The organism is Tanticharoenia sakaeratensis NBRC 103193, assembly GCF_000963885.1.
In the GTDB taxonomy this organism is placed as follows: domain Bacteria; phylum Pseudomonadota; class Alphaproteobacteria; order Acetobacterales; family Acetobacteraceae; genus Tanticharoenia; species Tanticharoenia sakaeratensis.
Map to the genome: position 1 here is coordinate 1 of NZ_BALE01000011.1, position 51,006 is coordinate 51,006.

The 51,006-nt window shown below is 64.7% G+C and carries 42 protein-coding genes and 1 pseudogene; 14 read left to right on the forward strand and 29 right to left on the reverse strand.

Going from position 1 to position 51,006, the window contains the following annotated elements:
* Window positions 1-1,051: 1,051 nt before the first annotated feature.
* The 9 genes from B8446_RS05510 to B8446_RS05550 form a co-directional block, all read right to left on the reverse strand.
* The gene (locus B8446_RS05510; RefSeq protein WP_148505863.1) at window positions 1,052-1,408 is read right to left on the reverse strand and encodes a hypothetical protein; all 357 of its coding nucleotides are present in this window, start codon (window positions 1,406-1,408) and stop codon (window positions 1,052-1,054) included.
* 5 nt (window positions 1,409-1,413) lie between these two features.
* Window positions 1,414-1,809, reverse strand: a complete 396-nt coding sequence (locus B8446_RS05515) for a response regulator (protein WP_048848106.1) — start codon at window positions 1,807-1,809, stop codon at window positions 1,414-1,416.
* On the reverse strand, window positions 1,806-2,894 hold the full coding sequence (locus tag B8446_RS05520) for a protein-glutamate methylesterase/protein-glutamine glutaminase (protein ID WP_048848108.1): 1,089 nt from the start codon (window positions 2,892-2,894) through the stop codon (window positions 1,806-1,808). Before B8446_RS05520 ends, B8446_RS05515 begins: the two co-directional genes overlap by 4 nt.
* The gene (locus B8446_RS05525; protein ID WP_048848109.1) at window positions 2,891-3,766 is read right to left on the reverse strand and encodes a CheR family methyltransferase; all 876 of its coding nucleotides are present in this window, start codon (window positions 3,764-3,766) and stop codon (window positions 2,891-2,893) included. The genes B8446_RS05520 and B8446_RS05525 overlap by 4 nt, the downstream gene beginning before the upstream one ends.
* Window positions 3,763-4,233, reverse strand: a complete 471-nt coding sequence (locus B8446_RS05530) for a chemotaxis protein CheW (RefSeq protein WP_158507527.1) — start codon at window positions 4,231-4,233, stop codon at window positions 3,763-3,765. The genes B8446_RS05525 and B8446_RS05530 overlap by 4 nt, the downstream gene beginning before the upstream one ends.
* Complete coding sequence (locus tag B8446_RS05535; protein WP_048848113.1) at window positions 4,224-6,359, reverse strand: chemotaxis protein CheA; 2,136 nt, start codon at window positions 6,357-6,359, stop codon at window positions 4,224-4,226. Before B8446_RS05535 ends, B8446_RS05530 begins: the two co-directional genes overlap by 10 nt.
* 10 nt (window positions 6,360-6,369) lie before the next feature.
* A complete protein-coding gene (locus tag B8446_RS05540; RefSeq protein ID WP_048848116.1) occupies window positions 6,370-6,744 on the reverse strand; it encodes a response regulator in 375 nt (124 codons plus the stop codon).
* Complete coding sequence (locus B8446_RS05545) at window positions 6,741-7,061, reverse strand: STAS domain-containing protein (RefSeq protein ID WP_053053716.1); 321 nt, start codon at window positions 7,059-7,061, stop codon at window positions 6,741-6,743. Before B8446_RS05545 ends, B8446_RS05540 begins: the two co-directional genes overlap by 4 nt.
* A gap of 111 nt (window positions 7,062-7,172) precedes the next feature.
* The gene (locus tag B8446_RS05550; RefSeq protein WP_048848118.1) at window positions 7,173-8,180 is read right to left on the reverse strand and encodes a retroviral-like aspartic protease family protein; all 1,008 of its coding nucleotides are present in this window, start codon (window positions 8,178-8,180) and stop codon (window positions 7,173-7,175) included.
* 150 nt (window positions 8,181-8,330) lie between these two features.
* Between B8446_RS05550 and amaB the strand changes: the two genes are divergently transcribed.
* Entirely contained in the window at window positions 8,331-9,857 is a 1,527-nt protein-coding gene (gene amaB / locus B8446_RS05555; RefSeq protein ID WP_048848120.1) for an L-piperidine-6-carboxylate dehydrogenase, read from the forward strand.
* A gap of 64 nt (window positions 9,858-9,921) precedes the next feature.
* The gene (locus tag B8446_RS05560) at window positions 9,922-10,149 is read left to right on the forward strand and encodes an entericidin (RefSeq protein ID WP_373277130.1); all 228 of its coding nucleotides are present in this window, start codon (window positions 9,922-9,924) and stop codon (window positions 10,147-10,149) included.
* A gap of 164 nt (window positions 10,150-10,313) precedes the next feature.
* Here the strand turns inward: B8446_RS05560 and lepB are convergent, their stop codons facing one another.
* Window positions 10,314-11,039 (reverse strand): signal peptidase I, encoded by a 726-nt coding sequence (lepB, locus tag B8446_RS05565; RefSeq protein ID WP_306301102.1) that lies wholly within the window; start codon window positions 11,037-11,039, stop codon window positions 10,314-10,316.
* Window positions 11,040-11,103: 64 nt separating this feature from the next.
* On the reverse strand, window positions 11,104-12,702 hold the full coding sequence (locus B8446_RS05570; protein WP_048848121.1) for a glycosyltransferase family 4 protein: 1,599 nt from the start codon (window positions 12,700-12,702) through the stop codon (window positions 11,104-11,106).
* Window positions 12,703-12,886: 184 nt separating this feature from the next.
* On the opposite strand from B8446_RS05570, the gene B8446_RS05575 reads away from it, so the two are divergent.
* Window positions 12,887-14,155, forward strand: a complete 1,269-nt coding sequence (locus B8446_RS05575; protein WP_048848122.1) for a D-mannose isomerase — start codon at window positions 12,887-12,889, stop codon at window positions 14,153-14,155.
* Here the strand turns inward: B8446_RS05575 and B8446_RS05580 are convergent.
* From B8446_RS05580 to B8446_RS05600, 5 genes are all read right to left on the reverse strand, one after another.
* The gene (locus B8446_RS05580; RefSeq protein WP_048848123.1) at window positions 14,146-15,219 is read right to left on the reverse strand and encodes a flagellin; all 1,074 of its coding nucleotides are present in this window, start codon (window positions 15,217-15,219) and stop codon (window positions 14,146-14,148) included. The two genes, B8446_RS05575 and B8446_RS05580, sit on opposite strands and share 10 nt — an antisense overlap.
* Before the next feature lie 2 nt (window positions 15,220-15,221).
* The gene (flgK, locus tag B8446_RS05585) at window positions 15,222-16,742 is read right to left on the reverse strand and encodes a flagellar hook-associated protein FlgK (RefSeq protein WP_048848124.1); all 1,521 of its coding nucleotides are present in this window, start codon (window positions 16,740-16,742) and stop codon (window positions 15,222-15,224) included.
* A 37-nt stretch (window positions 16,743-16,779) separates the two neighbouring features.
* Window positions 16,780-18,048 (reverse strand): flagellar hook protein FlgE, encoded by a 1,269-nt coding sequence (gene flgE, locus B8446_RS05590; RefSeq protein WP_048848170.1) that lies wholly within the window; start codon window positions 18,046-18,048, stop codon window positions 16,780-16,782.
* 109 nt (window positions 18,049-18,157) lie between these two features.
* Window positions 18,158-18,856, reverse strand: coding sequence for a ligase-associated DNA damage response endonuclease PdeM (gene pdeM / locus B8446_RS05595; RefSeq protein ID WP_048848125.1), 699 nt, complete (start codon window positions 18,854-18,856; stop codon window positions 18,158-18,160).
* Entirely contained in the window at window positions 18,853-21,213 is a 2,361-nt protein-coding gene (locus B8446_RS05600; protein ID WP_241767653.1) for a ligase-associated DNA damage response DEXH box helicase, read from the reverse strand. Before B8446_RS05600 ends, pdeM begins: the two co-directional genes overlap by 4 nt.
* A 182-nt stretch (window positions 21,214-21,395) precedes the next feature.
* Between B8446_RS05600 and sthA the strand changes: the two genes are divergently transcribed.
* Genes sthA through B8446_RS05615 form a run of 3 tightly spaced genes read left to right on the forward strand, consistent with a single transcriptional unit; the run spans window position 21,396 to window position 25,440 of the window.
* Entirely contained in the window at window positions 21,396-22,835 is a 1,440-nt protein-coding gene (gene sthA / locus B8446_RS05605) for a Si-specific NAD(P)(+) transhydrogenase (RefSeq protein ID WP_048848129.1), read from the forward strand.
* Window positions 22,832-23,848, forward strand: a complete 1,017-nt coding sequence (locus tag B8446_RS05610) for a ligase-associated DNA damage response exonuclease (protein WP_241767652.1) — start codon at window positions 22,832-22,834, stop codon at window positions 23,846-23,848. Before sthA ends, B8446_RS05610 begins: the two co-directional genes overlap by 4 nt.
* On the forward strand, window positions 23,845-25,440 hold the full coding sequence (locus B8446_RS05615) for a cisplatin damage response ATP-dependent DNA ligase (protein ID WP_048848131.1): 1,596 nt from the start codon (window positions 23,845-23,847) through the stop codon (window positions 25,438-25,440). The genes B8446_RS05610 and B8446_RS05615 overlap by 4 nt, the downstream gene beginning before the upstream one ends.
* A 31-nt stretch (window positions 25,441-25,471) precedes the next feature.
* Here the strand turns inward: B8446_RS05615 and B8446_RS05620 are convergent, their stop codons facing one another.
* Together B8446_RS05620 and B8446_RS05625 are read right to left on the reverse strand one after the other, a co-directional pair.
* The gene (locus B8446_RS05620) at window positions 25,472-26,491 is read right to left on the reverse strand and encodes an L-idonate 5-dehydrogenase (protein WP_048848134.1); all 1,020 of its coding nucleotides are present in this window, start codon (window positions 26,489-26,491) and stop codon (window positions 25,472-25,474) included.
* Between the two features lie 119 nt (window positions 26,492-26,610).
* On the reverse strand, window positions 26,611-26,907 hold the full coding sequence (locus B8446_RS05625; RefSeq protein ID WP_048848174.1) for a SelT/SelW/SelH family protein: 297 nt from the start codon (window positions 26,905-26,907) through the stop codon (window positions 26,611-26,613).
* Between the two features lie 116 nt (window positions 26,908-27,023).
* Here B8446_RS05625 and B8446_RS05630 point away from each other — a divergent pair, with 116 nt between their 5' ends.
* From B8446_RS05630 to B8446_RS05650, 6 genes and pseudogenes are all read left to right on the forward strand, one after another.
* Window positions 27,024-27,377, forward strand: a complete 354-nt coding sequence (locus tag B8446_RS05630; protein ID WP_084712101.1) for a PadR family transcriptional regulator — start codon at window positions 27,024-27,026, stop codon at window positions 27,375-27,377.
* Entirely contained in the window at window positions 27,374-27,976 is a 603-nt protein-coding gene (locus B8446_RS05635) for an HAAS signaling domain-containing protein (protein ID WP_048848137.1), read from the forward strand. Before B8446_RS05630 ends, B8446_RS05635 begins: the two co-directional genes overlap by 4 nt.
* A gap of 470 nt (window positions 27,977-28,446) precedes the next feature.
* A pseudogene (locus B8446_RS16755) lies at window positions 28,447-28,533 on the forward strand (hypothetical protein); the annotation flags it as partial.
* A 364-nt stretch (window positions 28,534-28,897) separates the two neighbouring features.
* Window positions 28,898-30,103 (forward strand): serine hydrolase domain-containing protein, encoded by a 1,206-nt coding sequence (locus B8446_RS05640; RefSeq protein WP_373277131.1) that lies wholly within the window; start codon window positions 28,898-28,900, stop codon window positions 30,101-30,103.
* Window positions 30,104-30,443: 340 nt separating this feature from the next.
* On the forward strand, window positions 30,444-33,050 hold the full coding sequence (locus B8446_RS05645; protein WP_048848143.1) for a TonB-dependent receptor plug domain-containing protein: 2,607 nt from the start codon (window positions 30,444-30,446) through the stop codon (window positions 33,048-33,050).
* 128 nt (window positions 33,051-33,178) lie between these two features.
* Complete coding sequence (locus B8446_RS05650) at window positions 33,179-33,658, forward strand: hypothetical protein (RefSeq protein WP_048848177.1); 480 nt, start codon at window positions 33,179-33,181, stop codon at window positions 33,656-33,658.
* 138 nt (window positions 33,659-33,796) lie between these two features.
* On the opposite strand, the gene B8446_RS05655 is transcribed toward B8446_RS05650, so the two are convergent.
* The 5 genes from B8446_RS05655 to B8446_RS05675 form a co-directional block, all read right to left on the reverse strand.
* Window positions 33,797-34,558: a hypothetical protein gene (locus B8446_RS05655; RefSeq protein ID WP_048848146.1), complete on the reverse strand. Its 762-nt coding sequence runs from the start codon at window positions 34,556-34,558 to the stop codon at window positions 33,797-33,799.
* Between the two features lie 56 nt (window positions 34,559-34,614).
* Window positions 34,615-35,514 carry an NUDIX hydrolase gene (locus B8446_RS05660; RefSeq protein ID WP_084712105.1) on the reverse strand — a complete coding sequence of 300 codons (900 nt, stop codon included), beginning with the start codon at window positions 35,512-35,514 and terminating at the stop codon, window positions 34,615-34,617.
* A gap of 85 nt (window positions 35,515-35,599) precedes the next feature.
* Complete coding sequence (locus tag B8446_RS05665; RefSeq protein WP_048848150.1) at window positions 35,600-36,547, reverse strand: SDR family oxidoreductase; 948 nt, start codon at window positions 36,545-36,547, stop codon at window positions 35,600-35,602.
* Window positions 36,544-37,221, reverse strand: coding sequence for a DedA family protein (locus B8446_RS05670; protein WP_048848153.1), 678 nt, complete (start codon window positions 37,219-37,221; stop codon window positions 36,544-36,546). Before B8446_RS05670 ends, B8446_RS05665 begins: the two co-directional genes overlap by 4 nt.
* A 146-nt stretch (window positions 37,222-37,367) precedes the next feature.
* The gene (locus tag B8446_RS05675) at window positions 37,368-37,682 is read right to left on the reverse strand and encodes a hypothetical protein (RefSeq protein ID WP_148505865.1); all 315 of its coding nucleotides are present in this window, start codon (window positions 37,680-37,682) and stop codon (window positions 37,368-37,370) included.
* A gap of 271 nt (window positions 37,683-37,953) precedes the next feature.
* Between B8446_RS05675 and B8446_RS05680 the strand changes: the two genes are divergently transcribed.
* Complete coding sequence (locus tag B8446_RS05680; protein WP_048848156.1) at window positions 37,954-39,876, forward strand: S9 family peptidase; 1,923 nt, start codon at window positions 37,954-37,956, stop codon at window positions 39,874-39,876.
* Window positions 39,877-39,917: 41 nt separating this feature from the next.
* Here B8446_RS05680 and B8446_RS05685 read toward each other — a convergent pair whose 3' ends face one another.
* From B8446_RS05685 to lepA, 3 genes are all read right to left on the reverse strand, one after another.
* The gene (locus B8446_RS05685; RefSeq protein WP_048848179.1) at window positions 39,918-41,291 is read right to left on the reverse strand and encodes an MATE family efflux transporter; all 1,374 of its coding nucleotides are present in this window, start codon (window positions 41,289-41,291) and stop codon (window positions 39,918-39,920) included.
* A gap of 364 nt (window positions 41,292-41,655) precedes the next feature.
* The gene (locus tag B8446_RS05690) at window positions 41,656-43,224 is read right to left on the reverse strand and encodes a glycosyltransferase family 2 protein (RefSeq protein ID WP_053053718.1); all 1,569 of its coding nucleotides are present in this window, start codon (window positions 43,222-43,224) and stop codon (window positions 41,656-41,658) included.
* Window positions 43,225-43,358: 134 nt separating this feature from the next.
* A complete protein-coding gene (gene lepA / locus B8446_RS05695) occupies window positions 43,359-45,161 on the reverse strand; it encodes a translation elongation factor 4 (RefSeq protein ID WP_048848157.1) in 1,803 nt (600 codons plus the stop codon).
* Between the two features lie 193 nt (window positions 45,162-45,354).
* Here lepA and B8446_RS05700 point away from each other — a divergent pair, with 193 nt between their 5' ends.
* A complete protein-coding gene (locus B8446_RS05700; protein ID WP_148505866.1) occupies window positions 45,355-46,488 on the forward strand; it encodes a glycosyltransferase family 32 protein in 1,134 nt (377 codons plus the stop codon).
* 77 nt (window positions 46,489-46,565) lie between these two features.
* On the opposite strand, the gene B8446_RS05705 is transcribed toward B8446_RS05700, so the two are convergent.
* From B8446_RS05705 to B8446_RS05715, 3 genes are all read right to left on the reverse strand, one after another.
* Window positions 46,566-47,246, reverse strand: a complete 681-nt coding sequence (locus B8446_RS05705) for a hypothetical protein (RefSeq protein ID WP_048848161.1) — start codon at window positions 47,244-47,246, stop codon at window positions 46,566-46,568.
* A 232-nt stretch (window positions 47,247-47,478) separates the two neighbouring features.
* Entirely contained in the window at window positions 47,479-49,113 is a 1,635-nt protein-coding gene (gene purH / locus B8446_RS05710) for a bifunctional phosphoribosylaminoimidazolecarboxamide formyltransferase/IMP cyclohydrolase (RefSeq protein WP_084712102.1), read from the reverse strand.
* 89 nt (window positions 49,114-49,202) lie between these two features.
* Window positions 49,203-50,780, reverse strand: a complete 1,578-nt coding sequence (locus B8446_RS05715) for a Na+/H+ antiporter (RefSeq protein WP_048848163.1) — start codon at window positions 50,778-50,780, stop codon at window positions 49,203-49,205.
* Window positions 50,781-51,006: the final 226 nt, after the last annotated feature.

Genomic DNA, 51,006 nt, shown 5'->3' on the forward strand with positions numbered 1-51,006 from the left:
CCTCGCTCATGCTCCCAGCCCTGTCATCATGCCCTCTGGTCTCCTTGCCGCGCGTCCGTGTCTATCACGGGACGGAGGTGGTTAGCACGTAGGGGCATCATTTTGTAATGCTTTGCGGTCCGGACAGGCCTGCGGACACGTCAGACTGTCTCATGTAAAGTCAGCAGTCGCTGTCGTGTCGGCTGGATTCAATGCTCGAGGATACGACCATCGCGGCAGATCGTCAGTCCGGCGGCCCTGACCAGAGGATGACGCCTCGGGCATCATTTGTCGCATATGGGCTACAGGCCGAAAGCTTCCTCATCCATCAGCAACGGAACGTAAATGTCAGCACCGAATAATGGTGGTGCATCAAGGCCGATTTGCGCGAGTGTCAGGCGAAAGGCAGACCCGGACGAATGTTCTCAGTTGGGAGCGCCCTGATTATAGCCGGACGAGTTGTTGTCCATGCCGCCTTGTCCTGCCGCCTGATTGGCGGCACCGCTGCCGGCAGCAGCGTTAGGCGTTCCATCCGAACTGTGCGCAGCGGAACTCCCATTACAGGCGGAAAGCGACAGGCTGACAACGCTTGCAAGCGCAAGAAGCAGCCGGGCTCGACAAGGATGGTTGATCGTGATCATGGATCCGTAACGACCTGTCACGGAGCGGGTTTCGTCCGTTGCAAATTTGATCGGGGCCGCACGGCCGAACGGATGCGACGTCCTGGCAGCGAGAGCGCATGACTACTGCACGACGGACAGTTGCTCGTATTCCGATCTGATCGACTGCGCCCTGCCTGCGTCGCCGAAACACAAGACTCCTACGCGCGTCCTGCTCGCGAGCTTGCTGGCTGCCTTCCGCGGGTGGATCGTCTCCATCCGATGAAATTAAAGGTTCAAGAGCCCATATCTCTATAAAAACAAGTGTTGGAGACACATTCCGAAGCGCTGGATGGAAGCGAACGTGAGTGATGACGCGAAGATGTGCATGAGTTGATGGCTTGTATCTGCGTGCGCTCAGACATCTCGCCAAGGCGGAAGATGGCTGATGCGATCAATGCATCCGCGTCGTATCAGAAAAATTCTGCCGCCTGATCTGGCGCAGGAAAACCCTCAATGGCGTCGGGCTGTGCATCAAGCAATCTGTCACGAAGAGCGGCCAGGGGTATCTCGACAATGGGCGCAACAGGGAATGCGATTGAAGCCCCGGCACCGCTCGTGGCCAGTGTCTGGCAGAGCGCGGACAAGGCGAATGCAGTCTGCACGGCCTGATCGATCGTCTGTCTGATTTTGAGGGTTTCTGCGGCAGGTGTCGGGTTGATACCCGGAAGGCCCGAGTTTTCGAAAGCCCTGAGAGCGTCGGCGTGGCGGCCGAGCGCATCGGCAAGTCGCGCAAGGAACACAGAGCCTGGGATCGTGCCGGACGGCATGCGATTCAACTGGCTGCCATGGCGCCGAATACCGCTTCGATCCGGGATTTGAGCGCGGCCGATGTGAAGGGCTTGGCAATGAAATTGTTGACGCCGTCTGCAATTGCCTGCTGCACGAGTTCGCGGCTGGCCTGCCCGGTCAGCATGATGAAAGCAAGCTTGGCGGTCCTGGGATTGGCGCGCACTGCGCGGAGCAACGCGAGGCCATCCATATCCGGCATGTTGAAGTCCGAAATTACGAGCTGCGTCGGCACCTGTTCCAGATGGGCCAGCGCCTCGGCACCGCCGCGTGCGCCGTAGATCTGTGAAAAACCGAGCTGAATGAGGTTGTTGCGCAGGAGTGCCCGGATGGATGTCTGGTCGTCCACGAGCAGGACGGTGATGCTGGATGCTGCGATCATGCGAGGGTCTCCGGCGTCGCGATGATTGATCGGGTAGAGGGCGTGCCCTCGGAAAGCTGTCCCGCCAGACGCAGAATGCCACCGGCAATCCGGTCAAGCGGCAACTGGCGTTCCACGGCACCAAGATCGAATGCGGCCTTCGGCATGCCATAGATCACGGAGCTTTCCTCGTCCTGGCCGAGCGTGCGTGCGCCAGCCTGACGCATGGCGAGAAGACCGCGCGCGCCGTCATACTCCATGCCCGTCAGGATGACGCCAATGGCATGGCGCCCGACATGATGCGCCACAGACTGGAAAAGAACATCGACTGACGGCCTGTGGCCATTGACAGGATCAGCAGCATACAGACGCGCCATCAGGACACCGTTGCGTCGCACAGCCTGCAGATGATGTGCCCCGCCAGGCGCGATCAGGACCTGACCGCGTTTGACGGGCATCAGATCCTCGGCGATCCGCACGTTCGGAGCGCACAGACGATCGAGGCGTCTGGCAAATCCGTCGGTAAAAGCGGCTGGCATATGCTGGGTGATGACGGTTGGCGGACAATCGGCGGGATAGCTGCCCAGCACTTCGGTCAACGCTTCCACGCCGCCTGTCGAGGCGCCGATCGCCACGAGGGGCGGATCGCGCATGGGAGTTGCATTGACTGCAGGCGCCAGTGGCCGATCATCGACGCCTTTCCCGCGGATGCGGGCCGATGCCGCATGGCGAACGAGAGCACACAGACCTTGATAAGGAAGTGCTGCCGGAAAACCTTGCGGTTTGGCAAAGCATTCCACGGCGCCGAGTTCGAGGGCACGGATCGCGACATCGGCTCCACGTGCCGTATGGGACGAGACCATGATCACCGGCATCGGGCGAAGGCGCATGATCTTTTCGAGAAACTCGAGCCCGTTCATCTGCGGCATCTCGACGTCCAATGTCAGGACGTCGGGCTGAAGCTTGATGATCATGTCCCGTGCTTCGAGTGCTGTGGCGGCAGTGCCGACCACATGGATCTGTGGATCCTGACGCAGCGCCACGGTCATGAGCGAACGCGCCGTGATCGAGTCGTCCACGATGAGGACGCTGACGGGCCGTGTCATCGTGAAACCATCCGGTATGCAGTGATGCCGAATGCCTGCAGGCCATATGACGCGGGATCGTCGATCCGTTCGGAATGACCCAGATACAGCTCGCCACCCGGCGTCAATTGAGAAACAAGGCGCCGCCAGAGCGCGAGCTTCGTCGGCGCATCGAAATAGATCGCGACGTTGCGACAGAAGATGGCATCGAATTTCTGTCGCATCGGCCAGGGGCCGAGAAGATTGAGTTCACGAAACCTGATGATAGAACGGACGGATTCCTCGAAAGAGAAGTGGCCTTCGTCCGTGTCTTCCTTGCAGTATTTCTGAAACAGGCTCTGGGGAATTCTGGAACGTTCGGAAATGGGATACAAACCCCGGTGTGCTGCCGCAATGACGTGCGGATTGATGTCGGTCGCCAGAACGCGTGCGCCATATGTCGCAGCAGAGGGATAAGAGCTGAGCAGGGTCAGGGCGGCGGAGTAGGCCTCTTCGCCGCTTGAGGCGGCTGCACACCAGATCCTCACGGGCGCAGCGCGGGAGGCGATTCCGGGTGGCGTTGCAAGGTGCTGGGCCAGATAGTCGAAATGATGCGGCTCGCGAAAGAAAGCGGTTACATTGGTCGTCAGTGCGGACACCATATGCGCGCGTTCTTCTTCGCCGTCGGGTCCGTTGAGGCGATCGCAGTAGGCGTCGAAATCCGCCATATCCAGCGCGCGCAATCGCCTCAGCAGTCGCGCGACGACCAGGGAACGCTTGGATTCACCGATATCGAGCCCGGATATGGACTTCGCGATATGGGCAATGGTCTGGAAGTTTCTGGAGGACAACGAATTGATTGACTGCACTGGCGTCAGTGATCGAGCGTTCGCGGCTTCGGCAGCAAATGTCATGCCGCTGCGGGCTCCGGCAGAAGCTCGCCGGAGCGCAGCAGGCAGACCACACGCCCGTCATGGGTCAGCAGACCGAATACGAACTCGCGGACGCTGTCGGTCGTCGCGGACGGAAGATCCTGAATATCCCCGGCCTTGATCTCGACGATGTCCGACACCTGGTCGACAAGGATGCCGGCAATGCGATCGCCGATCTCAAGTACGACGATGACGTCCCGGACGGTAGCATGCTCGACGCCGGGTGCCAGACGTGCGGCCAGATTGATGATCGGCAGAACGGTCCCGCGGATGTTGATGACGCCACTGATGTAGTCGGGCGTACGTGGCAGCGGAGTGATGGTGACCCAGCTCCGGATTTCCCGGACCGACATGATGTCGATGCCGTATTCGCGTCCGTCGATGGCGAAGACCATGACCTTTTCCGGGGCGTCTCGATCAGGCTGGCGCATTGCTTGTGTCATGTCCATGAAAGCTCCGGGCGATTTCGGTCGTGGTCGATGGCAGGGTGGCCGGGGCGGCCATCCTGCCATCCGACCAGTGCGTCGACATCGATGATGAGGGCGACGTCGCCGTTGCCGAGGATCGTGGCAGCGGCAATTCCGGCGACGCGCGCATAATTCTTTTCAATGCTTTTGATGACGATCTGGGATTGCTGCACGATGTCGTCGACTGCCAGCGCCATGCGTTGTCCCTGTTCGCTCTCGACGATCATGACGAGAGGGACGTGCGCATGATTGATGCATGGGTTGGAGGTAAGGCATGCGCCCACATCGACGACTGGAAGATGCTGTCCGCGGCCGTTGTAGATAAGGCTTCCGTCGCTCAAGGAAAAAACCTTGGCGGGATCCGGTGTCAGGGATTCCACGACATGACCGACGGGGGCGATGAATGTCTGGCCGCCGGCGCGGAACACCATGCCGTCGAGCACGGCCAGCGTCAGCGGCAGGGAAAGGATGATGGTCGTGCCGCGTCCGTATTCGGACTGCACCACGATGCGGCCACCGAGCTCCGTGATGGAGCGCTTGACCACATCCATTCCGACACCGCGGCCGGACAGGTCGGAAATCGCGGCAGCGGTGGAAAATCCCGGTGCGAAAATGAGATTGTGCACCTGGGCTGCGTCGATCGTGGCCTGCGGATCGATCAGGCCGCGCTCGATGGCCTTGGTACGGACTCGTTCCGTATCGATCCCGCGCCCGTCGTCGGAAATCTCGATGACCAGACGGTCCGACCGATGACGTGCCGTCAGCCGGATTTCGCCCTCCGGCGGTTTATGGGCTTCCGATCGTCCGGCCGCGGGTTCGATGCCATGGTCCACGGCATTGCGCAGGATGTGCGTCAGCGGATCGACCAGATGCTCGACGATCGAACGATCCACCTCGATGTCCTCGCCCGACAAGATCAGCCGGACCGGCTTGCCGGTGGCGGCGGACGCCTCACGTACGACGCGGCCCATTCGCTGGAAGACAGCGCCGATCGGATGGGCGCGCATTGCCATGACACCCTCCTGAAGCTCTCGCGTCAGATGATCGAGATTGGCAATGGCTGTGTTGGCCATGGCAGCCTGATGCTTGGGAATTTCGCCCAGGCACTGGTGCAGGGCAGCCTGATTGATGACCAGTTCGCCGACGAGGTCGACCAGTTTGTCCACGCGCGCCAGATCGACCCGGATCGATGTCTGTCCCTTGGACACGGAGACCGAAGGGCTTTGCGAGGTCGGCTCGGCCTCTTGCCGCGCAGGTTGCATGTCGATCGATGGGGCGGGGTCGGGGGAGGCGATTGGTGTCGCAGGCGTCTGAAGCGCGCCTGGGGGCGTGACGACGCCATTGGGGTCAGGTTCAATCGAAAGCCCTAGATCGTCGATTGACCACTCGAGCGCTGCCCGGATCGCGGCTTCGTCCACATCGGCTTGCAGTTGAACATTCCAGATCAGATAGCCATCATGGGGGTCCAACGCGTCGAGTGTCGGCAATGCATCGGTTACGATGATGGTATGACACGAGCCCAGGGCCGCAAGCGCTGTGAGCGCATTGCGAATGTCGTCCCCGCAGGCATAGAGCGTACGGCTCGGCGCAAGCGTAAGCCGCCAGCGCCCGACAGATGCGGGTGTCTCGAGAGAGACCGGAACCGGCGTGAAGGACAGGCCCGCCAGCAGGTCGAACGGATCGTCGCCAGGTGGCATTTCCGGCACGCTGTCGGAAGAGGCCTGCTGCCGGGCATGGGCTTCGAGCGCTTCTGCAATCAGGGTCTCGTCGCCGACGGCCTGCTCGTCTCCGATTTTGGCCTTGCCGACGAGGTCTGCCAGTCGATCACTGGCCTGGAACAGCAGGTCGCAGGTTGCATCGGTCGGGGTGAAGCGACCACTGCGCAGGTCATCGAGTATGTTCTCGACGCGATGGGCAAAACGCACGAGGCGCTCAAGCCCGAAAGCGCCCGCACCTCCCTTGATCGAATGAACGGCCCGGAAGATCGCATTGATCGTCTCGGCATCGGGGCCGTTGGCCGCCAGTTGCTGCAGCCCCCGGTCAAGCTCGACAAGGAGCTCGTCACACTCTTCGAAATAGACGAGCCTGATCGCATCCAGATCGTTCATGGCCGTCTCCTCAGGCCGTCACGCGACTGACAGCCTGCAGCAGGACATCGGGCGCGAAAGGCTTGACGATCCAGCCCGTGGCACCGGCGGCGCGCGCGCGGGCCTTTTTGGCGGGATCCGATTCCGTGGTCAGGACGAGGATCGGCACGAAAGCCAGACGCGTCCGCTCCCGTGCCCGTTCGATGAAACCGAGCCCGTCCAGCCGCGGCATGTTCACGTCCGTGATGATTGCAGCCGGCAGCGGACAGTTGGCGGCATCAAGGCGCTCGAGGCCATCAATGCCGTCCACCGCCTGTTCGACACGATAGCCCGCCCCCGTCAGAACGGTCCGCAGCAGGTCGCGGATCGTGCGGGAATCGTCGATGGTGAAGATCAGCCGGCTCATGCCGAGGCCTCCGGCAACAGCAAGGTGCGGGCACCGAGAAGCGTGAGCCCTTCGACGAAGGCATCCGACGGCGAATCGAAGACGAGCGTTCGACCTGAAGCCGCGAACGTTCGCGCGGCCGAAAGGAGGATTTGCAGGCACAGGCCGCCGATCCGTTCGACCCTGCGGGCATCGATCCGTACGACCGGGTCAGTGGTCTCGCGCAGGGCGCCGAGCAGTGGATCGGCTTCGTCCGACGTCAGGGACGGAGCGAGCGTCAGGCTGACGGGCCCGGGACCCGCTGGTGGCGAAGATGCGCGAGGAGAGGCAGGCAGCATGGGGAACGGCCGATCGACGTTTGAACAACGATGGGGCCGTTCTACGATCAGGAGGTGTACAAGACCTTAAGGCGCGGATGCTTTTTCCATTCTTTCCCGATGCGGCGGTGCCTACGGACTTTCCGCGGCCTTTCGGGCCGGGTCGTTCGCCGGGATTTCGGCGCGGCTCTGGATATACATCGTATTGCCGTTCCTCGGGATCCACACGCGATGGCCGCGCAGGAAGTCGTCGCCGAGAAGCGCATAATCCTGATCCGGCAGGACAGTGAGGACGACGTTGTTCAACGTGATACTGCCGACGCCGAGGGTCGCAAAACGGTGACGCCAGCCCGTGATCGGCGTGTTTCCGACACCGCGCACGTGGATTTTCACGTCCTGATCGAGCATGGCATCCGTCACGCCGGCACGATGGGCATCGTCGAGCGGAATGGTGGTCGTGGAAGCGCCACTGTCGAGAGCGGCTGTGACACGCTTGCCGTTCACCATCAGCGTGACACCGATCTTGTTCCTGCCGGGGCCATCGATATCAATCGGAGCGAGATGCATCATGCCGCTCCAGAGCGGTGCCGGCATTGAACAGCCTGTCACATGCAGAAGTGACATGGTCGTATCAGGCTGATCCAGCACGATATCGTAGTTCAGCATGAACTCCGCGCCGAACAGACCGACCACCGGCAATCCGCTGACGGGCCTGGCCTGCGGCAGGTCGGCAACCAGGAACGCCGCGTCGCGCGCCTGACCTGTGCCGAGAGCTATGGTGCGCGCAGTCTGCACGCTTGCCATGCTCGGCCCATCCACGCCTCCGACAAGCCCCGTCGCGCCATTGGCATTCAGGCCAAGCTGATCGGCAGATCGTGGCGAGATCGTACTGTTGTAGCTCCCGCTGTCCACGATGAAGGCAACCGGATGCCCGTTGACGCTCGCCCGCACGATCGGTGAGCCCTGCCGGTTGAGGATCGGAATGTTCCCGAAACCATCGATGACACATCGGCCATTACCTTGGGGATCGGTGCATCCTGCAAGTCCCAGCAGGGCAAGGCTCCCCGCCAGAGCGCGGGAGAGACGCCGCCATGCTCCTGAAATCCGGGCTGGTGGAATGTCCCGGCTACGTTCCATCATGCGCTCGCCCTGCCGTTTCGTTACGTTTTGACATATGCCTGCGCATGGCTTTCTCGGCAACCGTCAAGGTTTCGAGGAGGGCTTGGGCGACCGCGCGCTCTGGCATACAAATTCACGCTGACTGCCGCAGATCTGAAGGACCCGCTCCGCATGACGACGCTTGCCACCCTCACACGCTCTCTCTTCGCGGACCTGGGCGTTCCTCCCGACGTGCTTGAGAATGGCGCGCTTGTCGTGCGTTCGCCGGTCGATGGCAGTGTGATCGCGCAGGTGGCGACGATCAGTGCCGAAGGGGCCACGGATGCCATCGATACGGCGGCCGTGGCAGCCAGGGCCTGGCGCGACGTGCCGGCGCCCGGCCGGGGCGAGCTTGTGCGCCTGCTCGGCGAGGAACTGCGGGCATCCAGGGAGCAGTTGGGGCGGCTCGTCTCGATCGAGGCCGGCAAGTCCCCGTCCGAGGGCTTGGGCGAAGTGCAGGAAATGATCGACATCTGCGATTTCGCGGTCGGCCTGTCGCGCCAGCTCCACGGGCTGACCATCGCGACCGAGCGGCCGGGCCATCGCATGATGGAGACGTGGCATCCGCTGGGCGTCGTCGGCATCATCTCGGCCTTCAATTTTCCTGTGGCCGTCTGGGCCTGGAATGCGGCGCTCGCCCTGGTCTGCGGCAATGCCATCGTCTGGAAACCATCGGAAAAGACGCCGCTGACCGCCATCGCGGCCCATGCCGTGCTGGACCGCGCGCTCGTTCGCTTCCGGCAGGGAGGGGGCGCTGCACCCGAGGGGCTGTCTCACCTGCTGATTGGCGATCGTTCGGTGGGTGAAGTGCTGGTCGCGCATCCGAAGGTGCCGCTCGTCTCGGCCACGGGATCGACCTCGATGGGCCGGATCGTGGGGCAGAAGCTCGCGGGGCGGTTCGCGCGGGCGATCCTCGAACTGGGCGGCAACAACGCCGCGATCGTGAGCGGTGCCGCGGATCTCGACCTTGCGCTGCGCGGCGTCGCCTTTGCAGCGATGGGAACGGCCGGCCAGCGCTGCACGACGCTGCGGCGGCTGTTCGTGCACACGTCGGTCTACGACGCGTTCCTGACCCGCCTGAAATCGGCCTATGCGTCGGTCAGCGTCGGCAATCCGCTGGACGGGCACCTTGTCGGTCCGCTGATCGATGGCGGTGCCTTCGAACGGATGCAGGCCGCTCTCGACGCGGCGCGTGCGGAAGGCGGCCGTGTGCAGGGTGGCGAGCGCGTCACGGTGGACGGCTGCGAGGGTGGATATTACGTGCGTCCGGCACTGGTCGAAATGGCGGCGCAACGGGGCCCCGTTCTGGAGGAGACGTTCGCGCCGATCCTCTATGTCATGGCTTACGATGAGCTCGACGAGGCGATCACACTGCAGAACGCGGTGGCCCAGGGACTCTCGTCAGCCATCTTCACACTCGACCTGCGCGAGGCCGAGACGTTCGTCTCGCATAGCGGCTCCGACTGCGGCATCGCGAACGTGAACATCGGCACGTCAGGCGCCGAGATCGGCGGGGCGTTCGGGGGCGAGAAGGAAACCGGGGGCGGGCGCGAGTCCGGATCCGATTCATGGCGCGGTTATATGCGCCGGGCGACGAATACGATCAATTACAGCACGGCTCTGCCGCTGGCCCAGGGCGTCAGCTTCGACGTGGGCTGATGCGGACCTGTTGCGTATCGGAGGAGCGATACGCAACCCGGAGGGGGGATGCCGTCTTTCATGCATGTCCATCGATTCAACGATCAAGGAAGACATCATGAAGACCTACCGCAGCATCGCCCGACTGCTTGTTTTCACCGGCCTTCTGGGCAGCGCCGCTGTCGGCCTGTCCGCCTGCAACACGGCTCGCGGCATGGGTCAGGATGTCAGCTCGGTCGGCCACGACACGTCGCGCGCCGCCAACAGCGCCCAGCAGGGGATTGCGCGCTCGACGGGCGGCTCAAGCAACTGATCCCCGCAGCGTTCTCTGACGCCTGATCTGTTCGAAGGGTCTGGTCTCGCCCTTCGTGCCCGGGTGTTGGAGCCCGGGTGTCGAACAGGCGATTGCCTTGCCGCTGAAAAAGCGGGCAGCCGCCCGGGTTCAGGACGGCGCAGCGACGCTGCTCATGGGACGCGTCAGAGGCGGGTCGGTACCCAGCGCGCCAGATGGCGTCGGGAACCGGCCACAACCATGGCGCGTCCCTCCAGATTCCAGACAGGCAGCAACCCGACACCGCCTTGTGCCACGGCCACCCGGCTATCGGCGGAATTGTCGCGGTTATCGCCCATGACAAACAGGTGCCCCGGCGGCACGGTCAGCTCGGGCATGTTATCGTAGGGACCGTAGGCCAGAATCTTCGGCACATCGTGCGTTCGACCGTCGGGCAGCGCCTCGGTCAGTCGTTCGGCCGGCACCGATTGGCCATCGGGCAGCTCTTCCACCGCCGGACCGTCGTCATGCCACGGAACCTCGCGTCCATTGAGCCAGATATGACCCGCCGTTAGTCTGATGCGATCGCCGGGCAGGGCAATGACGCGTTTGACCAGGGTGATCGCCGGATGAGCAGGGCCGCCAAAGACGACGACGTCTCTGCGCGCCGGCAGTCGTTCGAACAGGCGATGATCGCTGTGCAGCAGAAGGTTGCCGAACGGCAGGTTGGCCGTGCTGTAGCCGTAGGCGAACTTCGCGGCGATGATGTGGTCGCCGATCATAAGCGTCGGCTCCATCGAGCCTGACGGCACGTGATAGGAGCTGGCAAGCGCCGATGTTGCTCCCAGCGCCATAAGGATCGGCCAGCATAATGGCAGTATCCGGTTTCGGATAAACCTGCTGATCGCGTGCACGCGGAGGACATCCATCATCGTGATTCAGGGATGATGGTGCCTCCGAAAGCAGCCTGCCGGCAATATTCGGACGGCGGCTCTCCTATGCCCGGGCGACCTGATCCATTGCGTTGTGCCAGGCCGGTTCGAGCACCGAGGGTGCATAGAGCCCGGCGCGTCTGAGGCCCTGATCGGCGAGATCGGCCAGTCGACCTTCCTTGCGCGGAGCCGAAACGACCTCCGAAATCAGGTTCGACAGGCGATCCTCGTCATAGGGATCGAAGTATTCGACCGCGTCGCCACAGACCCAGCGATGCACGGGAATATCGGATGCGAACACGGGCGCGCCACAAGCCATTGCCTCGACGGTTGCAAGGTCGAACCCTTCCGCACGGCTCGGGCAGATCACGGCATGGGCTGCGGTGTAGAGGGCGCGCAGGTCGTGGGTCGAGACGTCGGACAGGTGATAGACGATGTTCTCGTTCACGAGCTGTCGCAGGAGTGCGACCTCGCGCTCGCTCCGCCAGCCGGGATTGGCAACCATGACCAGATGGAAGCCGCCATCGCGACGACGATGCGCAACAGCCGCGGCCCGCATCAGCATTTCGTAGTTCTTGCGCGGCTCCAGCGTCGACACCGCCATGATGAATGGCTGGTTGTCCACCTTTGCGCTCGCGCCGGGCAGGCTGTCCGTCTTGGCGCTCGGCAAGGCGCGCAGCTTGCTGGCTCCGGCGTCGCGGCCGCGCTTGATAATGCTCTGGATCTGCGCTGCGGGACGAGGCTCCGGCCGGAAGGCGCCGGACGACATCGTCGGGATCACGATCGAGCGTTTCTCGGCCTTCGGGAACAGGCGCAGCAGATCGTCGCGCACGGGCTCGGACGTGCAGACGAACCAGGCGCCGTCGGCGATGTTGGCCTTGAGCATCCGGTAGTGGCTGCGCGCATGCTGCCATGCATGGCTGATGGTGTGGGGCCAGAGCAGCGGAATGGCATCGTGATACCGCACGACGAGCTTGCCGCCCCGCAGGCGATAGGGGCTGGGCGTGTGCGCCAGATGGATGTCCCAGCCCGATGCAGCCATATCCAGCGTGGTCCGGGCCCGGCTGTTGAGCGTGGCGAGACGCGCCGCATCGCCCCAGCTCATGCGGGGGAAGATGAACTTCCCGCGCTCGATCAGGGCGCGCTGCTCGGGCTCGAGACCGAGGCGCATGAGGCGCATCCAGATCCAGTCTCCGAAGACTTCGGGATCCAGGGTCGTGCCGAGACCGTCGATTTCGCGTGCGCGCCGCAGGACGGACAGGCGCTCGGCGGTGTAGCTGCCGATCGTGCGATTGCCGATACGCCGCAGGAGGCTTGCGGGCGTATGGCCGTTGTCGAGGGCAATCAGGTGGCCGGCCTGCGAGAAGACGCGCAGCGCCGGGTCGGACGCCGTATCGGCGCGCGCACCGGCGTTCGAGGCGGCGCCATTGAGCAGCCCGCCCATGAGGAAGTCGGAGGACGCCGCAAAGGCACCGAACAGCAGGCGGGTTTCCTGCGGAATGCCGGCATACCCGTCGAAGCACGGGCGCAGTTCCATCAGGACCCGGGTGCGTCTGTCGGATCTGCCTGCGGGCTTCCCGCGGGCTGCCGGAAAGGGATCGGGGTTCGTGCCTGAGCCCCAGGTTGCGGGGCGGTTCGACGTCATCGAGTCATGCAGTACCATGCCCTCTCTTTGCGCCATGTCGATGCAAAAGCAATGGCCTCAAAACGGCGTAACGGGTCAGGTTTGAAGGCACCTGAAAGGCAACCCGTCTTCGTCCCGTGCGTGAAAAGCCCGGATATTCGACGCGGCCCGGGTTCGTTTGCACGAAGATTGCAAACCATGGCTCGCGTGGAGAGGAGCATTCATGACTGCTGGACGCAATTTCACGCACATTCCATCGACCCGAAGTTGGCTTGAGAGCCGCCCCCACCGGCTGTGGCTCGCAGCGGAAGGCCGCCAGCTGCTGGATTTCTCGAAGAACGCACGCCTCGAGCATGGATTCGGCCCACTTGATGGCAAGGGACGTCTGGCCGAGGACAGCGTCGCGGATACGATCCTGACGGCCCGCATGACGCACGCCTACGGGCTGGCGGCTCTTCAGGGACTGCCGGGATGTGGCGCGCTCGCGCAGCACGGTGTCGACTGCCTGCGCGGACCGCTGCGGGATGCGCGGCATGGCGGCTGGATGCCCGATGAAAAGCATCCGGACGATCGCAAGCAGGCCTATCTGCATGCTTTTGTCGCGCTGGCGGGTTCCACGGCCGTGGTGCTTGGCCTTGAAGGTGGGCAAGCGCTGCTGGATGACGCGATTTCCGTGCTGAATGCGCATTTCTGGTGCGAAAAAGACGGCGTGATGCGCGAGAGCTTCGCCACCGACTGGAGCGATGAGGAGGATTATCGCGGCGCCAACAGCAACATGCACTCGACCGAGATGTGCATGGCATTGGCGGATGTGACCGGGGATCCTGTCTGGCTGGAGCGCGCACTGCGGATCGTCACCCGCTTCATCCACACCTATGCGAAAGCCGAGCGCTACGCGGTGCCGGAGCATTTCAACCGCAACTGGGACATGCTGCGGGATTACGACCGCGACAAGCCGACGGACTCGCTGAGGCCATTCGGCATGACGCCGGGACATTTCGCCGAGTGGTCGCATCTCGTGCTCAAGCTCGAGGCAGCGCTGCTGCTGCGGGGCATACCGGCGCCCGAATGGATGCTGGACGATGCACGCGGGCTGTTTGACCAGGCCGTCCGCAGCGGCTGGCACGTCGATGAAACGCCGGGCCTGATCTACACGATCGACTGGGACCACAAGCCGCACGTTCGGGTGCGGGCCCACTGGGTCCAGGCGGAGGCGATCACGGCGGCGCTGTCGCTGTTCCGACGCACGGGTGCTGCGGAATATGAAGGATGGTATCGGCGCATCTGGGATTATGTGGACCGTTTCTGCATCGATCGCGTCGAGGGAAGCTGGTTCAACGAAGTCGATCCGAAAGGGCACGTGTCGGAAGAGATCTATCCCGGAAAGGCCGATCTCTATCACGCCTATCAGGCGACACTGGCGCCGGTTCTCCCCCTCGCACCCAGTCTGGCGACGGCGATCGCCCAAGGCGCGCTCGACGATCAGATATAGTCGGCGAGCGTCATGCCTTTCATGTCGGCGATGACGGAATACGAGGCCTGAAGATCGTCCTGGATCGACGAGAGCTGGGTCGACACGGTCGCGAGATCGGCATCCTTGCTCGTGCCGAGCTGGGTGGTCAGGGACGTCGTCATCTGGCTCAGCATGGAGGCATGGGTCGTCAGGCTGTTCTGGGTCACGCCGACCGATGCCGACATCGCCGTGATGTTGGACGATACGGAACTGGTGGAAGTCGTCAGCCCTGAAATCAGGTCGTTGTAGCTGCTGGAACCTGCCGTCGTCTGGCCGAGCGAGGCGACGACCATGAGATTACGCATAAGATCGCGGATCGGCGATCCGGTGGACGTGGAACTGGCCGCACTGCCCTGTGTAGCGACGACACCGATGCTCATCGTCTGGTTCTGGCCGAGCGCAGGCGTGGCCGCGAGTTTCGAGGCATCCTGAGGCGAAACGGACAGCCCGGCGGAAAACGGATCGTTGGCGGTCGTGCTTCCGGCCAGATCGAGCGTCTGGTCAAGGACGCCGTCGGCGCCAAGCGTGCCGAGCTGGCCGACGGTCGATGAAATGGCCGTGGCGAGACTGCCTGTTGCAAGATCAGTCCCGGCGCCGACAGGCGCCGTCTGCGACTGCGCGCCGGCGAACACGTAGGTGCTGCCGGATTTCGTATCGAGGAGAGAACCCAGGGTCTGGAGATCCTGTGCGGCCTGTGTGGCAGCGGTCTGGACGGTCGACTGGGTCGGTGTTCCCGAAAGGGATGTCAGTGTCGTGCTCAGTGACGAGGCGATCGACCCGATCTCGCCCAGTGCCGTCTGGGTCACGCTCAGCTGTCCTTGTGCAGACGTTACATTCGCGGACCAAGCACTGACCTGTGTGATGGCGGGTTGCAGGGACAGGGCCTGCGTTCGTGTATCGCCCAGGCCCGCGTAACTGTCGGATGCGACACCGGTCGAGGTCTGCAGTTGCAGGGATTGCTCCTGCGTGGAGAGCACACTGACGGCCTGCCTCATGAGGGCGGACATGCCGCTGTTGCCATATTGACTGATGCTGCCGCTCAATTTCAGCTCCCCACGGCGTTCAGCAGATCGGTGAACATCGTCTGCACGGCGGACACGACCTTGGCATTCGCGGCATAGGCGTTCTGCAGCGTCACGACATTGGCCATCTCGTTGTCTACGGATACGCCCGTTGCGCTGGCGACCTTGCTCGACAGGCTGGACTGCGCGGTCTGTGCCGTCGTCAGGCCTGATGATGCCGTGTTGGCCGTCGCGGCCTGATTGGCCGTCAGCGCGGTAGCAAGCGAAAGGATATCGGTATTGCCGCTGTAGCCTGTGGACAGCGTGCCGGTGACGCCGAGGCCGGTAGTGGGTGCATCAGGCTGCGTACTGTTGTCGGCAAGCGTGCTTCCGAAGGCGTAGGACAGGACGTTCTGCACCGCGGTGGTTGTGCCCGACGTGCCGCCCACGAGACTGGAAGGGTCGCTGACATAGCTCGGATTGACCGTGATCTGCTGCGACAGGCCGACAATTCCGCCTGGTGCGGTTTCGGTCGTGCTCGTGCCCGGGGTGGCGCCCGAGGCCGTCGTGAACAGGTCCATCCCCTGGGCATCGAAGCGGCTGGCGAGGGTCGACGAAAAGCTGTCAAGCTGGGCCTGCATGGTCGGCAGGGTCGTGTCGCGCAGGGTGATGTTCGCGCCCAGCGTGCCGCCGGTCAGCGACGAGGTGACGTCCCGGCCGTTCAGGGTCACGCCGGGCAGCGCGTCCGATCCCGTTCCGGGATAGGCACTTCCGGCGGAGACGCTGGCGCTTTGCGTGGACAAGGGCCAGGTGCTGGAGACGGTCGGGGCTCCGCTCGTATCGTAATCGTGCGTGGGCAGGACCGTGCCGTTGGTGGTCGTGATCGTCATGTCGCCATTGGCGGACGTCGTGTAGTTGATCGAAAGCTCGCTCGAAAGGCTGGATAGCGCGGCGTTGCGCTGGTTTTCGAGATCCGCGGTACTGCCGCCGGACGCTGTCAGCGACATGATCTGCGAAGACAGCGATCCGATGGTCGTCAGATCCGTGTTGACCGACGACACGGACGACACGATCCCGTCCTGGGCCGTCTGTCGGGCGGACTGGTAGGCATTCCCGAGCGTCTGGATCGTCTGGCACAGGGTCTGGGCGTTGGAGATGACCGTCGATTGGGCCGCGCTGTTCGTCGGCGTGCTGGTGAGCGAGATCAGGGCTGTCTGCACGTTGCCGAGCGTATCGGACAATGTGCCGCTGCTGCCGGAATCGGCCGATGTCGAACCCTGCAGGCTAGTGATCGTCGACAGGGCGGAACTGGTCGTGGTCAGGCCGGCGACACTGGCGTTCTGCGTATAAAGCGCATTCGTCAGCGCCGCATTGGTGACGATCGTCGTAGAGCCGCTCGAGACACCGTTGCCGATACCGTTCGCGGCACGCGACGATACGTTCGCGACCTCTGCGCTGTAGCCGGCCGTATTCGCGTTCGAGATATTCTGCGACGCGACCGTCAGGGCATATTGCGTGGCGTTGAGGCCACTCGATGCAATCGACAGCGCGTCTGTCAGGCCCATGGCAGGCTCCGCACGATAACGGGCTCAGCGGCGATCATCACTGGATCATCGCAATGGTTGTCTGCATCAGCTGATCGGCCGTGGAGACGACCTTGGAATTGGCGCCGTAGGCCTGCTGCGCCACGATCAACTGGGTCAGGTCGCCGGTCAGATCGGTAGTCGAGCTTTCGGTCGATCCGGTCTCAAGGGAGCCCGCGGCTCCGGTGTTGACCGCATTTTCCGTAGGGCCGCCGGAAGCCTCGGTTGCGGTGTATGCCTGTCCGTCCGCCGGTGCGAGCCCGTTGGGATTGGCGAAGGTTGCCAGCGGGATCTTGCCGACGAGCTGGGACAGGCCGTTGTTGAACGTCGCCATCACCGAGCCGTCCGACTGCATCGACAGGCCCTGGAACGTGCCGGAGGTCACGCTGTCGGTCGTCATCGTGGCGTCGGACGCGGTCGATGTCGTGGTGGTTGAAAGCGCAATGCCGCTCGACTGGCCGATCGTGCCGAGATTGACCGTCATGTCCTGCGGGCTTCCGGTGAAGCTGAAGCTTCCGGTCGCGCCCGACGTGCTTTCACTGCCGACGGATGCCAGGGTGCCGTCCGAATTGAAGGTGACAGCTGTGCTGTTCGTGGGATCGGCACTGTTGGACACTGTCCAGTCCAGGGGATTGGTCGTGCTCTGCTGCCAGTTGAGGCCGACGGATTGCGGCGTGCCCTGTGCGCTGTACGCGGTGGCAGTCGTCTGCGTGCTTGCGCCGCTCGTCGTCGAGGAGCCGATCGTGCCGCTGACCGTCATCGTCGTGGATTCGGTCGGCGTGAAGGCGACGTTCTGGATCTGCAGCGGCTGGAGCGTCGTGCCCATCTGGCCGTTCGTGCCGACCTGATAGCCTTCCAGATACTGGCCGGACGTGTTCACGAGGTAGCCGTTCGCATCGCGCGAGAAATCGCCGTTGCGCGTGTAGTACTGCTGTCCGCTGAAAGTCGGGCTGCTGGAGGCGGACGAACCGCTGGCTTCCTGCACGTTGAAGAAGCCGTTGCCCGAGATCGCGAGTGCCAGTGCGTTCGTGCTCGAGGTGATGGTGCCCTGAACATCGTTGCGCTGGATGGTGTTGGCCGCCACGCTGTCGCTGTAGGAGCCGCCGCCGTCGTTCAGCGTGCCGCTGTTGCCGCTCGCGCTGTTGGTGACAAAATCCTCGAACGCCGTGTCCGTCGCCTTGTAGCCGACGGTCTGGCTGTTGGAGATGTTGTTGCTCAGGTTGCTGAAGGCCTGCGACTGCGCGTTCAGCCCGCTGACGGCCGTATCGAGAGAGCTGAAGATCGACATCGAACGGTCCTTCACCATGCCCATGCCTGTTCAGCCCTGCTCGGGCGGCATGCGAGGATGACGGTAGCGATCGATGGTTAAGAAAGTGTTGCCGGTCTGCGGAAACGATTCAGGCCTGCCGCATCCGTGCCCGTGGCGCAGGCGCCGTCCGGAAGGCGAACACGCGGTCCCGGCCCAGCAGGAACAGTTGCGCGCCGCGCGGATAAAGGCCGGCGATCGCGGGATCGCGGACGTCCAGCCCGCCCGTGTAGGTCCCGAAGGCCGGCAGGATCATGCGTGTGTCGTCTGCGATGAAGCAGGGGCGCGAGATGGTCTGGCCGCGTGTCTGGACCTGCGCCTTCGGATGCAGATGGCCCGCCATTTCAGGATCGGTGCAGACGCCATCTCGCGGGATGTGGCGCAGGGTGAAGGGTTCGCAGGCGAGTTCGTCGCAGGATCGGCCGGGCAGCGTTTCGGGCGGATCGGGATCGTGGTTGCCGGTGATCCAGACGAGGTCCAGCCCCTCGGCGATCCGGAGCAGGCGCGCGCGATCGGCGGGATTGAGGCGAAGGGCCGCCGCGCGATCATGGAAGCTGTCGCCCAGGGCCACCAGCATGGCCGGTGCGTAACGGCGGCGCAGGAGCGCAAGACGGTCCAGGGTCAGGGCCGTGTCGTACGGCGGCAGCAGCATGCCGCGCCGTGCGAACGCCGTGCCTTTTTCCAGATGCAGGTCGGCTGCGATCAGCATGCGCCGGGCCGGCCAGTACACGGCGCCTGCCGGGTCGAGCATCAGACGCTCGCCCGCCATATGCAGGGGGGCGGCCGTCATGCGCTTTCGCTCATGCCTTCCGCGATCAGCTGTTCGGCTTCTGCCAGCAAGTCTTCTTCCCCCGCGCCATGCGCTATGCGTTCGCGCCCTATTTCCAGCAGGACCGGCACGGCCAGTGGCGAGACGCGCGGCAGACGCACATGTACGGTCCTGCCCGCAGCCCGGCGCAGCATGTGGGCGATGCGTCCGAGGTCGGTCAAGCCCGCGGCGGCATCGGCGCGGGTCGCACGCAGCAGGACGTGATCCGGTTCGTGCTGGCGCAGCACGTCGTAGAGAAGGTCGGAGTTGATCGTGACCTGACGCCGGTTCTTCTCGGCGCCGGGCGCCTTGCGCTCGATCAGGCCCGCGATCACGGCAACGGTGCGAAAGGTGCGGCGCAGCATGGCGCTGTCGGCCATCCAGGCGTCCAGATCGTCGCCCAGCATGTCCTCGGCGAAAAGGGCCGCCATGTCCTGCGGCTCGTGCGCGCACCAGCAGGCCAGCACATAATCCGTGGTGACGAAGCCCAGCGGCCCGGCACCGGCGCGTTCTAGACGACGCGTCAGCAGCATGCCCAGCGTCTGATGTGCGTTGCGTCCCTCGAAACAGTAGGCGACGAGGTACCACCGGCCGCCGCGCGGGAATGTCTCGACCAGCAGGTCGTCCTCGCCCGGCAGGCGCGACCGGCGTGCCTGAAGGGCCAGCCATTCCTGCACCGGCACCGGCAGAAGCGGCCAGAGATCGGGGTCGTGCAGGATGCGTCGCACGCGATCGGCGAGGTTGGTCGAGAGCGGCAGGCGGCCGCCTTCATAGATCGGCACGCGCGGTTCGCCTCCGGTGCCGGGCGTGACCTCCACCGCCGTCTCGCGCAGCCCTTCGAAGCGCAGCAGTCGTCCCCCGAACAGGAACGTGTCGCCCGGCACGAGCTGGGCTGCGAAACCCTCTTCCACCTCGCCCAGCACGCCGCCGCGTCGCTGGCGGACGCGCAGCATGGGGGCTTCCACGATCGTGCCGATGTTCATCCGGTATTGCCGGGCCACGCGCTCGTCCCGCACCCAGACCAAGCCGATCGCATCCGTGAACAGCTTCCGATGACGGTCATAGGCCTGAAGCGCATAGCCGCCGTCAGCCACGAAGCGCAGCGTATCGTCGAAATCCTGGCGAGAAAGCCGGGCGTAGGGTGCGGCCGTGCGCACCTCGGCATAGAGGTCGTCAGGCAGGAACGGCGCGCTGCAGGCCATGCCGAGCAGATGCTGCGCCAGCACGTCGAGCCCGCCGGGACGTGGCGGATCACCATCCAGCGCCATCTCCGCGACACCTTCACGCGCGGCCTCGCATTCCAGCACCTCGAACCGGTTGGCGGGCACGAGGATGGCGCGCGAGGCGGCATCCATGCGGTGATTGGCGCGGCCGATGCGCTGCAACAGGCGAGAGACCCCCTTGGGCGCACCGACCTGGATGACCTGATCGACGCCTGCCCAGTCGATGCCGAGATCGAGCGAGGACGTGGCGACCACGGCGCGCAGGCGCCCCGCGGCCATGGCGTCTTCCACGCGCCGTCTCTGCTCGGGATCGAGGCTGCCGTGATGCATTGCGATCGGCAGCGTCTCGTCATTGTGGCGCCACAGCGCGTCGAAGAGGAGTTCGGCCTGCGCGCGCGTGTTGACGAACACGATCGTCATGCCGCTTGCCTTGATCGCCGCCAGAATGGCCGGGGCCGCGAACAGGCCCATATGGCCCGACCAGGGCAGGGTCCGGTCGCGCGGGCCCGATGGTTCGGGCACGAGGATGCCGATCTCGGGCGGGGCGCCCTGTGCGCCCGTGATCCGCCGCACGCGGGCGGGATCGCCGTTCGGCGCGATATAGGCGGCGATGGCGTCGGGATGGGCTACGGTTGCCGAGAGACCGACGAGCCGGAGGTCGGGTGCGAGACGCGACAGACGCGCGGTGCACAATGCGAGTTGATCGCCGCGCTTGGTGCCCGCGATCGCGTGGATCTCGTCAAGGATCACGCAGGACAGTCCTTCGAACATCTCGTCCGCTTCCGGCAGCGACAGCAGAAGGGCCAGGCTTTCGGGCGTCGTCAGCAGGATATCGGGCGGGATCTCGCGCTGGCGCTTGCGCTGGGTCTGCGACGTGTCGCCGGTGCGGGTCTCGATCCGGATGGGCAGGCCCATGTCGTCGATCGGATCGATCAGGTTACGGGCGATATCCTGTGCCAGCGCCTTCAGCGGACTGACATAGACCGTATGGATCTTGCCCGACGAGCCGTGCTTCGCGAGGTCCACGAGGCTCGGGAGAAAGCCCGCCAGCGTCTTGCCGCCACCCGTCGGCGCAACCAGAAGCGCAGACTGTCCGCTGGCCGCGGCGTCGAGCATGGCGCGCTGGTGCGGGCGGGGTGTCCAGCCGCGGGCGGCGAACCAGGTTGCGAAGGCATCGGGCAGGAGATCGGTCGTCACCGGACCAAGATGGGGGCACTTGCGGCCCTGGCAAAGAGTGGTTTCGCGAACGGTCCGGGTATTCGGGCGTTCTGTTCGGGGCGCAACCGCTGGAGATGCCGATGACCGGGTCCTTCGACTATGATCTGCTGGTGATCGGGAGCGGGCCGTCGGGCCGCAGGGCTGCCGTGCAGGCCTCCAAGTTCGGACGATCCGTGCTCGTCGTGGACGCCAATCCGCGGGTCGGCGGTGTGTCGGTCCATACCGGGACGATCCCGTCGAAGACGCTGCGCGAGACCGTGCTGAACCTGACCGGCTGGCGGGAGCGCGGCTTCTACGGCATGGCCTACCGGGTCAAGAAGGACATCGGGGCGGGCGACCTGCAGGCCCGGCTGACGAAGACGCTCGATTACGAGGTCGATGTCCTCGATCATCAGTTCTCGCGCAATGGCGTGCAGGTCGAGCGAGGGTTCGCGCGGTTTCTCGATCGGCACCGGATCGAGATTCTCGGAGAAGCCGGGCATTCGCATGTCGTGAGCGCCGACAAGATCGTGATCGCGGTCGGCACCACGCCGTATCGGCCGTCCAACGTCCCGTTCGACGGCAAGACCGTGCTCGACAGCGACGACATCGTGCGTCTCTCGCAGCTTCCACGATCACTCACGGTCATCGGCGGCGGTGTCATCGGCATCGAATATGCGACGATCTTCAGTGCGCTCGACGTGCGCGTGACCGTCGTGGAGGCACGCGACACCATCCTCGACTTCATCGACCGCGAGACGGTCGCCGATTTCATGCATCAGTTGCGGGACCGGGGCATGAATTTTCGCCTGGGCGCACCACTGGAGGAAATCCGGATCGAGGCGGGGCAGCCGGTGGCGCTCCTCGACGGCGGGCGGCGCGTCCGTTCGGAAATGCTTCTGTTCACCGGCGGCCGCACGGGTGCGACCGAACGCCTCGATCTTGCGGCCTGCGGCCTTGAGGCAGACAAGCGCGGTCGCCTGAAAGTCGATCCGGACACGTTCGAGACCGAGGTTCCGGGCATCTATGCCACGGGCGACGTCATCGGCTTCCCGTCGCTGGCCTCGACCTCGCTGGAACAGGGGCGGATCGCGGCCTGTCATGCCTGCGGCGAGGCTTTGCCGGCGGCGCCCAGTTTCTTTCCCTATGGTATCTATTCGGTGCCGGAAATCTCGACTGTGGGTCTGACGGAAGAGCAGGCCCGGGCGCAGGGCATTCCGTACGAATGCGGGATTGCGCGTCTGCGCGAGACGTCGCGCGGGCATATCATGGGATTGTCGGGCGGAATGCTGAAGCTCGTGATCGCGCTCGACACACGCAAGCTGCTCGGCGTGCATATCGTGGGCGAGAGCGCGACCGAGCTGATTCACATCGGTCAGGCCGTTCTGAACTTTGGCGGCACGTTCGATTATTTTATCGACGCGACCTTCAATTACCCGACATTGGCAGAAGCCTACAAGGTGGCGGCACTGGATGCCTGGAACCGGATCACGCCGCGTCGGGACGAGCTGGCGCATGCCGGATCGGTGCCCATGTCGTGAGCGGGGTCATCTCGTGGCTTCAGCCACGTCCGGAAGGATTGTATTGCGTACCAGGAAATTTCTTCATCGATCCGCTCAGGCCGGTTGCACGCGCGGTAATCACGCATGGGCATGCCGATCATGCCCGGCCGGAGCAGGACAGGGTGCTCGCAACGCCCGAGACCCTCGCCATCATGCGTACGCGCATGGGCGAGGACCGGGCGGGGAAGACGCAGCAGGCCCTGCGTTATGGCGAGACCCTGGCGCTCGGGGGTGTGTCCCTGCGTCTGGCACCGGCCGGGCATGTTCTGGGCAGCGCACAGGTCGTGATGGAGCATGCCGGCCAGCGTGCCGTGGTGAGCGGCGATTACAAACGCGCGGCCGATCCGACCTGCACGCCGTTCGAGCCGGTGACGTGCGACCTGTTCGTCACCGAGGCGACATTCGCACTTCCCGTGTTCCGGCATCCCGACCCGATGCACGAGATCGGAAAACTGCTTCACAACATGACGCTGTTTCCGGAGCGTACGCATGCGATCGGGGCTTATGGCCTCGGAAAGTGCCAGCGTGTCATCGCATTGCTCCGGCAGGCCGGGTATGACGCGCCGATCTATCTGCATGGCGCCCTCCTGCCGGTCTGCGCGCTTTATCAGGAATTCGGCGTGGATCTGGGCGATCTGCGGCCGGCGACAGGCGAAGCCAAGGCAGCCTTGCGGGGCGCACTCGTCATCGGTCCTCCGGCGGCAGTGACGGATCGGTGGGCGCGGCGGATGGCCGATCCGGTTGTCTGCATGGCGTCGGGCTGGATGCGCGTGCGTCAGCGTGCACGGGCCCGCGGCGTGGAATTGCCTCTCGTCATCAGCGATCATGCGGATTGGGACGAACTGCTGATGACGTGTTCCGAGGTCGGCGCCGAGGAGATCTGGGTGACGCATGGACGGGAGGACGCGCTGATCCACGCGCTGTCGTTGCGGCAGATCAGGGGGCGTGCGCTGCGGCTTCTGGGATATGGCGACGAGGACGAAGCGGAATGATCGCGTTTGCGAGCTTGCTGGAGCGGCTGATCTTCACGCCGTCGCGCAATGCGAAGATCGCCTTGCTGCGCGATTATTTTACAACGGCGCCGGACCCGGACCGTGGCTATGCCTTGGCGGCGATGGCGGGTGCGTTGTCGTTCTCCGCGGCCAAGCCCGGGCTGATCCGCGCCCTTGCGGCCGAGCGCATGGACCCGGTCCTGTTCGATCTTTCCTATGACTATGTCGGCGACCTTGCGGAGACCGTGGCCCTGATGTGGCAGGTTGATGCAGGCCGGCCGGATCGTGTCGCGCCTTCGCTCGGCGATGTCGTGATGGCGCTGGAGACGACGCCGAAAGCAGCCCTTCCGGATCTCGTGGGCGCATGGCTCGATGCATCGGAATCGAGCGAGCGGTTCGCCATTCTCAAGCTGATTACCGGGGCCTTGCGTGTCGGTGCGTCGGCGCGGCTGGCCAAGACGGCGCTTGCCGAGATCGCGGGCGTGCCGACCGATGACATCGAGGAGGTGTGGCATGGGCTGGCCCCGCCTTATGATGCGCTGTTTGCCTGGATCGAAGGACGCGGCGCGCGGCCTGACATGGCGGATGCGCCGGTGTTTCGCCCGACCATGCTGGCGCAGCCCCTGGACGAGGCGGAACTCGATCGTTTTGTGGCGTCGGAATGGCGGGCGGAATGGAAATGGGATGGCATCCGCGTGCAGCTCGTTCGCACGGCGCAGGGAGCCAGGCTGTATACCCGCACGGCGGACGATATTGGGAACGGCTTTCCGGAAATCGTGCAGGCCATGGACGATATGACGGAAGATGCCGTTCTGGACGGCGAACTTCTGGTCATGCAGGACGGCGAGCCCGCACCATTCTCGAGCTTGCAGCAGCGCCTGAACCGCAAGTCTCCGGGACCTGCCATGCTGCGGAATTTCCCGGCCGGTGTCAGACTGTATGACATCCTGTTCGACGGCACGGAGGACGTGCGCGGTCTTGGCTTCGATGCCCGTCGTGCCCGGCTCGAAGCATGGTTCGCGCGTGTGCGGCCCAAGCGCATGGATCTGTCGCCGCTGGTCGATTTCGCCAATATGGACGCCCTTGCGGAAATCCGTGCCGGCGCACGCGCTGCGGCCATCGAGGGGCTGATGCTCAAGCGGGCCGACAGTCCGTATCTGGCCGGTCGGCCGCGCGGGCCTTGGTGGAAATGGAAGCGCGAGGCGCTGACCGTCGATGCGGTCATGATGTATGCGCAGCGCGGGCACGGACGCCGCAGTTCGTATTATTCGGACTATACGTTCGGGCTGTGGCGCGTGGGTGAAGACGGCGTCGATGAACTCGTGCCGATCGGCAAGGCCTATTCAGGCATCACCGACGAGGAACTGGCATTTCTTGACCGGTGGGTGCGCAATCACACGATCGGGCGGTTCGGGCCGGTGCGTGAAGTCGAGAAATCCCTCGTCCTGGAAGTCGCTTTTGACGCGGCCCAGCGTTCCGCACGGCACAAGAGCGGTGTGGCGCTCCGGTTCCCGAGGATTGCGCGCATCCGCACAGACAAGCCGGCGCACGAGGCGGACCGGCTTGCGGAATTCGTGGCGCAGACTCTGTAGGATTCCGGACACGCTGCCATGCGGTGTGCATTCAGAACGTGAGCTGTACTTTCATGGCCCGGGTGCGGTCCGAAGCCTGATCGAATGCCGCGACCGCATCCTGCATGGGAAACCGGTGTGTGATCAGCGCGTCGAGATTGGCCCGTCCCGAGTCCAGAAGCGAAACCGCGATACCGAACTCGTCGCGGAACCTGAAGGAGCCTTTCAGGGTGATCTCGCGCGCCACGACGGTGCTTTGCGGCAGGGACACTTCGCCGCCCAGCCCGACCTGCACGACGGTGCCGCAGGGATGCATCACGGCAAGCCCCGCCGCAAGCGCGCGTTCGTTGCCTGAGCATTCGATCATGACGTCGATCGTGCCCTGATATTCCGAGAGGGCCTCCGGGTCGGCGCGCATGTCGATCGTCCGGTCCGCGCCGAGCGTACGGGCGATCTCCAGCGGCTGCGGCACCACGTCCGTTGCGACGATCTCGAGGGCGCCGTGAAGACGGGCAGCAGCGATGGCAAGCACGCCGATCGGACCGCATCCCGTCACCAGAACCCGCTTGCCCAGCAGGCTGCCGGCGCGGCTGACGGCGTGAAGCGCCACGGCGAAGGGTTCGGCCATGGAAAGGGTGGAGGTGCTTGCACGGGTGCCGACGAAGCATTGGCTGGCGTCGCACACGAGTTCCTCGCGGAAGCCGCCCTGAACATGTGGCGTGCGCATTGCGCTGCCGTAAAAACGCATGTCGGTGCAGTGATTGAACAAACCGTTGCGGCACATCGCGCAGTGGCCGCACGGCCGGCTCGGATTGACGGCAACGTGATCGCCCACCGCAAGTTTGTCGACGTCGGGACCGAGTTCGACGATCGTGCCCGCGATCTCGTGCCCGATCACCATCGGTTCGCGCACCCTGATCGCGCCGAACCCGCCATGGTGGTAGTAATGCAGGTCCGAGCCGCAGATGCCGCCGGCCTCGATACGAACGCGGACCTGTCCCGGTCCTGGGCGTTCAGCCTCGTATGGCGTGACGCGCAGGTCATGGGGGGCGTGGATAACGACTGCGTGCATCAGGGCTCTCCAGAAATTTGCGGACAGAGACCTAATGCAGAAAGTCGTGGATCAGGGCCTCAAGAAGACGTGGGGCACGGTTTCGTGTCGTCAGGGCGTCCTTCTGCGCACGTTCCGGATCAGCGATCGACGTGTCCGAGATCGCGTTCCGGGTCGATGGCATCGCGCACGCGCTGCTTGAGCTCCTTCGGGCCGGGGAAACCGCCGTCGCGCTTGCGTTCCCAGATAACGGTTTCGTCCACCGCGATCTCGAAGCGGCCGCCGGTATCCGGGATGAGGGCGACCTCGCTCAACGCCTGACCGAATGTCTGGAGAAGTTCCTGCGCCATCCAGGCCGAGCGCAGGAGCCAGTTGCATTGCGTGCAGTAGTGGATGGCGACGCGGGGGCGGTGAAGGGGCGGTGTTTCTGTGTTCATGACGATGCTTCCGGGGTCATGGAAATCCCGCTCACGCAAGCGCCTGGTCATTGCCGAAATCAATACCTTGCAAAGCAAGGCATAGGCCTTCATAGAAAGATTGCGAGGGAGGTATCATGGACCGGATCGAAGGCCTGATCGGCAAATGGGAGGTGCAGGTCCGCAAGGGCCTGCTGGAATTCGTGATCCTGCTTGCCCTGCATGAGCGCGAGCAATACGGGTTCGAGCTGATGAGCGGCGTCGCCCGGCGTGCGTCGCTCGACGTGCCGGAAGGCACTCTCTATCCACTGTTGCTGCGTCTTTCGAAGGATGCGCTCGTCTCCTCGAGATTCGAACCGGGCGACGGTGGCGCGCCGCGCAAATACTACGCCCTGACGCCGGAAGGCCGCACGGCCCTGCGCGCCATGATCGCGTCCTGGACGCGCCTGAACCATGCAGTTTCCCACATGATTGCCGGAGCCTATCGATGATGCCTGCATTCGAGGATCCTCAGGCGGCCCGTATGTGGCAGGCCTATTTCGCGGATGTCGCACGCCGTCTCAAGGCGGTCGATCCGGAGCAGGCCCGTGAACTGCAGGCCGATCTGGAGGCTCATCTGGCCGACAGTCTTGCAAGCCTGGATCCGACATTGCCGGAATGCATCCGGCTTGATGATGCGATCAGGCGGCTCGGTCGTCCGATCGATTATCTACGCCCGGTCGTCGCCGATGACCTGCTCGCCCGGGGCACCGACGGTTTCCGGCCGATTGCCCTCGCGCGTGGGCTTTATCAGAGCCTGTGGCTCGGCACGCGGTGGGCCTTCTTCGGGCTTATCTTCGGTCTGGGATATCTGGCGTTGGCCTGTCTTGCAGTGCTGGCGCTTCTCAAGCCGCTCTGGCCTTCGCATGTCGGCATGTTCGAGAAAGGCTCGACATTCGCGGGCCTCGGTGCCTTGTCGGACATCGGTGGCACCCGAGAGCTTCTGGGATGGTGGTTCGAGCCGCTGGCGCTCTGCTTGACGGCCGCGCTTTACGTGCTGCTGACGGCGGCCTTGCGCGGGCTTCGCAAGCAAGGCCGTTTTCGTGCCTGAAACCATTGTATAGCAAGGAAAAGCGCTCGCGTCGGGGAATGGGACGCGAGAAGAAGCCGCTTATAGCGTTGCCGACGATGGTGCCGTGCCGCCAGCATTCTGGACGGACGCCGTTCGTTTCGCAGGTCTCGCTTGCGGTCTGGCCTGGGCCGTCTGGATTGGCGGGTGGTTCGTCAACGGGCGTCCTGCGAGCCCGACCGCTGCGCCCGCCATGGCGGCCTGTGTCACTATCGGCGCTTTTGGGCCCGCACTTGCCGCAGGGATCGCCGCCTTTCGCCGCGGCGGGTGGGCCGGCCTGAAGAAGTGGGCAGGAGCCTATCGTCGCTGGCGGTGCGGCTGGTTCGCGTCGGGAGCACGATCCTGAGCGGCGAGACGCCTCAAGCCGGTGCAGGCCATGGCCTGCCGCCGATCGCCTTTTATCTGGCCCTGTTTCCTTTATCTCCCTGTTCATCGGTCCGGCCAATGTGGCGATGTTGGGCGGTCCGTTGAACAGGGAGGGTGACTGGCGCGGCTGGCTCCTGCCGCACCTTTTCGGACGTTTCGGCGACATGCGCGCAGCGTTCGCGGTGGGTGCCGTGTGGGCGTGCTGGCACCTGCCGTACTGTCTCCTGCGTGGCGTGACGGCATGGCGTTACGCGACTTCCTGCCGTCGTATACGGTGTGGGTCATGAGCACGAGCTGCCTCATGGGCGAAATCTGATGGTGCACGCGCGGCTCTTTGCTGCCCCGCATCTGGGGCCATGGGGTGATCAATGCGCCGGGTGACGTGGCTTTCAACCCGAATCCTTGGGGGCGGCCATGGTGGGAGCCCGTGCTTTGGCCGGAGAAGGCCATGCTGCTAGGCGAGATGCAGATGGCCCTCGTGTTCATCCTGTCGGCGGGCGGCTTGCGTCTTGTGCGTCGCTGGCCAATTCTGCTCCGATGACTGTACGAAACGACAAGCCGTCTCCCGTTCCCGGCGCCCGGATGCGGGGCGGCCACCTTCTGCACCGTCGCGGCCTGATGGCTGGGGCCGCCGCGCTCGGACTGGCCGGCTGCGCCGCGAACGCCGGCTCCGACCGTTTCGCCCGGATCGATGCGCGCGTGCACCGGGCCATCGCGGACGGGCAGACGCCGGGCGCGGTCGTGGCGATCGGACATGGCGGGGCGCTGGTCTATGGCCGGACGTTCGGTAACCGGGCGCTGGTTCCGTCACCCGAGCCGCTGACATGGCAGACGCGCTTCGATATGGCGTCGTTGACCAAGGTGCTGGCGACGGCGCCCAGCGTCATGCAGTTCTGGGAACGTGGCGTGTTCCAGCTCGACGATCCGGTCGTTCGGTACTGGCCGGAATTCGCGGCCAATGGGAAGGGCGCGATCACGATCCGCATGTTGCTCACCCATTATTCGGGCCTGAAACCGGATCTGCCGCTCGATACCCCTTGGGCGGGACGGGAAACCGCCGTGCGGCTGATCCTGGAGTCGACGCCCGATCGGTCACCCGGCACGCAATTCGTCTACAGCGACATCAACTTCCTGACGCTCGGCATTCTGGTCGAGCGCTGGTCAGGCCAGACGCTTGCGGATTATGTGCAAGGCAATGTCCTCGGCCCGCTTGGCATGACGCAATCTGGTTTCCAGCCGTCCGGAAGCCTGCGTCCGATGATCGCACCCACGCAGTTCGACGAGCACGGCGCAATGATGCGCGGCGTGGTGCATGATCCGACGTCTCGGCGGATGGACGGCATTGCAGGTCACGCCGGGCTTTTTTCGGACATCAACGATACCTGTCTTTACGCGCAGGCTCTGCTCGATCGCCGCGCGGGACGACCGAGCACCTATCCGTTGCAGATGCGAACCGTCCAGATGATGACGACGCCACAGCAGCCTGATCCTCATGCTGCGGACAAGCGCGGACTTGGCTGGGACATCGATACACCTTTTTCCTCGCCGCGTGGGGACGTCTTCCCCAAGTCGTCTTTCGGCCACACCGGTTTTACCGGAACGTCGCTCTGGATGGACCCAGCGTCCGACACGTTCGTCGCAATCCTGACGAACCGGGTTCACCCGCGCGGCGGCCACAGCGTCGTTGCCCTGCGGCACGACGTCGCGACCCTGGCCGGACAGGCGCTCGGTCTCACGAGCTGAAGAAATCGCAGTTTCGTTACGGGGCGCCAGCGGTGCGGCGGTAGCCGAGAGCGGTCTGATGTTGCGCCGGCCGCCTTTCGGAAGACGATCCCGGTATTGGCCGGCGGCCTGCATATGTCAGACCGTCCGGGCGTTTTGGCGCGCAGGTTCTTTCATGCAGTGCGCTCTGCTTTGCAGATGACTGGCCCGGTCAGTTCGAGACATAGTATTTCAGCAATAAATTTCATTTTGTTTCTGGACTGATTATCAGGAAAAACGCGCCATTACGATATTGTAATCGTAATGATTCCGATCCAATGCTTCGGAGTTATCATTCCGATCGCGGAGCCTGTCAGAAAAAATGTCATTCAAGTTCCGTCTGTTCGCAGCGACGATCCTCGCTGTCGCGCCGGGTTTCGCGCTGGCCGCAACCCAGCGAGACGCTTCGGTCGGATCCAGCACCGCCACGCATCACCGCACTGCGCACAAGCATGCGGCGATCTCGAAACGCAGGGCGATCACGGCCGCTCCGACGACGGCCGCGGCTGCGCCTTCCGGTGTTGTGGCGGGGCCTGTGGCGCCTGCCGGCGCTCCGCATCGCCGCAGCGCGCGCGATGCCAGCGGAGATCCGGCCGAAGCCGTGATCGTGACCGGCACACATGCGTTCAATCGCCGCGCACGGGATAGTGCCTCTCCGGTCACGGTGGTCTCGGCGGCATCGTTGCGCCGGTCGGGCCAGCTCAACCTTGCCGACGCCATCACGCGTGTCGATCCGTCGATCACCATCAGCGCGATGGGCAATGACGCGGGCGCACTGACGTCGTCGATCCGGATGCGCGGCCTGAACCCCAACGAAGTGCTGGTCCTGGTGGATGGCAAGCGCCGTAACACAACCGCCAACATTTATGCCGATGCCGGTCCGCAGCAGGGCTCGACGCCGGTCGACCTGAACATGATCCCGGCGAGCGCAATTGATCACATCGAGATCCTGCGGGACGGCGCGGCCGCCCTGTATGGTTCGGATGCGATCGCGGGCGTGGTCAACATCATCACGAAGAAAACGTCCCACGGCATCAACACTGTCGCCCAGACCGGCGCCAATGCCTACAACGGTGACGGCTGGCAGTATCTCGTCGGTGCGGACGGCGGCACGGCCCTCGGTTCGGACGGGTTCGTGCACATCAGCGGGCAGGTCTATCACACCGATCATTTCGTCGTTGGCTCGAAGAGCACGGACGATCACCGCTGGACCCCGACCTCGAGCTGGCCCGCCAATTCCAACCACATCATGAGCACGGCCGAGGAAACGCGCGAAAACCTCTCCGTCGAGTGGGGCAAGGACATCACGCCCGGGATCAACACCTACGGGCTGATCACCTATGCGCACCGCCATTCGGAAGCATATGAGAACTACCGTATTCCGACCGTCGCGCCGTCGGCCTATCCCTATGGCTTCTCCCCGCTCGAGACGATCGACGAGAACGATTATCAGGCCAATCTCGGCGTGAAGGGCGACAATCTGTTCGGCTTCCAGTGGGACCTGAGCACATTGTACGGCGCAGATGACGACGACGTCGGCAACAAGAACACGTTCAACCCGAACCTGTACAAATATACCGGTTTCTCGCCCACGACCGCGCGGGCGGAAAGCTACACTCTGGCGCAGTGGACGAGCAATTTCGACATGCGGCGCAATTTCCGCATCGCGAATGCGGTCCCGATGACGCTGGCCATGGGCGCCGAACACCGGCTCGAGATGTATCATATCGAGGCAGGCAATCCGGCCTCGTACCTGTACGGCGGCACGCAAGGATATGCGGGTCTGACGCCGCAGAACGCGGGCTCGTGGCAGCGTAATGTCTGGGCCGGCTACATCGACGGCGATTTCCATCCGACCCGCAAATGGGACCTCGATTTCGCCGGGCGGTTCGAGCACTACACCGATTTCGGCAATACCGAGAACGGCAAGGTCACGTCGCGCTACGACTTCACGAAGCGGATCGCGATCCGTGGCACGATCAGCAATGGTTTCCGAGCCCCGACTCTGCCGGAGGAGCATTTCAGCTCGCTGAACGTCTCGCCGACGGGGGCGTCCGGCCTGCTGTCCACCACGAGTGCCGCGGGTCGATCGATCGGCGCGCAGAATCTCAAGCCTGAGCGGTCCACGAGCGCCGAAGGTGGGATCATCCTCGAGCCGATCGATGGGTGGCACATTACGACGGATGTCTATCAGATCAACATTCGCGACCGGATCATCGGCTCGGCCAGCGTGAACGGCCAGACGGCGCTCGATGCCATCGCCCTGACCGGCGTCGACGTGCCGACATCGGGTGGCGGGACGTTCAGCGCCGCGAACGTGACGGCTGATTACTTCGCCAATGCCGCCAGCACGCGCACGCAGGGGCTCGATATCGAGTCGGATTACCTGCTGCGTCTGCATCGCTACGGCAATCTCAACCTGTCGATGATGCTCAACCTGAACCGGACCCGTATTCATCACGTGAATACCGACGCGTTCGGTCAGCCGCTGGTGAACGAGCAGACGCTGTCCTACCTGACGACGGGAGCGCCGCGCAGCAAGATCATCCTCAATGCGCTGTGGACCTACCACCAGTGGGATGTGAATGTTCGCGAGACGCGATACGGCGAAACCACCTCGATGATGACGTATGAGGACCTGACGCCGTCGAACCTGGTCTGCCCGCTCGATGGCAATGCGCTGAAGTATTCGGCCAAATGCTTCGGCCAGTTCAAGAATACCCCCGTCTGGCTGACGGATATCGAGGTCGGCTTCCGGGTAAATGATCACTGGCATCTGGCGGTGGGCGCCAACAACGTCTTCAACCAGCGGCCGCGCTATGTATCTCCGGTCTACAACTATCTGGGTCCGAAGATCTACGACACCAACTCGTCGGGCATTCCGATGACAGGCGGATACTACTACGGCCGCGTGAACGCGACCTTCTGATAGCCCCTCTGGTGAACGCCGCGATTGATTGTCGCGGCGATCCAGGCTAGACATATGGCATTGAGCCACAATCGGTGTGGGCTTGTGCAGGCGCTCCTTCGGGAGCGCCTTTTTTTATGGGTGCGCGCATGACGGGAATGGATATCGGGCAGCTCAAGCATCTGGTCGTGGCGCCGACACTGGAAGCGCTCACACTGTCCGGCACGGCCGCCATCAATCTGGTGACGGGCACGGCACTGGCCGAAAGTAACGCGGCCTACCTGATCCAGCAGGGCGGGGGTCCGGCGTTGGGCCTGTGGCAGATGGAGCCTGCAACGCATGACGATTGCTGGACCAATTTTCTGCGATACTGGCCGGATGCGAACTATACCAAGGCGGTTACGGCGATGCTGGGCAGCGATATTCCGCGCGTGCAGCAGCTTGTCTCGAATTTGCGTTATGCATGCGCCATGGCGCGACTGCGATATTTCCGCGCACCGGACCCGTTACCTGCGCCGCAGGATCCGCTGGCGCTAAGCCGCTATCACAAGGCCTGGTACAACACGGCACTGGGGGCTGCGGATGCGACCGTCAATGCGGCGCTGTTTGCCCGTGCGATCGCAGCCTGATTTCATATCTGTTCGGAGGCCGCGGCACCGGAGACAGTTTGCATCACGCTTCCGGTGCCGCGTGTCCTAATACGCCCGACACTATGGTTTAGTTGTGGCACATCTGCGTGTAGTAAATGAATTTTTGTGTAGCTTGCGTCATCTCGGTATTTCCTGACGCGGCGGGCGCACCATCGGATTTCCGGTGAAGGCAGCGGGTCCTGTATGGCTGAGGCGGATGCTGCGATCAATCCAGATCTCCCCGCCGATGTCGCGGAAGCGCTGGCAGAACGCGAAATCCTCGCTCAGATAGGTTCCGCTCGCCGGATCGATCATGCAGTCGAACAAAGCATGGGGCGCATCGGGACCCGGTGGCTGCAACGGCGCATCGATCCTGCGGTAACGGGTCTGGGGATAGGCAGTGATCAGGTTGGCAATTGCGGCGCGGGCGATCATCAGGAAGCCGGTTCCGGCATAGGCGACGCGCAGCAGGCCGCCGTCCTGATAAGGCGGTGTCGCGCGCATGACATCGGATTCCCCGACATAGCGCAGGCATGCCGTGCCGGGTGTCTCGCCCGCGCCGATCAGGTCGGTCGTGACCTCGTCCCAGAAATGTTCCCGCAAGGGATAAAGAGCGCCGATGACCGGCTTCTCCGCACGGAGCAGGCTTGCGATATCGGCGGCTGTGAATCCGATATCGGCATCGACGAACAGAAGATGGCTCGCATCCGAGCGGGTCATGAACTGATGAACGAGGGTGTTGCGGCAGCGTGTGATCAGGGCGTCGTTGCCGAGCATCGACAGCGTCATGCGAAAGTCGAAGGCGCCGGCCTCGCTCATGCAGCCGATGACGGATTGCATGTAGGTCTGGGTGACGAGGCCGCCGTAGCACGGCGTTGCAATGAAGATATGATCGCTCATGAAGGCGATCCTAGGCGCGGGACAGTTTCCGAGCCGTTAACAACGCCCGCCGGACATTACGGCCGCGCCAGTGGCAGCGTCGATCCGGCGACACGGCGTGCGCCGATCACGTCGCGCCTGAACCGATAGAGCCTGGCCGGACGCCCCGGTGTGTCCGTGGCGAAGGCTGCCGTTTCCTCGACCAGATTCTGCTGTGCGATCAGCCGCCGGAAATTCTGCTTGTGCATGGGACGGCCGGCGACGGCTTCCACCGTTTTCTGCAGTGCAAGCAGCGTGAAGGTCTCGGGCATGAGTTCGAAGATGACAGGGCGATAGCGGATCTTGGCACGCAGTCGCGCCATGCCGGTCGCCAGGATGCGGCGATGGTCGCCTGTCATGGGCACGCCGGGCACGAAGCTCGTGTCCTGCGGGACCGGAGTATCCCGGGCGGCTTCCGGCACCAGTCCCGCTTCCCACAAAAGTTCGTAGCGCTGCAGGGCCAGTTCGTCGTCCCATGTCGCACCGTCCAGCCCGAAGGTGATGGCTATGCGCGTCAGACGCTGGTCGCGCTGCATCGCAGGGCCATGCCGTGCCCAATCGTGCAGGCGTGCGCCGATCCGCTCCACAAATCCGCGCCCTTCCGGTGCGGTCTGATCCTCCCATGGAAAATATCGATACCAGTCCCGCCAGCCTTCGCTCTGGGCGCCGATGCGTGTGAGCGCGAGATAGGAGATCATGATCGTCCGTTCCGGATCATGATGATCGTCATGCGGCGCGTCGGCGAAGGTGTAGAGCTGTTCGATATGGCCGAGCGCGTGGCCGGTCTGGCGCTCGACCCAGCGACGCATGCCGGTCTGGAGCGAGCGCTGACGCGACTCCAGCGGCCCGGACGGCAGGCGCGTGCCGCCGTCCAGTGTCAGAACCATCGGATGACCGTCCGACACCGCGATCAGGACGGCTATGAGCTCCGAGCGGATCATGCGGTCGTCACGTCCTGAAACCTCAGCGCCACCCTCGGATCAGCGGCCCCGGGCAACCGACGCGTGGGCAAGCTGGCGGGGTTCACACATCGGCGAACTGAACTCCTGTCATGCGTTCCGAGACGTCCCACAGTTTCTTGGCCAGTTCCGGATCCCGGGCCGACGGCGGCACATTGGCCTCGCCGGGAGGACCGCGACGTTCGCCCGATCCCTGCGGTCCATAATAGCCGCCATCCTGGGCAGCGTCTGACAGGGCTGCGTAAAGCGTCGGCAACGCGCCTGCGTCGACATCCTGTCCCAGCATCCTGAAAGCCAGCGTGCCCGCGCGCTTCTGGGCTGCGGTCGCGAATGCACGCAGCGCGCCACCGCCTTCGCTGAGACGCGCCGTGTTGGCAATGATGTCGCTCGACGACCAGCCCGGATGGGCCGCGCGCGAGTGGATGGGAAGCTTCAGCAGGGCCGCGCGTCGCGCCAATTCGCGTGCGAACAGGAGATTGGCGAGCTTGCTCCGGCGATAGGACTGAAAGGCGCTGTAGTGATGGCGTGCGTTAAGGTCGTCAAAGGGCAGCGTACCGCCCCAGGCGGCCAGGGAGGCAACTGTCACGACGATGCCGCGACCCTGTTCCAGCATCGGCAGTAGGCGGCCGGTCAGCGCGAAATGCCCGAGATGATTGGTCCCGAACTGCAGTTCGAAGCCATCCTGTGTCACCATGCGGGTGCGCGGTCCCATGACGCCGGCATTGTTGACGAGAATGTCTACCCGGTCGCGATGCGTGTCCGCGAAATCGGCGATCGACGTGAGGGACGCCATGTCGAGCGGTGCAAAGCCGACATCGGCGTCGGGCATCTCCGAACGGAGCCGGGCAACGGCCATGCGGCCCTTGTCGGGATTGCGCCCCGTCAGGAGTACGGTCGCCCCGAGTGCGGCGAGCCCCTGGGCCGTTGCCAGCCCCAGGCCCCCTGTCGCGCCCGTGATGACGGCACGCTGGCCGGTCAGGCGCGGTGCGGAATCGAGGGTCCAGTCGGTCATGCATTCGTCTCCTGCTTTTCGCTCGGCTTCGAGCCACGCCGCTTGCGCGTGCCGCTGCGCTGCCGTTCGGCCTCGGCGTCCTTGAGCGCCTGTTCCGTCAGGCGCTTCTCGTTGCGCTTGAGGAACACGAGTGCCCCACCGAGCATCGCCACGGCGGCAATGCCGAAAACGATGGCAATCGGGCGGGAGAGACTGAGAACCTGATGACCGAGTTCATAGGTGACGATCGCGTAGCCGCCCGCCCAGCACAGCCCGCCAAGCGCGTTGTAGAGAACGAACGAGTGCCACGGCATGTGGTTCGCCCCCGCGAGCAGCGCCACGAACACGCGCAGGACGGCGATGAAGCGCCCGACGAAGACGAGCTTGCCGCCCTGCCGCCGGAACAGGTAGCGACCGATCTCCAGCCGTTCCTCGGTCAGGCCGATCTTGCGGCCGTGACGGGCCAGCAGCCGGTAGCCGATGGCACGCCCGATCAGATAGCCGAAATTGTCGCCCATGATCGCCCCGCTGACCGCGGCGACGACGATCCACGTGATATCGAGCCGATGGGTGCCTGCAGCGTACAGGGCGGCCGAGATGATGAGGCTTTCGGCCGGGAGCGGCAGGCCCATGCTTTCCAGCATGACGATGACGCCGATGAAACCGTAGCCATACTGCCCGAGCAGCGCTTGCATGTGGTGGAGCAGAGACGTGTTTCCCGAATCATGGCCAGGTTGGACGGGACCGTGTCCCTCCCGGCGGCGTTCGGGTCAAGCATCGGCGCTCTGCGGACCGCGCGCAACCGTGTGGCGCGGTCCTCTTCGCAGGCGTCTGGCCGGTCTCAGCGTGCCGAGGCGTCCAGGGCCGACGCCAGGGCGGGGTCGAGGGCTGCGATCTGGGTGCGCATCTCGTTCATGCTGCGGATATGGCAGGCATGCAGGATCCGCGCATCAGGGATATGACCGAGACGGTCGCCGCACAGCGTATGTCCCGGACGGGCCTGAACGAATACGAGGGTCGGCGCGCCGGTATAGGCGATCGTGCGCGGCGCTGTCGGTGCGCTGGCCTCGGCGATGGCCACGGCGAGCGGTCCGAGGCCGGCGAGGGTCAGCGCTGAAGCGGCGGCGGTCGCGCGGATGATGGAACGGATGGACATGATGGCGTCTCCTGCACGATGGCATTTGCGGAGATCGGTCCGGATCGGATCGGTCTGATCTTCTCTTTGCAATCGCCGTGCCAAATGAGGTTTTCCGCAGCCATCCGACGAAATTGCTGCATGTTCTGCACAAAAATTGGCAAGAGACGCCGGAAAAGGGCACTGAAAATACAAAAGCGGCTTCCCGTGCCACTTGTCTTCGCGGGATGACATCCTGACGGAGCGCGATAGAGTCGGGACCTTGTCTCGTCCTGTTTGACTGGAGCCCTTCATGCCCTCCGAAAACCGTCCGTCCCGGTCGTCCTGGGTGACACCCGAGCTGGTCGCCGGCCGGACCATCGGATTGTCCGATCTGCGCACTTGGCATGGCCGTATCTACTGGCTCGAGGCGCGTCCTGCCGAAGGGCGCACCGTGCTGGTCTGTGCCGCACCGGACGGGGCGATCAGCGACGTCACGGATGCGCGGATCAATGTCGGCTCTCGCGTGCATGAATATGGCGGCGGTGCCTATGCGCCTGGAGGCGCGGGCGAACTTCCGGCCATCTTCTGCTCGGATCGCACCGATGGCGGAGTGTGGCGGCTCGACGGGGACGATGTGCGGCGCGTCGCAGGCGTCGAAGGGCTGCGATATGCGGATTTCTCGGTGCTGTCCGATGGCGCGAGCGCGATCTGTGTGCGTGAGGACCACCGGCTGGTCGGCACGGATGGCGCGCACGAACCGGTCAATACCCTGGTCTGGCTGGACGGCCGCGACCCGGCGGGCGTGATCCTGGCCGAAGGCGCGGATTTCTATGCCAGCCCGCGTCTGTCGCCCGATGGACGGCATCTGGCCTGGATCGAATGGGACCATCCGTCCATGCCGTGGGATGCAACGCGCCTGAAAGTGGCGCCGGTGCAGCGGGACGAGACGGGCAATCTGTCGCTGGGACCGGCACGGCAGCTTGCCGGGGACGATCCGGAGAGCGTGCTGGAACCGGTCTGGATGGCGGATGGCTCGCTCGTCGCCACAACGGATCGCAGTGGATACTGGAATCCGGTCGACATGCTTGCCCCGTCGGGTGAGCCGGGTGGCGCGCCCTGGCCTGCGATGGCGGCGGAAATCGGGCTGCCGCACTGGGTTTTCGGACAGATGACGATGGCGCCGGTGCTGCTGGGCGCAGCGCCCGGGCTGCTGTGTCTCGCCATCGAAGGCGGGCTCAGCTCCGTCTGTCTGCTGACCCGATCAGGCGCCGAGCGCGTCGATCTCGGGACGCCGCAGAACGTGCCTCAGGTGCTCGGGCCTGCCGCGGATTTCGCGGATTCGGTCTTTGCCTGGATCGACACGCCTGAAGATCGACCGCCGGCGGTCGTGACCGGCCATTCCGGCAGCACGCCCCGTGTCCTGCGGCGTGCGACCGAACTGCCGGAGGATCTGCCGCCGGATGCCATCTCCCGACCGGAACAACTGCGCTTTCCATCCGGAGATGGCAGCGCGCATGCCCTCTATTATCCACCCTGCGGGACCGTATCCGGCCCGCCGCCGCTGGTCGTCATGGCGCATGGCGGCCCGACCGGTCGCGCGAGCCCTGCGTTCTCGTTCAAGGTCCAGTGGTGGACGTCACGCGGGTTCGCGGTGCTGGACGTGAATTATCGCGGATCGACAGGGTTCGGTCGGAGCTATCGAAAGGCGCTCGACGGGCAATGGGCCGTGGCGGATGTGGCCGACGTGCTGGCTGGCGTGCGGTATGCAATCGAAACCGGGCGCGCCGACCCCCGTGCCTGCGTCATTCGCGGCAGCAGCGCGGGCGGGCTGACGGTTCTGTGCGCGCTGGCACAATCCGACCTGTTTGCGGCCGGAACCTCGCTCTATGGCGTCACGGATCTGCGCGCGCTGGCCGCCGAGACGCACAAGTTCGAGGCACGGTATCTGGATCGTCTGATCGGACCTTATCCGCAGGACGAGGCGACCTATCTCGCACGGTCCCCGATTGCGCAGGCATCGCAGATCCGCAGTCCCGTCCTGTTTTTGCACGGAAGCGAAGACCGCGTCGTGCCGCCGGCCCAGGCGACCGACATGGCGGAGAAGCTTCGCGCGCAGGGCGTGCGCGTCGCGCATCATGTCTATGAGGGCGAGGGACATGGTTTTCGCCAGCAGGCCACACTGCTGGATGCGTCGGAGCGGGAGCTTGCGTTCTATCTCGACGTGTTCGGCTGACGTGTGACGACGCGCGGGCCAGGGTTAATGGTAAGGGGCGGTCAGGCCCCTTCCTCCTGAAGCTCCATCATGGCTTCCGCATCCGTGCGCGTCGGCAGATCGCTGCCGGCAGCCGGACGCTGTTGCATCATGCGCAGGGGAAGGGTGCGGATCACGTGAAAAGCCGTGACGATGGCGGCCGATCCGAACAGGGTCGCCCCGAGCGCGAAGCCGATCAGGATGCCTGACGGGCCGAAATGCAGCCCGACGGCCACGAACGGGATCGTTCCGAGCGTTGCCCGGCCCCAGTTGAACATGGTCGAGTAAAGGGGATGGCCGAGATTGTTGAATGCGGTGTTGGCCACGAACAACAGGCCGATGAACAGATAGCCTGACACCGTCCAGCGGCAGAACAGATGCGCGATCTGAATGCCGGCTCCATGCAGGTTGAACAGCCAGACGACCAGTGGCTCGCCTGCCGCAAGGACCGCCCAGGTGACGCCGACGCAGGCGGCCGTGATCTTCAGGGCCGCGATCAGCGCCTCGCGCACGCGATCGACCTGCCCCGCGCCCAGATTCTGCGACATGATCGGCCCGACCGATCCGGTCAGGGCGAAGACCAGCGCGAAAGCCACGGGCACGATGCGATCCAGCGCCGCCTGTCCGGACACCGCATCGAGCCCGAAGCGCGCGATGGCGCGGGTCATGTAGGCGCCGGCAACCGGCGTTGCGAGGTTGGTCGCGATCGCGGGCAGGGCGACGCCGCCGATCTGGCGCGTGGCATCGGGGATCGCATGCAGACGGGGCCGTTCGAGCAGATCGTGGCGGCGCAGGCAGATCAGCCCGGACACCGTCGTTGCGGCCCGGGCGAGGATGGTGCTGATCGCAGCGCCCTCCAGCCCGAAATGCAGGACCAGGATCAGGAGCGGATCGAGCGTGGCGGAGATGATGGCGCCGGTCAGGGTCACACGCATCGCCTGCTTCGCATCGCCGACCGCGCGCAGCAGCGCCGACAGGCCCATGCCGAACGAGATCAGCGGCAGAGCCGGGGAGACGGTGCGCAGGAACATGACGGCATGATCGAGTGCCATGCCCTGTGCACCCAGGAGGCGCAGCAGGAGAGGCGCAAACACGGCCGTCGTGATGCCGAGCAGGAAGGCGACGCCCAGCATGACGACGAGGAACGCGGACGCCGTCCGGCGGGCGTCTTCGAAGCGCCGCGCGCCGAGCATGCGCCCGATGACCGCGCCCAGCCCGATCGTCATGCCGATCGAGACCGCGATCTGCACGTAGGACACCGAGGCCGTGAAGGCGATCGCGGCCGTCAGGTTCGGGTCATGCAGCCGGGAGATGTAGAAGAAATTCAGGAGATCGACCGCGAACACCGCCATCAGGCCGATGGCGCCGGTTCCGGCCATCGTCATGACGTGACGCATGATGTCGCCGGTGCAGAACCGCGCGGCAGGACGTGTGGTCTTCGGGTCTGTCGACCCGGATGCGGTCACGGTCGGAGCGGCGGGTTCTGGCAACAGATGGCTCTTGGCTTTGGGCAGGACGACAGCGGCCCGCGCCATCCTGCCTGCTTTGGCGAACAAAGGGAAAGGGGACGCGCAAAAATATGCTGGGCATGGTGCCGCAATGCCGGGCGCGGCAGATCCTGCCGGCGCGTCTGTCGCGCGCGCCCCGGGCGTTGCCCGTCTGGCGCCGTCAGTCTTCGCGCAGCGGAACGGACAGGATCGTCGAAGGCATCCTGCCGCGCCGGTCGGCAGGCAACGGGTGCCCGGGATCAGAGGGCTCGGGTCAGGAAATCCAGTTTCGCAGCCAGGACGGGATTCGCCCCGGAAAGGTACGCATCAGCAGTTTCTGCTCGTCCGGCGGCAGGAAGGCGAGCGCACAGCCCAGCGCATCGTGCGACGGTGCCTCAAGTCGACCAATTCCCGCGACCAGCGCGCGCAGACTAGGTCCATCCGCCGTCAGCGCCAGATAGGGGCGCAGGATGGCCTGTATGGATTCGGACGGTGCGACATCGACCAGCCGGAACCGCTCCCACTCGCCGACACCGCCGCGGTTGGCCTCGACGCCGCCGCTTTCGGGATGCGCGCTGAAATAGTGATGGCTGACCGGAGACCGAAGCGTCACGCCTTCCTCGGTCATGTCGAGTTCGACCGGGAGCCAGTTCAGGAGGACCGGCGAGCCGGCGACCGGCAGGCCGGTCGACTGGTCCGGCATGGCGGTGCCCGCAAACAGGATGCCCCGGGCCTGTGGCGGATGTCCGGGCAGCGGCGACTCCGGCGTCGTATAGGCAAGCCACAATACCGCATCGTCCGGAACGGCTTCAGGTGCTGCGTTTCGTACCCAGCCGGAGGCTGCATCGAGAAACAGGCGCGTGCCTGCATATGTCTCGACATGAGCGAACAGGAGCGGTGGTGTCGCGACCATCTCGGGCGCAGCGGAGGTCAGGCGCGACGTGCCTTGCCGCGCGACGCGGCGGATGCCCAGGGGCTCGAGCGCGCGCCCGGTCGGATCGTCGCTGCCGCGCCGGAGCTGCCAGTGCAGGTCCGACAGGCTGATCTGGCCGATCGTCGCATTGATGCGCTTGCTCTCGGACAGCAGCCGCAGGGGGCGCAGGTCCTGGACCTCGTTGCGGTCGAAATGATTCCAGAAGGCGGTCGAATCATAGAGGTCGGAGCGACGGGCGATGCGCTCGAGATAGTGCTGCATCGACCGGCAGACGAAATGCAGGACCTTGGCCCGATCCCATTGCGGTGCCATGCCGGACCCGCGCCATTCGACAGGCTTTCCCGTCGGCGCGACATAGCGCGTGACGTCCACGTTCCAGCGATGGGGGTCGATGTAGCTGCCGCCGAACACCTTCGGCCGGATGAACGACTTGATCAGCTCGTTGTCCGGCAGCTCCGGCCGGGAATGGGTGGTATAGGCCTCGACCGGCGCATTCAGCGGTTTGAAGGCATGACCGCCGGAGCCATAGATGCACCAGCTGACGGCAACGCCGTGGGCATCGGGGAAGTGGGCCAGGAATTCGCCAACTGTCCCGTCCTCGACCGGATAGAAATACTCGTCCCCGTCGAAGAAGCCGAGCCAGTCGAAGGCATCGCGATACTCGGCGATAGCCGCGAGATACGAATTGCGCTGGCGCCAGTAGAAGTTCGGCTCGCTCTGGTCGGTCCGATGCAGCCGGATGTCATGGATGGACCGGGCATGGTTGAGGATCTCCCATGTCCCATCCGTCGAGTGATCGTCGAAGATGATGAGCGACGTGAAGCCGATGGCGAGATGGTGCGCGATCCACCAGCCGATGTCATCGGCCTCGTTTTTGACGAAAAGAACGGCGGCGACAGAGACCATCATGAATTCTCGCTCAGGTGCGACGGCATGGATCGCGTTCGGTTAACGATGCACGGTCGATCGGGAGGTATCAACCCGTCACGATCGAAGACGTTGCGTGCCCACCGATCTGTCCGTGCGCGGCATTGCGCGGGCCGTCAGTCCATCTTCAGTGCGGCAAGGAAGGCGCTCTGCGGAATTTCGACCTTGCCGAACTGCCGCATGCGCTTCTTGCCTTCCTTCTGCTTCTCCAGAAGCTTGCGCTTGCGCGAGATGTCGCCGCCATAACATTTGGCGGTCACGTCCTTGGACATGGCGCCCAGTGTCTCGCGCGCGATCACGCGCGAGCCAATGGCGGCCTGGATCGCGATCTTGAAGAGCTGCCGCGGGATCAGCTCCTTGAGCTTGGCGCAGATCGACCGGCCGCGCTTTTCCGCGACGGAGCGGTGCGCCACGAACGCGAGGGCATCGACTGGCTCCTGATTGACCAGGATCGAGATCTTGACGAGGTCGCTCTCCTCGTAATCGTCCATCTGGTAATCGAAGCTCGCGTAGCCGCGGGTCAGCGACTTCAGGCGGTCGTAGAAATCGAACACCACCTCGTTCAGCGGGAGCTTGTAGACCGCCATCGCGCGGTTGCCGACATAGGTCAGGTCGAGCTGCACGCCGCGCCGCTCGGAGCACAGCGTCAGCACGCTGCCGAGATAGTCGTCCTGCACCATGATGGTGGCGCGGATCCACGGCTCCTCGATGCTCTCGATCTTGGCGATGTCCGGCATGTCCGCCGGGTTGTGCAGCATCTCTTCCGTGCCGTCGGTCAGGTGCATCTTGTAGACGACCGAAGGTGCGGTTGCGATCAGGTCGAGATCGAACTCGCGCGACAGGCGCTCCTGGATGATCTCCAGGTGCAGAAGGCCCAGGAAGCCGCAGCGGAAGCCGAAACCCAGCGCTGCCGAGGTCTCGGCCTCGAAGTGGAACGAGGCGTCGTTCAGGCGCAGCTTGCCCAGGGAGTCGCGCAGCTTTTCGAAATCGTCCGCATCGACGGGGAACAGCCCGCACCAGACCACCGGGATCGAGGGCTTGAAGCCGGCCAGCGCCTGGGGCGCGGGTGCGCGGTCCAGCGTGATCGTGTCGCCCACGTTGCAGTCGGCGACCGTCTTGATGGCGGCGTTGATATAGCCCATCTCGCCCGGCCCCAGATCGTCGACCGGGGTCATCTTCGGCAGGAACACGCCGACCTGATCGACGTGATAGACCGAGCCCATCTGCATCATGCGGATCTTGTCGCCGCGACGCAGGCGCCCGTTCATGATCCGCACGAGAATGATGACGCCGAGATAGGGATCGTACCAGCTGTCGACCAGCAGGGCCTGAAGCGGTGCGTTCTCGTCACCCTTCGGTGCCGGAAGGCGCGTGACCAGCGCCTCGAGGACCGCGGGGATGTTCAGGCCGGTCTTGGCTGAAATCTCCACCGCGTCGTCCGCCGGGATGCCGATCACTTCCTCGATCTGGGCGCGCACCCGTTCGGGCTCGGCCGCAGGCAGGTCGACCTTGTTCAGGACCGGGACGATCTCGTGATTGGCGTCGATCGCCTGATAGACGTTGGCGAGCGTCTGCGCCTCGACACCCTGGCTCGCATCGACGACCAGAAGCGATCCCTCGCATGCGGCGAGCGACCGGCTGACCTCATAGGCGAAGTCGACATGGCCCGGCGTGTCCATGAGGTTGAGGACGTAGGTGTTGCCGTCCTTAGCCGGATAGGTCAGGCGCACGGTCTGCGCCTTGATGGTGATGCCGCGCTCCTGCTCCAGCTCCATCGAATCGAGGACCTGGGCCTTCATCTCGCGGGCGGTCAGGGCACCGCAGGCCTGGATCAGGCGGTCGGCCAATGTCGACTTGCCGTGGTCGATATGCGCGATGATCGAGAAGTTGCGGATCAGGGAAAGCGGGGTCGCGGTCATGGCGGCGATACATAGGAGATCGCGGGGCCGCTGTCAGCGGTATTGTGGGGCCGACGATTCTGGCACCCAGAGGCACATCAGGCCTGTTGCCGCTAGTTGCGTTCGTGATACGGTTTGAAACTTGTGATGTTCGGTAGTCATTGGTCCCGCCCGGCCATGGCGGACGTCTCCATGCTGGCTACTGGAGTTATATGTGAAGCATATTGAACTCGATGCCCAGGCGCTCGACTTCGGATTGGACCATCAGGCCACGGAATACGCCAGAAAGCACGGCATCGATACCGTCGAGCACAGTTTCGCGGTCGCCAATATTCTTCATATGCATGGGCGTGTTCGGCAGGCGGCCTATTTTTATCACCATGCCTATGCGATGCATTCCGGAAGCCCGCACGAATATCCTCTCGCGCAGTCCCTGCTGCAGGCCCATCTGCTCTGCCTCCTGAAGGCCCGCGAGCCCCTGCCGGCCCAGCTCGTCGAGGCTCTCGGCCGGCTCAATCTCCCGTATCAGCACTACATCCTGGGCGTCGAACGGGCTTGGGCTCATGAAGACTACTGGGGCGCCCTGCAGATCATGGGCAACTGCTTCGAGGAATTCCACACCGGCGAGGAAGTGGACCGGATCTATCTTGAGACGGCCAAGGAGTTCTTCCGCTTCGCGAGCATGGTCGGCGATACCGAGTGGGTCGATCGTCGCTTCCGGATTCCGAATGTGGTCTACATGTACTGGGACCAGAACCCGCCCGAGGAAATCCAGGCCAACATCGACTATCACAGCCGCGCGCCGGGGATCGGTTTCAAGGTCTTCTCGCGGGAAGAAGCCGCCCAGTGGCTCTACGAGATGCACGGCGTGGAAACACGTTCCCTGTTCCTGGAAGCACGCCACCCCGCCGAGGCCGCGGACTTCCTGCGGGTCCATGTCATCCATGCGCTCGGCGGCTGGTGGCTCGATGCCGATCTGCGCATGAAGCAGCCGCAGCATCTGGGGGCCATGGTGCCGCCGGGACGGGAAAATATCCTGTTCCTTGCCCGTGACAATCAGGTTCACAACGACTTCTTCGGGGCCTGTGCCAACTCGGCGCTGCTCAGCGACTGCATGATGTCGCTCTACCGCAACTGCCATCGGCATCGCGATCTCTACATCGCCTTCAAGACCGGGCCCGGCATTTTCATGCGCGCGCTGAATCGCGGCTATCGCGCGGCATTCCGCGGCCAGCGCCGCCTGCCGCTGACGAAACTCTACGATCACCAGCAGTTCAACAATTTCATCGAGGAATTTCCGACGCCGTACAAGGAAACGGCGCCGACCTGGCACATGATGGGGCGCTGAGCGCCATCACGGCAGGCATTCGTATCCGGGCCAGGTCTGCTGCCCGGATACGCCATCATCGCCCGATGGACAGGATGTCAGCGCCTGCTCGTGTCGTTGTTGCCGATCTCGTCATAGTCGGGGCTGCCGGGCGCCGGGCCGGGCGGTAGCGCGGACTGGTCGATGTCGACGACGTGGGCGCCGTCGGGCCCGAGTTCACTGGCGTCGATCACCTGACCGCCCAGCGTATGCACGCCCGCGCCGGCCGCGAACAGCGGGCGCCCCGCGGCAAGCCATGCGGCATAGCGCGGGCCCTCTGTGCGCGGCAGCCAGATCACGGACCGATCCCGCAGGAGCGCGCCGATCGGCGCGCCCGAAATGTCGTAAAGCGTCCGTGCGACGGTCCCCTGGGCCACCAGCCGTACGGCCGCCCCCATGTTGACCGGCGGCGCGATGTTGGAGGCGCCGCACTGACCGTCGATCGAGACGGCCGAGACGAGGGCGAGGGACGGTGCCGACAGGCCGCGCGCAACGATGGTATGGCCGACCTGGGCCGTATCGAGTGCGGTCTTCGGCAGGCTTTCCGGGAAGGCGATCTCGGTGCCGTTCTGCAGCACCACGCCGCGCAGGCGCCCATCCAGATCGGCCAGCGTCTGGGAAACAACGCCTTTCGTTTCGGGGACGGAGGTCAGGTCGAAGGCGCAGGGCGCCGCCCGGGCCGTGGACATCGTGGCGGCAAGCAGTGTCGCACAGCAAAGAAAGGCATGGCGGGCGCGCATCGTGTCGTCTCCGGCGTGGTGTCGGGGTGCGACACGGTCCCGGACCCCCAACGGGGCCGGGGCCCCGGATCCTGCGACGTCGGGCCGGAGGAACGGTCGGGAGTCCGGGGGCATGGCCCCTGACCTGATCAAGGTCGGGGCGAATGCCCCGGATCCTGCTCTTGTGCCCCCAAGCAGGGATTTTGCAAAGAGTGACGACAGCCGGCGCAGCGCGCCGGGCCGGTTGTTGTCGTCAGTGACGGAAATGCCGCATGCCGGTGAAGACCATGGCGATTCCGGCGCGGTCGGCCGCATCGATCACGTCCTGATCGCGAATCGAGCCGCCCGGCTGGATGACCGCGACAGCACCCGCCGCGACCACGCTCTCCAGGCCATCAGCGAACGGAAAGAACGCATCCGATGCCGCGACCGAGCCGATGGTCAGCGCGGGGCCCGTACCCAGCGTGCGGGCCGCGTCCTCGCTCTTGCGGGCTGCGATCCGCGCGCTGTCCACGCGAGACATCTGGCCGGCCCCGATGCCCACGGTCGCGCCGCCCCTGGCGTAGATTACGGCATTGGACTTGACGTGCTTGGCGACGCGGAAGGCGAACAGCAGGTCGTCCAGCTCGGCATCCGTCGGTGCGCGCCTGGTGACCACGCGCAGATCCTCGCGGCGGATCCGGCCGTTGTCGCGCGTCTGGGCGAGGAATCCGCCGGCCAGCGAACGGACCGTCAGGCCCGGGACGGACGGATCCGGCACACTGCCCGTCAGCAGGAGGCGCAGATTCTTCTTGCGGGCCAGCGCGGCGAGCGCCGCCTCGTCCGCGTCCGGCGCCACGATGACTTCCGTGAAGATTCCCGCGATCTTTTCGGCGGTCTCGCCGTTCAGCGTCCGGTTCAGCGCCACGATCCCGCCGAATGCGGACACCGGATCGCAGGCGAGGGCGGCATCCCATGCTGCCGAGATCGTCTCGGCTTCGGCCACGCCGCATGGATTGGCATGCTTGACGATGACGACGGCGGGACGCCCGAATTCGGCCACGGCCTCGAAGGCCGCGTCCGTGTCGTTGAGGTTGTTGTAGCTGAGCGACTTGCCCTGTGCCTGCCGGGCTGTTGCAACACCCGGACGCGTTTCGGACGTCGTGTAGAAGGCGGCCTGCTGATGCGGGTTCTCGCCATAGCGCAGGCGCGACTGGCGCACGCCCGAAAGCGTCAGGCGTTGCGGGAACGTATCGCCCGACTGGCCGGCGAACCACGCTGCGATCGCGGCGTCATAGGCCGCGGTCCGGGCATAGGCCGCGGCCGCATACGCGCGGCGATCGGCCAGCGTCGTGCCGCCGTCGGGCAGGGCGGCGATCAGGGCGTCATACTGCGCGGGGTCGGTCAGGATCGTGACGTCGTCATGGTTCTTGGCGGCCGCACGGATCAGGGCCGGTCCGCCGATGTCGATGTTCTCGACACAATCGGCGAACGGGGCCCCGGAGGCGACGGTCGCCTCGAACGGATACAGGTTCACCGCCACGAGATCGATCGGGGCAATGCCGTGCTCGGCCATCTGTGCCTGATGGGTCGGCAGGTCGCGTCGGCCGAGAATGCCCCCATGCACCTTGGGGACGAGCGTCTTGACCCGGCCGTCGAGAATTTCGGGAAAGCCGGTGTGATCGGCGATTTCGGTCACGGCGATGCCCGCGTCCCGCAGCGCGCGGGCGGACCCGCCGGTCGAGAGGATCTCGGCGCCATGGGTCGACAGCGCGCGGCCCAGATCCAAAAGCCCCGTCTTGTCCGACACGGAGATCAACGCGCGCCGGATCGCAAGGCGGGCTGGCGCGCTGCGGGACGACAGGTCGATCTGAGGGTCGGGCCGGGGATCGGGCTGTGTGTCGGTCATGGCGGTCAGAGGCACTTTCCGGCTGGGGGGCTTCGGATGTCCGGGGTGCTTTATCGCCTCGCGGATGGCGGTTCAATGGGCGCGGCCGTTCAGCCGGGCTCCGCGAGCCGCGCCTCGGCCACCATCTGCTGCAGATCCAGTTCGTATTCCATTTCGCGCAGGACCGTGTCGGGGATGCGGCCGGCGCGATGCAGATGCAGGATCGTCCCGCGACCGGCCGAGATCGCGGCAAGCAAGGCCGCGAAATGCGCAATCTCGTGCGTGCGGGACGCATCGGGCGCATCGCGGGCTTCGGCCGCCATCATCGCGCGGTATCGGTACTGTTCCATCAGGCGCGGATGCTCGGCCCCCATACGGGCAATGGCCGCATACTGGGCGTCGGCCATGGAGACCCAGGCATGAGCCTCGGCTTCGCGTTGCGCGCGGGCTTCCTCGGCGCTGTCCAGTCTGAGCCAGCGGATCAGCGCGCCAAGGGTCGATCCCTGGACCAGCACGCTTGCGACGATGATCCCGAAGGCGCTCACCAGAGCCACGTCACGTCCCGGCAGGGTCTCCGGCAGCGACAGGGCGGCCAGCAGGGTGACGACACCGCGCATGCCGGCCCATCCCATGACGGTTGCCGCCGCGAACGAGGGGGCGCTGTGGTGCCGCAGGCCGATGGCCTGCATGACCCGCAGGACGATATCGGAGGCAAAGACCCATATGAACCGGGCCACCACGGTTGCCGCGACGACGGTGGCCGCCGGCAGCAGCAGCGTATGCAGTGCGTCCTCGACGCTGGTGACGTGATTGATGACGCCGCGCAGCGACAGGCCGATCAGGATGAACAGCAGGGATTCCATGATGAAGACGAGGACATCCCAGAACGCGAAGGCCCGCACGCGCAGGGTCGCCGAGAAGTCGCGGTGCTGGTGCCAGCCGAGCGTCAGGCCTGCGGTAACGGTCGCCAGTACGCCCGAGAAATGCAGGCGCTCGGCGCCGACATAGGCGATGGCGGTGATCAGGACGGTGGCTGCGATGGCATGGCGGCTTTCGGGCAGGCGGCGCACCACGATCCGGCCGCCCTGTCCCAGCGCATAGCCCAGCACGACGCCGCCCACGGACAGGATGCTGAACTGCTCCAGTGCCTGCGTCAGGCTGAACGTGCCCGTCAGGGCCGCGGCAATGGCAAACCGCAACAGCACAAGGCCCGCCGCATCGTTCAGCAGGCTCTCGCCCTGCAGAAGGGCTATGATCCGGCTCGGCAACCGCACGCGCGCCAGCACGGCATCGGCTGCGACCGCATCCGGCGGGGACACGACCGCGCCGATGGCAAAACAGACGGCCCACGGCATGGACGGCAGCACATAATGGACGGCCAGGCCCACTATCAGTGTCGTGAATCCGACGGCGCCGACGGCGAGCAGGAGAATACCGGCCATGTTGTCGCGGAAATCGCGCCAGACCGTGCGGAAGGCGCCGCTCATCAGGAGGGGCGGCAGGAAGATCGCCAGCACCAGCTCGGGGTCCGGTTCGATCTGTGGCATGCCCGGCACGAGCGCCAGCGCGGACCCGCCGACGATCAGGACCGCGGCCTGGGGCAGATGCCAGGCATGGGCAAAGGCTTCCAGCACCAGAATGATGGCGATCAGGGCCACCAGGAATTCGTATTGTGCGATGCCCGTCATTGTCGCCTGCGAAACGTTGATTGGCTTCGACCCTAGCGCAAGCCGGGGAGCAGGGCATCTGGCGTCAGTCGGCGAACGTATCGGCGGCACACGGACATGCGGTCATCTGACGCGTTGGTGTGCGCAGCCGGAAACAGGCCATCCGCCCTCATGCCTTCGCGCGAGGGTGGATGACCATGGTGTCACGGCATGAGTTCTGCGGTTCCTGAGAAGACGGGCTGTGGGT

Excerpts from the sequence above, each read along its gene's own strand:
- amaB (WP_048848120.1), top strand. The coding sequence starts at position 8,331 with ATGACGACGCTTGCCACCCTCACACGCTCTCTCTTCGCGGACCTGGGC.
- sthA (WP_048848129.1), top strand. The coding sequence starts at position 21,396 with ATGACCGGGTCCTTCGACTATGATCTGCTGGTGATCGGGAGCGGGCCG.
- B8446_RS05715 (WP_048848163.1), bottom strand. The coding sequence starts at position 50,780 with ATGACGGGCATCGCACAATACGAATTCCTGGTGGCCCTGATCGCCATC.
- B8446_RS05575 (WP_048848122.1), top strand. The coding sequence starts at position 12,887 with ATGACTGCTGGACGCAATTTCACGCACATTCCATCGACCCGAAGTTGG.
- B8446_RS05625 (WP_048848174.1), bottom strand. The coding sequence starts at position 26,907 with ATGAACACAGAAACACCGCCCCTTCACCGCCCCCGCGTCGCCATCCAC.
- B8446_RS05665 (WP_048848150.1), bottom strand. The coding sequence starts at position 36,547 with ATGACCGACTGGACCCTCGATTCCGCACCGCGCCTGACCGGCCAGCGT.
- B8446_RS05570 (WP_048848121.1), bottom strand. The coding sequence starts at position 12,702 with ATGGTACTGCATGACTCGATGACGTCGAACCGCCCCGCAACCTGGGGC.
- B8446_RS05645 (WP_048848143.1), top strand. The coding sequence starts at position 30,444 with ATGTCATTCAAGTTCCGTCTGTTCGCAGCGACGATCCTCGCTGTCGCG.
- purH (WP_084712102.1), bottom strand. The coding sequence starts at position 49,113 with ATGACCGACACACAGCCCGATCCCCGGCCCGACCCTCAGATCGACCTG.
- flgK (WP_048848124.1), bottom strand. The coding sequence starts at position 16,742 with ATGGGCCTGACAGACGCGCTGTCGATTGCATCGAGTGGCCTCAACGCC.
- B8446_RS05630 (WP_084712101.1), top strand. The coding sequence starts at position 27,024 with ATGGACCGGATCGAAGGCCTGATCGGCAAATGGGAGGTGCAGGTCCGC.
- B8446_RS05530 (WP_158507527.1), bottom strand. The coding sequence starts at position 4,233 with ATGGACATGACACAAGCAATGCGCCAGCCTGATCGAGACGCCCCGGAA.
- B8446_RS05690 (WP_053053718.1), bottom strand. The coding sequence starts at position 43,224 with ATGATGGTCTCTGTCGCCGCCGTTCTTTTCGTCAAAAACGAGGCCGAT.
- B8446_RS05535 (WP_048848113.1), bottom strand. The coding sequence starts at position 6,359 with ATGAACGATCTGGATGCGATCAGGCTCGTCTATTTCGAAGAGTGTGAC.
- B8446_RS05510 (WP_148505863.1), bottom strand. The coding sequence starts at position 1,408 with ATGCCGTCCGGCACGATCCCAGGCTCTGTGTTCCTTGCGCGACTTGCC.
- B8446_RS05600 (WP_241767653.1), bottom strand. The coding sequence starts at position 21,213 with ATGCTCGACGCCGCGGCCAGCGGACAGTCTGCGCTTCTGGTTGCGCCG.
- B8446_RS05615 (WP_048848131.1), top strand. The coding sequence starts at position 23,845 with ATGATCGCGTTTGCGAGCTTGCTGGAGCGGCTGATCTTCACGCCGTCG.
- lepB (WP_306301102.1), bottom strand. The coding sequence starts at position 11,039 with ATGATGGATGTCCTCCGCGTGCACGCGATCAGCAGGTTTATCCGAAAC.
- B8446_RS05655 (WP_048848146.1), bottom strand. The coding sequence starts at position 34,558 with ATGAGCGATCATATCTTCATTGCAACGCCGTGCTACGGCGGCCTCGTC.
- B8446_RS05550 (WP_048848118.1), bottom strand. The coding sequence starts at position 8,180 with ATGATGGAACGTAGCCGGGACATTCCACCAGCCCGGATTTCAGGAGCA.
- B8446_RS05675 (WP_148505865.1), bottom strand. The coding sequence starts at position 37,682 with ATGTCCATCCGTTCCATCATCCGCGCGACCGCCGCCGCTTCAGCGCTG.
- B8446_RS05620 (WP_048848134.1), bottom strand. The coding sequence starts at position 26,491 with ATGCACGCAGTCGTTATCCACGCCCCCCATGACCTGCGCGTCACGCCA.
- B8446_RS05520 (WP_048848108.1), bottom strand. The coding sequence starts at position 2,894 with ATGACACGGCCCGTCAGCGTCCTCATCGTGGACGACTCGATCACGGCG.
- B8446_RS05640 (WP_373277131.1), top strand. The coding sequence starts at position 28,898 with ATGACTGTACGAAACGACAAGCCGTCTCCCGTTCCCGGCGCCCGGATG.
- B8446_RS05680 (WP_048848156.1), top strand. The coding sequence starts at position 37,954 with ATGCCCTCCGAAAACCGTCCGTCCCGGTCGTCCTGGGTGACACCCGAG.
- B8446_RS05650 (WP_048848177.1), top strand. The coding sequence starts at position 33,179 with ATGACGGGAATGGATATCGGGCAGCTCAAGCATCTGGTCGTGGCGCCG.
- B8446_RS05670 (WP_048848153.1), bottom strand. The coding sequence starts at position 37,221 with ATGCAAGCGCTGCTCGGGCAGTATGGCTACGGTTTCATCGGCGTCATC.
- B8446_RS05545 (WP_053053716.1), bottom strand. The coding sequence starts at position 7,061 with ATGCTGCCTGCCTCTCCTCGCGCATCTTCGCCACCAGCGGGTCCCGGG.
- B8446_RS05705 (WP_048848161.1), bottom strand. The coding sequence starts at position 47,246 with ATGCGCGCCCGCCATGCCTTTCTTTGCTGTGCGACACTGCTTGCCGCC.
- B8446_RS05525 (WP_048848109.1), bottom strand. The coding sequence starts at position 3,766 with ATGACATTTGCTGCCGAAGCCGCGAACGCTCGATCACTGACGCCAGTG.
- B8446_RS05540 (WP_048848116.1), bottom strand. The coding sequence starts at position 6,744 with ATGAGCCGGCTGATCTTCACCATCGACGATTCCCGCACGATCCGCGAC.
- B8446_RS05635 (WP_048848137.1), top strand. The coding sequence starts at position 27,374 with ATGATGCCTGCATTCGAGGATCCTCAGGCGGCCCGTATGTGGCAGGCC.
- flgE (WP_048848170.1), bottom strand. The coding sequence starts at position 18,048 with ATGTCGATCTTCAGCTCTCTCGATACGGCCGTCAGCGGGCTGAACGCG.
- B8446_RS05685 (WP_048848179.1), bottom strand. The coding sequence starts at position 41,291 with ATGCGTCACGTCATGACGATGGCCGGAACCGGCGCCATCGGCCTGATG.
- B8446_RS05560 (WP_373277130.1), top strand. The coding sequence starts at position 9,922 with ATGTCCATCGATTCAACGATCAAGGAAGACATCATGAAGACCTACCGC.
- B8446_RS05515 (WP_048848106.1), bottom strand. The coding sequence starts at position 1,809 with ATGATCGCAGCATCCAGCATCACCGTCCTGCTCGTGGACGACCAGACA.
- pdeM (WP_048848125.1), bottom strand. The coding sequence starts at position 18,856 with ATGACGGCCGCCCCCCTGCATATGGCGGGCGAGCGTCTGATGCTCGAC.
- lepA (WP_048848157.1), bottom strand. The coding sequence starts at position 45,161 with ATGACCGCGACCCCGCTTTCCCTGATCCGCAACTTCTCGATCATCGCG.